General features: G+C 62.5%; 32 protein-coding genes (2 of these 32 running past the window's edge). 19 read left to right on the top strand and 13 right to left on the bottom strand.

What is annotated here, in order from left to right; genetic code table 11:
* The 3 genes from GE027_RS00535 to GE027_RS00525 form a co-directional block, all read left to right on the top strand.
* A protein-coding gene (locus tag GE027_RS00535; RefSeq protein WP_153555211.1) for a hypothetical protein crosses the window boundary here: on the top strand, positions 1 to 225 show its 3' portion. Its footprint begins 126 nt before the window's first position; the window shows 225 of its 351 coding nt (coding positions 127-351); its start codon lies beyond the left edge, outside the window; the stop codon is at positions 223 to 225.
* A 330-nt stretch (positions 226 to 555) separates the two neighbouring features.
* A complete protein-coding gene (locus tag GE027_RS00530) occupies positions 556 to 3705 on the top strand; it encodes a PAS domain S-box protein (RefSeq protein ID WP_153555210.1) in 3150 nt (1049 codons plus the stop codon).
* Between the two features lie 287 nt (positions 3706 to 3992).
* Positions 3993 to 4361, top strand: coding sequence for a response regulator (locus GE027_RS00525; RefSeq protein WP_153555209.1), 369 nt, complete (start codon positions 3993 to 3995; stop codon positions 4359 to 4361).
* Positions 4362 to 4390: 29 nt separating this feature from the next.
* Here the strand turns inward: GE027_RS00525 and GE027_RS00520 are convergent, their stop codons facing one another.
* Entirely contained in the window at positions 4391 to 4885 is a 495-nt protein-coding gene (locus GE027_RS00520; protein WP_153555208.1) for a hypothetical protein, read from the bottom strand.
* Positions 4886 to 5148: 263 nt separating this feature from the next.
* Between GE027_RS00520 and GE027_RS00515 the strand changes: the two genes are divergently transcribed.
* A complete protein-coding gene (locus GE027_RS00515) occupies positions 5149 to 5430 on the top strand; it encodes a hypothetical protein (protein ID WP_153555207.1) in 282 nt (93 codons plus the stop codon).
* A 58-nt stretch (positions 5431 to 5488) separates the two neighbouring features.
* Positions 5489 to 6397 carry an alpha/beta hydrolase gene (locus GE027_RS00510; RefSeq protein WP_153555206.1) on the top strand — a complete coding sequence of 303 codons (909 nt, stop codon included), beginning with the start codon at positions 5489 to 5491 and terminating at the stop codon, positions 6395 to 6397.
* Positions 6398 to 6404: 7 nt separating this feature from the next.
* Here GE027_RS00510 and GE027_RS00505 read toward each other — a convergent pair whose 3' ends face one another.
* The gene (locus GE027_RS00505) at positions 6405 to 7250 is read right to left on the bottom strand and encodes a leucine-rich repeat domain-containing protein (RefSeq protein ID WP_153555205.1); all 846 of its coding nucleotides are present in this window, start codon (positions 7248 to 7250) and stop codon (positions 6405 to 6407) included.
* Positions 7251 to 7411: 161 nt separating this feature from the next.
* Here GE027_RS00505 and GE027_RS00500 point away from each other — a divergent pair, with 161 nt between their 5' ends.
* A complete protein-coding gene (locus tag GE027_RS00500) occupies positions 7412 to 7966 on the top strand; it encodes a GNAT family N-acetyltransferase (protein WP_153555204.1) in 555 nt (184 codons plus the stop codon).
* Between the two features lie 123 nt (positions 7967 to 8089).
* Positions 8090 to 8722, top strand: a complete 633-nt coding sequence (locus tag GE027_RS00495) for a hypothetical protein (protein ID WP_153555203.1) — start codon at positions 8090 to 8092, stop codon at positions 8720 to 8722.
* Between the two features lie 62 nt (positions 8723 to 8784).
* Here GE027_RS00495 and GE027_RS00490 read toward each other — a convergent pair whose 3' ends face one another.
* The 5 genes from GE027_RS00490 to GE027_RS00470 all read right to left on the bottom strand — a co-directional run bounded on the left by GE027_RS00490 (position 8785) and on the right by GE027_RS00470 (position 32330).
* The gene (locus GE027_RS00490) at positions 8785 to 9066 is read right to left on the bottom strand and encodes a hypothetical protein (RefSeq protein WP_153555202.1); all 282 of its coding nucleotides are present in this window, start codon (positions 9064 to 9066) and stop codon (positions 8785 to 8787) included.
* 253 nt (positions 9067 to 9319) lie between these two features.
* Complete coding sequence (locus GE027_RS00485) at positions 9320 to 9964, bottom strand: hypothetical protein (RefSeq protein ID WP_237607138.1); 645 nt, start codon at positions 9962 to 9964, stop codon at positions 9320 to 9322.
* A 73-nt stretch (positions 9965 to 10037) separates the two neighbouring features.
* Positions 10038 to 29612, bottom strand: a complete 19575-nt coding sequence (locus GE027_RS00480; RefSeq protein WP_153555201.1) for a tandem-95 repeat protein — start codon at positions 29610 to 29612, stop codon at positions 10038 to 10040.
* A gap of 268 nt (positions 29613 to 29880) precedes the next feature.
* Positions 29881 to 31275: a TIGR01777 family oxidoreductase gene (locus GE027_RS00475; protein ID WP_153555200.1), complete on the bottom strand. Its 1395-nt coding sequence runs from the start codon at positions 31273 to 31275 to the stop codon at positions 29881 to 29883.
* Positions 31276 to 31307: 32 nt separating this feature from the next.
* Positions 31308 to 32330, bottom strand: a complete 1023-nt coding sequence (locus GE027_RS00470; protein ID WP_153555199.1) for a sigma-70 family RNA polymerase sigma factor — start codon at positions 32328 to 32330, stop codon at positions 31308 to 31310.
* Positions 32331 to 33075: 745 nt separating this feature from the next.
* Between GE027_RS00470 and GE027_RS00465 the strand changes: the two genes are divergently transcribed.
* Positions 33076 to 36051 carry a hypothetical protein gene (locus GE027_RS00465; RefSeq protein ID WP_153555198.1) on the top strand — a complete coding sequence of 992 codons (2976 nt, stop codon included), beginning with the start codon at positions 33076 to 33078 and terminating at the stop codon, positions 36049 to 36051.
* Positions 36052 to 36097: 46 nt separating this feature from the next.
* A complete protein-coding gene (locus tag GE027_RS00460) occupies positions 36098 to 37780 on the top strand; it encodes a sensor domain-containing diguanylate cyclase (protein ID WP_162006513.1) in 1683 nt (560 codons plus the stop codon).
* 130 nt (positions 37781 to 37910) lie between these two features.
* Here GE027_RS00460 and GE027_RS00455 read toward each other — a convergent pair whose 3' ends face one another.
* The gene (locus GE027_RS00455) at positions 37911 to 38591 is read right to left on the bottom strand and encodes a DUF2293 domain-containing protein (RefSeq protein ID WP_153555196.1); all 681 of its coding nucleotides are present in this window, start codon (positions 38589 to 38591) and stop codon (positions 37911 to 37913) included.
* A 96-nt stretch (positions 38592 to 38687) separates the two neighbouring features.
* On the opposite strand from GE027_RS00455, the gene GE027_RS00450 reads away from it, so the two are divergent.
* Genes GE027_RS00450 through GE027_RS00440 form a run of 3 tightly spaced genes read left to right on the top strand, consistent with a single transcriptional unit; the run spans position 38688 to position 43349 of the window.
* Positions 38688 to 40517 (top strand): cyclic nucleotide-binding domain-containing protein, encoded by a 1830-nt coding sequence (locus GE027_RS00450; protein ID WP_153555195.1) that lies wholly within the window; start codon positions 38688 to 38690, stop codon positions 40515 to 40517.
* Positions 40517 to 41347: a hypothetical protein gene (locus GE027_RS00445; protein ID WP_153555194.1), complete on the top strand. Its 831-nt coding sequence runs from the start codon at positions 40517 to 40519 to the stop codon at positions 41345 to 41347. Before GE027_RS00450 ends, GE027_RS00445 begins: the two co-directional genes overlap by 1 nt.
* Before the next feature lie 25 nt (positions 41348 to 41372).
* The gene (locus tag GE027_RS00440) at positions 41373 to 43349 is read left to right on the top strand and encodes a cytochrome c3 family protein (RefSeq protein ID WP_162006512.1); all 1977 of its coding nucleotides are present in this window, start codon (positions 41373 to 41375) and stop codon (positions 43347 to 43349) included.
* A 246-nt stretch (positions 43350 to 43595) separates the two neighbouring features.
* On the opposite strand, the gene mscL is transcribed toward GE027_RS00440, so the two are convergent.
* A complete protein-coding gene (gene mscL, locus GE027_RS00435) occupies positions 43596 to 44063 on the bottom strand; it encodes a large conductance mechanosensitive channel protein MscL (protein WP_202617287.1) in 468 nt (155 codons plus the stop codon).
* Between the two features lie 204 nt (positions 44064 to 44267).
* Between mscL and GE027_RS00430 the strand changes: the two genes are divergently transcribed.
* Genes GE027_RS00430 through GE027_RS00410 form a run of 5 tightly spaced genes read left to right on the top strand, consistent with a single transcriptional unit; the run spans position 44268 to position 49906 of the window.
* A complete protein-coding gene (locus GE027_RS00430) occupies positions 44268 to 44675 on the top strand; it encodes a hypothetical protein (RefSeq protein ID WP_153555192.1) in 408 nt (135 codons plus the stop codon).
* A complete protein-coding gene (locus GE027_RS00425; RefSeq protein WP_153555191.1) occupies positions 44672 to 46960 on the top strand; it encodes a hypothetical protein in 2289 nt (762 codons plus the stop codon). The genes GE027_RS00430 and GE027_RS00425 overlap by 4 nt, the downstream gene beginning before the upstream one ends.
* Complete coding sequence (locus GE027_RS00420) at positions 46957 to 47910, top strand: ABC transporter ATP-binding protein (RefSeq protein WP_153555190.1); 954 nt, start codon at positions 46957 to 46959, stop codon at positions 47908 to 47910. Before GE027_RS00425 ends, GE027_RS00420 begins: the two co-directional genes overlap by 4 nt.
* Complete coding sequence (locus GE027_RS00415) at positions 47907 to 49502, top strand: ABC transporter permease (RefSeq protein WP_153555189.1); 1596 nt, start codon at positions 47907 to 47909, stop codon at positions 49500 to 49502. The genes GE027_RS00420 and GE027_RS00415 overlap by 4 nt, the downstream gene beginning before the upstream one ends.
* Before the next feature lie 8 nt (positions 49503 to 49510).
* Positions 49511 to 49906: an acyl-CoA thioesterase gene (locus GE027_RS00410; protein WP_153555188.1), complete on the top strand. Its 396-nt coding sequence runs from the start codon at positions 49511 to 49513 to the stop codon at positions 49904 to 49906.
* Positions 49907 to 49927: 21 nt separating this feature from the next.
* On the opposite strand, the gene rpiB is transcribed toward GE027_RS00410, so the two are convergent.
* A complete protein-coding gene (gene rpiB / locus GE027_RS00405; protein WP_153555187.1) occupies positions 49928 to 50395 on the bottom strand; it encodes a ribose 5-phosphate isomerase B in 468 nt (155 codons plus the stop codon).
* Positions 50385 to 51572 carry an L-threonylcarbamoyladenylate synthase gene (locus tag GE027_RS00400; protein ID WP_153555186.1) on the bottom strand — a complete coding sequence of 396 codons (1188 nt, stop codon included), beginning with the start codon at positions 51570 to 51572 and terminating at the stop codon, positions 50385 to 50387. The genes rpiB and GE027_RS00400 overlap by 11 nt, the downstream gene beginning before the upstream one ends.
* A 148-nt stretch (positions 51573 to 51720) precedes the next feature.
* On the opposite strand from GE027_RS00400, the gene GE027_RS00395 reads away from it, so the two are divergent.
* On the top strand, positions 51721 to 52725 hold the full coding sequence (locus GE027_RS00395; RefSeq protein ID WP_237607137.1) for an NHL repeat-containing protein: 1005 nt from the start codon (positions 51721 to 51723) through the stop codon (positions 52723 to 52725).
* A gap of 114 nt (positions 52726 to 52839) precedes the next feature.
* On the opposite strand, the gene GE027_RS00390 is transcribed toward GE027_RS00395, so the two are convergent.
* Positions 52840 to 54378 carry a HEAT repeat domain-containing protein gene (locus tag GE027_RS00390; protein ID WP_153555185.1) on the bottom strand — a complete coding sequence of 513 codons (1539 nt, stop codon included), beginning with the start codon at positions 54376 to 54378 and terminating at the stop codon, positions 52840 to 52842.
* An 8-nt stretch (positions 54379 to 54386) separates the two neighbouring features.
* Positions 54387 to 56843, bottom strand: coding sequence for an ATP-binding protein (locus GE027_RS00385; RefSeq protein ID WP_153555184.1), 2457 nt, complete (start codon positions 56841 to 56843; stop codon positions 54387 to 54389).
* Between the two features lie 637 nt (positions 56844 to 57480).
* On the opposite strand from GE027_RS00385, the gene GE027_RS00380 reads away from it, so the two are divergent.
* Positions 57481 to 57671, top strand: partial view of an alpha/beta hydrolase gene (locus GE027_RS00380; protein WP_162006510.1) — the 5' portion only. It continues 733 nt past the right edge of the window; 191 of the gene's 924 nt are visible here — the first part of the coding sequence; its start codon is at positions 57481 to 57483; its stop codon lies off the right edge, out of view.

The following is a 57671-nucleotide window of genomic DNA, read 5'->3' as shown; positions in this document are numbered from 1 at the left end:
ATGTCCGGCTTTGACCGGCAGGCCAAAACGCGTCTGCAAAAAGAGGTCGAGGACCGCATGGAGGGCCGCTGTCGCGATAGCCTCATGCACCGCGGTGCGGAACGCAGCGGTGTCACCGGAAAACTGCAGGCCAAGTTTGATGAAGTGGCCAAATGGCAGGCGACCCAGCCCAAGCAGGAAGACGGCACCAAACCGGCCAATATCTCCTCGGCCACCGACGCCTGATCTGCACGCAAGATCGCGCAGGCTGGCCGCGGATCCGACAACGGGGTCTGTGGCTCGTCATGGGGCTGCAAACCGAGCTCGCTATTTTTTTCGGTGAGGGCGGCGAGCAAACCGCCGGATTTGGGGGCTCCTGGTTTTTTGCAATTGTTCCCGCTTCCCACCGCAGCTCCGCTCTCCTGCTACACCGCGATTTGATACGCTGGCCACTGGCTTGCAGAGCGACCGCCGCGGGGCGTTGCTTTGCAGAGCTTTGCCGTCTTAAAAAACGTTTCAGATCATCGGAAGGTAATTGCGATGTCGAGGCCGAGTAGGCGAGGTGAGTGCTAGGCCATGCAAGATGATCCGGATCGGCGGCTGCGCTCCCACAGCCTCTCGGATGTCGAGGCGGCCCTGCAGCGCACACGCCGCCAGCTGGAGCAGGCAGAGCGCCGCTGTCGTGTGATCGCCGATACGTTCGCCTCGAAGACTGCGTACCTGTCGTCCGAACTTCGCATTTGTTTGGCGAACCAAGCCTTCCTGCGCGACTTTACCCAGGGCCAACAGGCGGTCGAAGGCCGACCACTGGCCGAGGTGATCGGGCAGGATAATCTGCAACGCTTGCAGCCCAGTTTCCAGCGTGCCTTGGCGGGCCAGGTCGCCCGAGAAACCGTTGTTCTGTCGATGCCTGACGGCCGTCCCTCGCAGCGCAGCGCGATCGTCATCCGCCCCGAGTACGGGTTGAACGGAAACGTCGAAGGCCTGTGTCTGGTTGCCGAAGACCTCAGCGAACACGAAGCCGACAAAGACCAGCAACAGACCAACGAACAACGTCTCTCATTGGCGCTGCGGGCCGCGGGCGTGGGGGTGTTTGAGTGGGATATCGCCTCGGGGACCATCGAGACGACCGCCCAGGAACGTGAGTTGTTCGGCGTTCCGGTGGATCAAACCTGGCACGTCGACCAGTTTTTCGAAACCGTCCATCCTCAGGATCGCCGCCGAATTCGGTTGGCCCTCGACGCGGCGATCGAAGGACGTCGCGACTACGAAGCGCAGTTTCGCATTGTCGGGCCCGGCGGAGAGGTGCGTTGGATCGCGGGCGAGGCGATGGTTCGCCGCGATGAGCAGGGCCGGGCGGTGACGATGATCGGAACCAACTGGGACGTCACCGCCGAGGTGCACAGCGAGCTCGAACTGCGGCTTCGCGAACGGGCGATCAACGCGATCCACAGCGGGATCGTGATCGCCGATGCCAATGCCGACGACCAGCCGATCCTGTTTGCCAATCCCGGTTTCGAACGCATGACCGGCTACTCACGCAGCGATATTGTGGGCAAGAATTGTCGCTTTCTGCAGGGGCCGGAGACCGATCCCGAGGCCGTCGAACACATCCGCAGCGCGCTGCGCCAGCGCCGCGAATGCAAGGTGACGCTGTTGAACTATCGCAAGGATGGTTCCTCTTTCTGGAACGAGTTGCGAGTGACGCCGGTGGAAGATTCGCAGGGCGAGGTGTCGCACTTCGTCGGTATCCAGCACGACGTCACCGAACAGATTCAAAGCGAGCGTTTTCTGCGCCGGGTATTGGACTCTCTGTTTGCCTTCGCCGGGGTTTGCACGCCCGACGGCATCCTGGTCGAAGCGAATCGAACGGCTCTGGATGCGGCCGGGTTGGAACCCGAGGACGTTCTCGGAAAACGCTTTGAAGAGACGTACTGGTGGAGCTACGACGCGGCGGTCCAGCAGCAGTTGCGGGAGGCGATCGAGCAAGCGGCCCAGGGGAACCCGACGCGTTACGATGTCCAGGTACGCGCGGCCAATAATCAATTCATCACCATCGATTTCCAGCTCGTACCGATGTGCGATGATTCGGGCCGCGTCACGCACCTGATCCCCTCGGCCATCGACATCACCGACCGGCTCCGCGACCAGGAACGCTTGACGGCCCTGGGCAAGATGGTGCAACAATCCAACGACTTGATTGCCATCTGCGACCTCAGCGGAAAAGGCATCTTTTTGAACGCTGCCGGACGCCGCTTGGTGGGGCTGGACCTCGACCAACCCGCCGAAGAGATCAATCTGCGCGAATTGTTTTTTGCGGACGACTGGCCCAAGGCCATCGAAGTCGTGCGGAGGGTCATCGCCGAGGGCGGGGCCTGCCAGGAGATCCGCATGCGGCACCGCTCCAGCGGCCAGCCCATCGACGTCCTCTGGGACGTTTTTCGCATCGACGATCCGACCAGCGGCCAACCGTTTGCGATGGGAACCATCACCCAGGATATCCGCCAGCAAAAGGCTGATCGCCAGCGACTGGTCGAAGCCCGCGAGCGAGCCGACGCGGCCAATCGATCCAAGACCGAATTCCTGGCCAATATGAGCCATGAAATTCGCACGCCGATGACGGCCATCCTGGGGTTCGCTGATTTGTTGGGCGAGCAATCGCAGCGGCCCGAAGACGAACACCTGATCCAAACGATCCAGGAAAACGGCAAGCATCTGCTGCAGATCATCAACGACATCCTCGACCTGTCGAAGATCGAATCCGGCAAGTTGGCCATTGCGCCAAAGGCCTTTTCGCCGGCCGAACTGGTTCAGGAGATTGGGGAATTGATGGCCGTGCGAGCCGACGAGAAACAATTGACGCTTTCCCTGCGGGTCTCGCCGGAAGTTCCCTTGGTGATCCACAGCGACCCACTGCGGATCAAACAGATCCTGATCAACCTGGTTGGCAACGCGTTGAAGTTCACCGATCGCGGCGAGGTCGCCGTGGAGGTGGATGTGGATCGCCCCGCCTCCCGACTGCGTTTCGCGGTCCGCGATACCGGCATCGGAATCGACGCCGCCAGCCAGAAACGCTTGTTCGAACCGTTCACCCAGCTCGATGGTTCCGACACCCGCAGCATTGGCGGCACCGGATTGGGGCTGGCGATCAGTCGGCGGTTGGCCGAGCGGTTGGGGGGGCGTCTGACGCTGGAGAGTCGCGTGGGAGAGGGCAGCACCTTTTCCTTGATGCTGGATCTGCCAGAGCCGACCGGTCAAGAAGTGACCGAGGAGATAAAAGCGGCGACGGGGACGCAGCTGGCTCGGCAATCGGCTGCTCGAGATGCCCAGGAGGAGGACGATCTGCCCGCGCTCGACTGCCGCGTCCTAGTGGTCGACGATCGTCCGGAGAGTCGTTTTCTGGCTCAGCGAATGCTGGGAGGGGCGGGAGCGGAAGTCTTTCTCGCGGAAACCGCTCGCCAAGCCCTGCAGATGATCGAGCGGGCCGAGCGTGAGCGGTTTCCCATCGACGTGGTGCTGACCGATATCCAGATGCCGCAAATGGATGGTTACGAGCTGGCACGCCAGTTGCGTAAAGAAGGCTTCGACCGCGCGATTATCGCGCTGACTGCCCACGCCCTGCAGGCCGACTTGGATCGCTGTATCCAAGCCGGGTGCGATGCTTACACCAGTAAACCACTGGATCGACGCCATTTGCTGCAATTGATCGCCGAGCATACAACTTGATGGTTGACCATGAACCACTTCGGCTGCTGATCGCTCTAGCCTGCGAGTCCTTCGGTGCCTATCGTACGCCGATCCGTCGCCAACACGCCGTAGTGAACCCTTGATTCGGGGTGCCAGCGGAGTTGGCCCCTCCTTTACCCCGTTTATCTAGTTTCTCTGGCGGCTTTTTTGGCATCCGGTTTGCAAAGGCTGTTGCCTCGTCCGCTTTTTAGTTCAATTGTGAACGTAATATGATATTACCCACGTCCCATCCGGAACTGGGCACCACGCTGCAGGGAAGTAGCACTATGTGCCGGTCCATTTTGATTGTTGAGGACACTCGTCCTATCAGTTTCCTGCTCAGCCAGTATCTGCGAGATTTGGCCGACCAGATCGATATCGCCTACGATGGTCACGAAGCCGTGCGGCGCGTGGTTCGCTCCCATGTCGACCGCCATCCGTATGACTTGATTTTGATGGATCTGCAGATGCCGGTGATGAGCGGTTTGGAAGCGACTTTGGCGATCCGTAATCGCGGTATTTCCACGCCCATCATCGCCATGACGGCCGGCAATCTGGATCCCGATCGCTGTCGCGAAGCCGGCTGTGATGGTTACCTGCTCAAGCCGATCGATCGCGTTGGGTTCCTGCAGTACCTGAAGACGTTCCTCCCCTAAAGCGGGACGCTCTGGCTAAAGCGGGACGCTCAGGCTTCGGGCAGTCCCAGGCGTTCGAGCCCCCCGTTACGGCCCGCTTCGCTGTCGCGGCCCGAGCGGTCTCGTGGCACGATATCGTCCAGTTCCAAGTCTCGAAGATCCGGCCGAGGAGGCGAGTCCTGATCGGTTTCTGGGGAACCGGTATCCTCGGGAACCTCTGGCGGACTGGGCAGTGCTTCGGTAGTGCCCTCGTCGGTCGTTGCGTCGTCGGTGGTGTCCTGCCGCCGCGTGTCCTGTCGCCGCGAGCCGTCCTGGGAACTATGGCGGGGATCGACCGAGCGAATTTGGCCTTCGGTGCGGACGCCAGCCGGATCAAACACGCTGGCCACGCGTCCCTGGTGCCGCTCGGTTCGGTCCCAGAGGCCGCCGTAGGTGTTGTAGGCTTCCAGATCGGGGCTTGCGCAAATCGTGGTGCATCCGCCCGCGGTGGTTGCGAGCAACACGAGAAGGGAAGCGAAGGCGATGCGTTCTTTCCAGCAATTCATGGCGACAGGCCTAATGACTCGGGCTCGGGAGGAGGGAGGGGGCAAACCGGGCGGAGAGAACCGGGCGTACCCTATGTATCGGCTCGGCCACCTTGGTGGTTTAGGAAAACTTTGCCAGTTCTGACGGTCGCGATTGGACTTTCTGCGCGAAACCGCAAAGAATAATTAAAGGATCGAGCTTTTCTTGCCGGGACGCATCTGCGATCCTTGTCGCTGGCGAAGGATTCGCCTTACCTTATCCAACGATTGCGGAAGGATCTGTCATGATGAGTTTTGTGGCCGTCGCGGAAGGTTTTCATACGCTGGGCTTCCCGCTGCTGGCCATCCTGGCTTTGTTTGCCAGCAAGTTGGCCTTTGGTGAAGCGACTCGCACGGCCGATCGTTGGTTCGTCGTGATGCTGGCCTTGCAGGGGCTGGTGACCGTCCGCACGGTGATCGCGTCCGATACGACCTGGTTGATCCACATGGGGACCCTGATGTTCTTGGTCGTGGGCCCGGTAATCATCCCTTCGCTGCGGGACCTGAACGAGTCGCCTTCGTCCTAGAGCCCCGCTGTGCCTTGTGTTTTCCCGTCATCGCTTCCCTTCAGTGTTCTCTAGCCGGATGAGCGATCACGACGCCACGACCGCAGCGACGGAGCCCGGCGAGGCGTCGCCTGGCGAGGGAGCCAGTGGAGGTTTGCCGGCGCGTCGTTGGCTTCGGCGGCTGCGACGCGTGGTCCTGTTCGTAGCCGTTTTATATGGCGTGGCGTTGGGCATGTTGGTCGCATTTGAAAGCACCCTGGTTTATCCACGTCCGCCGTTGGCGGCGGGAAATTGGCAACCGGATCTTTTGGACGTCGAAGACGTGTTCTTTCACGCCGACGATGGAACTCGGCTTCACGGTTGGTACCTGCCGCATCCCGAACCACGCCGCTTTGTGGTCTTCTTTCATGGCAACGCCGAACACGTCGGTCAGTTGGGCGGCGAGATGGATGCGTTGCGGGCAAACCTTGATGCATCGGTTTTCGTGTTCGACTACCGGGGCTACGGACGCAGCGAGGGCGAGCCACACGAGGCGGGATTGCTGCTCGACGGTGTGGCGGCCCAGCGTTGGTTGGCGCGGCACGAAGGGATCGCGCCCCAAGAGATCACGTTGTACGGTCGCTCACTGGGCGGGGGCGTTGCGGTGGCCACGGCGGCCAGCCAAGGGGCTCGAGCCCTCATTCTGGACCGCACGTTTCATTCGATGGTCGATGTGGCGGCCGACATGTACCGCTGGGCTCCGGTAAGGCTATTGATGCGCAATCGATACCCCTCGGAAGAACGCATCGCCAAGTACCGCGGTCCGCTGTATCAGATGCACGGCAAGATCGACGAGATCATTCCCTTTGAATCGGGACAGCGTCTGTTTCAGGCGTCGCCCGCGCCGCGCAAGGAATTCTTGCCGGTCGAGGATCTGCTTCACAACGACCCCGCGCCGAGACCCTGGCAGCAAGGCATCGCAGAGTTTTTGCGTTCGGTTGAACGTTAGCGTCGCACTAGTGGTGCGGGTGGCGATGGGGATCGTGATCGTGGTGTGCTTGGTCGATATGGACGTGCAGTTCTGGGTGCATGCGAAACACCCACCGCCAACCCACGTCAGTCACGGCGGAACCATCCAGGTACAGCGATTCCAGAAGCGGCATGGCCGCCAACTGTTTGACGCCTTGGTCCGAGACCGGGATGTCGATCAGGTGAACGCTGCGAAGTGTGCTCAGTTCGGCGATCGCGTTGGTGATACTGGGCCGCGCCAACGAGCTGCCCAGACGCAGGTTCCGCAGTCGCTCCAGCGATTGCAGATGGGCGATACCGGCGGACGTGCACCGGGCGTGCGGCAGGTTCAGTGTTTGTAGGGACTGGCAACGCGCCAGTTGCTCCAGGCCCGCGTCGCTGATCGGGCTGTGCCGCAGACGCAGTTCTCGCAGGTTGGGCAGAGACGCGATCGTTTCGATGCCGCGGTCGGTAATCTTGCCACCATCCAAACGCAGCACCTCCACTGCTTCGTTGCCGGCCAGCGGTTGCAGTTGTAGGTCGCTGAGTACGGCTTCGTCGAGAAAAATCGTCTCGCTGTTTCCCGCGTTGACCGCTTCCAACTGGGCGTCCAGCAGTGGACCCCCATCGACGATTTCGGGCACCTGGCCCTGGTCCGGGCCGGCGGAAACCCAGAACTGATCAACGATCCAGACGACGACAATGGCCAGAACCAGCAGCCCAGCGGAAGCGAGCAGCAACCAGCGGCGCCGCGCATAGCGACGAAACCGAGAACGTTTCGTCGCGGGCGGTCCCGGCGAAGCCTCTGGTTCGCAGGTGGAGTCCTGTTCGGGCGTTTCGGATGTATCAGTCATGGGGGCAAGCGATCGGATTGCGGCGACCAATCGAAGAGAATCGCGTCGGGAAAGCGGAAGGAGGGGCAAGATCCGTTATATTTTAAGACAGGATTCTACGGCACGGATCGGGCTTTCCAGTAGATGGCTTTTGTGTAGATGGGCACGCCGAGGACGAACAGGTGGGTTTGGTCTATTTTAAACGTTACCGCATGGAACTGGACCTGAGCGAACCGTTGTTTGCCGCGCCGCGGTTGCCCCTGGGCTATGAGCTGGTGCCGTGGAGCGAAGGTTTGTGCCGCGAGCACGCCAGCGCCAAATTCCAAAGCTTTCACTGCGAACTGGACGCCAACGTCTTTCCCTGCCTGGGGCGTCGTGATGGCTGCGTGCGGTTGATGCGCGAGATCTCTCGGCGGACCAGTTTTGTTCCCGAAGCCACCTGGTTGCTTCGCTACCGGCCCCCCGAATCGCGCCCCCAGGCCGTCGGTACGGTCCAGGGACTGCAGGTGGAAGGTTGGGGGGCGATCCAGAATTTGGGCGTCGTCCAGCCGCATCGGGGACATGGACTGGGAACGATCCTGATGGCCCGCGCGGCGGCAGGTTTTCGGCGTGCCGGTCTAACCAAGATGCACCTGGAAGTGACCACCGACAATACGGCCGCCGTGCGTCTGTACCGGCGAATGGGGTTCCGCCAAGCCCGCACGGTCTTTAAAGCCGCCGAAGTCAGCGGAGCGTGACCGAACCGGTAGGCCGTGGTGAAGCGGTCGATAGGCTCCGCCGCAAAATCTGATATGCTGTGCGGCTTCGAGGCGGGCGCCTCCTTTTTCGTCCAGCGAACTGAAGAGGATTGTATGTGGTCGATGACCGAACTTGGCCGGGCGATCTGCAGCGTCGATGAGGGCACGCCTGCGATCGAAGTGGTTGCCGTCGGGGGTGCCGAAGGAGTGCAGGTAGGCTTGACGCATGGCGAGAGCCACTGCACGCTGCGGCTCCGCGACGCCAGCGGGGAACCTCTGCCGAGTATCGCCGACAGTTACGCCCGCCACAAAGACTATGTGGCCCATCTGGCGCAGAGCGAGAACGATGCGTTCGGCGTGACCGTGCAGACTCGCTTGATCGATGCCGGCGAGCCAGCGACGATTGTCGAATGCGTCGTCGAAATGCAGACCCGCATGTTGGATAGCCGGCCGGCGTTGTGGCTCGACGCGGTCGATGCGGAATTGGTGGACCGCCGCCAGCAGGGCATGCTGCTGCGCGTCGGGGGCCTTCACCTGGGCGTTTTGTTGACGGCTCGCGATCGCAATTCCTGCCGCTTTGAATCCGCCCAGGTGGGCGCGGTACGGCTGCGCCTGTTCGGCGGCTTTCTGGAGAAAGGCGTGATCCAGAAATGCCGGCTGTGGCTGGTCGCGTGGGGGGCCGAAGAACCCACAGCGAATCAGTGGGCCGAGGCGGTCGAGCAGTTAGCCAACGCGCCGCTGCCGTTGACCACCTGAGCCGCGCCCTGTGAGGGGGATGCGTGGCGGCGCCGCGGGCTCGCTGCGCGGCCGCGAGTTCGCTAGGCCGCTCGCTGGACGGGGATCGTCGTCTGCTGGGCCCGCACGCCGTCGCTGCCGTAATAGATGACCGTGCGTTTGGTCAGGTCGCAGATGGCGGTAATCTTGACGTTTCTGGGCCCGTGAAGGCAAAAATAAACGCCGCAGGCTTCACCTTTCTTCACGACCACACGTTCGGTCATCGGAAAGGCGTTGCATTCCAACTGGCCCAGTTCCGCCAGCCGCGCGGCGATGGTTGTGCGAAGTAGTGTGAGGTCAATGCGGGTCGGCTGCAGTGCAATCATAAAGGATGGAAAACCGAGAGGAACGAACCGTACTGGACTGACAGCGATGGTTATCGGCCACGAACTGGGCTTGGATTAACGTGCAAGAAAGATCCAAGTTCAGGTTCCTCGTTGCCGGCAGGGAGCTTGCCGATCAAGCCGCTTGCTCGGCGTGACGCTTCGGGTTTTGGCGGAAAGTCCACGGTTTGGCTCACGCACCACATCCGCCGGTTCCGCCGCGTCAAGCCGCCTCGGCCCGCGCCGACACGGCCTCTCAGTGATGCAGCAGCGAAGGGCCGTCGGGTTGCTGCAATCGGCCCAGGATGTCTTGCAGAATGACCTGTTCCAACGCTACGTCGCGGCCCAGCGGGATCCAGCCCAGCGTGGTGGGGGCCTGCGGCAGCGAGTCCGTACTTCGTTCGACCGTGCCATCGCTGCGAACCGACGCCAACCCCTCGGTGGCTTCTAAGCTGCGGTCGGTGTCTTCCAGTTCCTTCTGTACGACCACCTCCAGTACGTAGCCCGAACCTTGCGGCCGGACGAATACCGTGGCTCGGCGGCGGATCGACTGCAGGGTGCTTTGCCAACGCTCGAATCCGGCCGTACTGTCCTTGCGCCAGGGTTCGAAAATCGAAGCTCCCACGCGGTAGGAGGTGTCCAGCCGACCCTCCAGCACCAGCCCCGGGTGATTTTGGACGGGCCGCTCTCGCTGGATGCGAAAGTAATCGTCAACCACGTCGACGACTTGCAACCACAGAAAGTCGTCGGCGACCGGGGGGATATCCACCGGATTGGCCACCACCTGCTCCGGAACCGGGGTCGACAAGCGATAGGCCAAGCGGCCGCAGCCCCCGGCGACTGCCAACCAGGCGCAGCAGAGCGTCAGTAGCAATGTCAGGGGGCGGTATCGGGGGGGCACGCCAGCAGTCCTTGCAAGGAGCGTCGATTCCTCCGCACTGTCGCTTGCAAGCCGGGTCCGTGGCAAGATCAGTTTACCGGCTTTCATCCTTCGTTTTTTCGAACAACCGTTCGGTATGATCGGCTTGTTCGTCCCGCCGACGGTACGCGTCCAGGAAGGTGGCCGGGTCCAGCACCCGCCACGCCGGCAGAGAGCTGAGCGTGGCAGCGACAAACGCTCCGCCGCGGATGATCCACGCCACGTACCCCAACGACACCAGCCCCGCGGTCACGCCCACCGAACCGATCACAATCGCCGTAGCGTCCTGTTGGTCTTCCTGCGCCATTTCGTCCCAACGCTGCCAGACGATCGCTTGAGCGATGTCTTGCTGCAGCAGTTGATCCAGTTGCTGCAGTTCCATCGCGGATAATTCCAGACGCGAACTCGCCGGATTGAACCCCGCAAACAGTCCCGACTGGCGTTGGTTCGCTTCCCGTACATCGAACTCGACGTCCAGCCGCGGCGATACAGATCGCCCCGCACGCGATTCCGACGACTCGCCAAACGATTCGTCGCCATCCTGAGAAGTGTCCCGATCACCGTTGTGAGCCGGCACGGCTTGTGGAACATTGGCCGGAGCCGCTTCGGGGGAGACCGCCGGGTGGTCGTTCTTCGCTTCGGAAGACTCGCCCGATCCCTCTTGCACCTCGCTGGGTTCGGATTCGGCCGGCGCGGAGGGAGTCGCCGAACCGCTGCTGCCGATGTTGGAGCTGTTGGCGCCGCCCACATAGACTTCCACATCGATCGATACCGTCGCCAGTTCGCTGGTGGTCGTGCCATCGTTGACAACATAGGTGAACGTATCGGTTCCGAAGAATCCTTGGTCCGGGGTATAAACCAGTTCGCCGTGAGCATCGAACGAGAGCGAACCGTGGCTGGGCGGTGCCACGACCTGGACCAGTAGCGAGTCCGCGATGTCGGCGTCGGTGTCGTTGGCCAATAGATCGGGGCTATCGAGTCCGACCGACGCGTTGATCAGCGTGGTGTAGTGGTCGTCCGCCGCTTCGGGAGCCTGGTTGATGTCGTTGACATGCACCGTCAACGTCTGGTCCACGGACAGTCCACCCGAGTCGGTTGAGCGGATGACCACCTCGTAAACCGTCGGCCCGCCAATCTCCAGGTAACCATCGTCCATGATCAGTTCGTCGCCGTTGCTACCACCGACGGTAAACACCCCGGCATCCGGACCACCTACCACCGCATAGTTGAAACGGTCGCCGAGGTCGACATCGATCGTCTGCAAGGTGCCCAATCGGTAACCGCCGCTGGTATCGGTGGTTTCATCGATCGTAAACACGCCCGGCGTGACCATAATCGGAGCGTCGTTGACCGAGGTGACGTCAATCTGACGGGTGACCGCGGCGGAATCGGTGTCGCCATCGTTGACGGTAAACTGAACGGTGCGCGAGGCGGTCGAAGGAATCTCGCTGGTGTTCTCGTAGGTGATGCTGCGCAGAGCCGCTTCGTACTCCGCCTTGGTCGCCGTGCCGGTCAGGGTCAGCGTGCCATTGTTCCACGTGCCGGTGATCCCGTTCTGGTCGGTAAACCGCAAAAAATCTTCGCCGGCCGTGTAGTTGCCGCTGATCGAAACGGTCGCCGATTCGATGTGCGTGTCGTCGACGTCGGACAGTGTCAGGGTCGACGTCACCGCGACTTCGCCGTCGTTCTCTGTGTAACTCACCGCTGTGGCTTCAACCGATCCCAGAACCGCGGCGTCGTTGACGGCCGAGATGTCGATTTGGACGGTGTCGACGTCGGTTTGAGCGCCGCCGGTGCCGGTGTTGCCGCCGTCGTTGGTGGTGACGGTCAGCGTATCGGCCGCGACGCCCGTCACATCGGTGTCGCCGGTGTAGGTTAGCGACGCCAGCGTGGCGTTAATGTCCGCGGCGGTGCCCAACAAGGTCAGGTCGCCGCTGCCGTTACTCCCCGCGGCGATCGTCGCTCCGCCGGACAGCGTCAGGTTCAGCGTGCCGCTGTTGACTTGCAATCGAGTCGTCAGGTTGCTGCCGGCGTCGTCGGCGTCGGCGATCGAGATGCCGCCGATAGCCGTCGTGGTTTCTTCGGCGACCGTCTGCGTGCCGGGGACGCTGTTGACCGGAGCGTCGTTGACCGAAGTGACATCGATCTGACGGGTGACCGCGGCCGAATCGGTGTCACCATCGTTCACCGTAAACTGAACGGTGCGCGACGCGGTCGAAGGGATTTCGCTGGTGTTCTCGTAGGTGACACTACGCAGAGCCGCTTCGTACTCGGCCTTGGTCGCCGTGCCGGTCAGGGTCAGCGTCCCGTTGTTCCACGAGCCGGTGATGCCGTTCTGGTCGGTGAACCGCAAAAAATCTTCGCCGGCCGTGTAATTGCCGCTGATCGAAACCGTGGCCGATTCGATGTGGGTGTCATCGACGTCGGAAAGCGTCAGCGTCGACGTCACGACGACTTCACCATCGTTCTCGGTGTAGTCGATCGCGGCAGGCTCCATCGATCCCAAGACCGAGGCATCGTTGACGGCCGTGATGTCGATCTGCACCGTGTCGACGTCGGTTTGGGCGCCGCCCGTGCCCGTATTGCCGCCGTCGTTGGTGGTGACGGTCAGCGTATCGGCGGCGACGCCCGTCACATCGGTGTCGCCGGTGTAGGTTAGCGACGCCAACGTGGCGTTGATGTCGGCGGCGCTACCGGACAGGGTCAGATCACCGCTGCCGTTGCTGCCCGCGGCGATTGTGGTTCCGCCGGAAAGCGTCAGGTTCAACGTGCCGTTACTGACCTGCAATCGAGTCATCAGGTTGCTGCCGGCATCGTCCGCGTCGGCGATCGAGATTCCGCTGATAGCCGTCGTGGTTTCCTCGGCGACCGTTTGCGTTCCCGGCACCGTGTTGACCGGGGCATCATTGACCGAAGTGACGTCGATCTCGCGGCTGACCGCGGCGGAGTCGGTGTCGCCATCGTTGACGGTGAACTGGACGGTGCGCGAAGCGGTCGAAGGAATCTCGCTGGTGTTCTCGTAGGTGATGCTACGCAGAGCCGCTTCGTACTCGGCCTTGGTCGCCGTGCCGGACAGCGTCAATGTCCCGTTGTTCCACGTGCTGGTGATGCCGTTCTGGTCGGTGAACCTTAAATAATCTTCGCCGGCCGTGTAGTTGCCGCTGATCGAGACCGTGGCCGATTCGATGTGTGTGTCGTCCACGTCGGAAAGGGTCAGCGTCGACGTCACTGCGACTTCGCCGTCGTTTTCGGTGTAGTCGACGGCAGCGGGTTCGACCGATCCCAAGACCGAAGCATCGTTGACGGCCGTGATGTCGATTTGGACCGTGTCGACGTCGATTTGGGCGCCACCCGCACCGGTATTGCCGCCGTCGTTGGTGGTGACGGTCAGCGTATCGGCCGCGACGCCCGTCACATCGGTGTCGCCGGTGTAGGTCAAGGACGCCAGGGTCGCGTTGATATCCGCGGCGGTGCCCAGCAAGGTCAAATCGCCGCTGCCGTTGCTGCCCGCGGCGATCGTGGCTCCCCCGGACAGCGTCAGGTTCAACGTGCCGTTACTGACCTGCAATCGCGTGGTCAGATTACTGTTTGCGTCGTCCGCGTCGGCGATCGAGATCCCGCTGATAGCCGTCGTGGTTTCCTCGGCGACGGTTTGCGTGCCGGGGACGGTGTTGACCGGAGCGTCGTTGACCGAAGTGACATCGATCTGACGGGTGACCGCGGCGGAGTCGGTGTCACCATCGTTGACGGTGAACTGGACCGTACGGGAGGCGGTCGAAGGGATTTCGCTGGTGTTCTCGTAGGTGATGCTGCGAAGAGCCGCTTCGTACTCGGCCTTGGTCGCCGTGCCGGTCAGCGTCAGCGTGCCGTTGTTCCACGAGCCGGTGATCCCGTTCTGGTCGGTGAATCTTAAAAAATCTTCGCCGGCCGTGTAATTGCCGCTGATCGAGACCGTGGCCGATTCGATGTGCGTGTCGTCGACGTCGGAAAGCGTCAGCGTCGACGTCACCGTGACTTCACCGTCGTTCTCGGTGTAATCGATCGCAGCGGGTTCGACCGATCCCAGGACCGAGGCGTCGTTGACGGCCGAGATGTCGATTTGCACGGTGTCGACGTCGGTTTGGGCGCCGCCCGCACCGGTGTTGCCGCCGTCGTTGGTCGTGACGGTCAACGTATCGGCTGCTATGCCCGTTACGTCGGTGTCGCCGGTGTAGGTCAAGGACGCCAGCGTGGCGTTAATATCTGCGGCGGTACCGCTCAGCGTCAGATCACCGCTGCCGTTACTGCCCGCGGCGATGGTGGTTCCGCCGGAAAGCGTCAGGTTCAGCACACCGTTATTGACCTGCAGACGTGTGGTTAGGGTGCTGCCGGCATCGTCCGCATCGGCGATCGAGATTCCTCCGATGGCCGTCGTGGTTTCCTCGGCGACCGTCTGCGTGCCGGGGACCGTGTTGACCGGAGCGTCATTGACCGAGGTGACATCGATCTTGCGGGTGACCGCAGCCGAATCGGTGTCGCCATCGTTGACAGTGAACTGAACGGTGCGCGACACCGTTGAAGGGATTTCGCTGGTGTTCTCGTAGGTGACGCTACGCAAGGCCGCTTCGTACTGGGCCTTGGTCGCCGTGCCGGTCAGCGTCAGCGTGCCGTTGTTCCACGTGCCGGTGATCCCGTTCTGGTCGGTGAATCTTAAAAAATCTTCGCCGGCCGTGTAATTGCCGCTGATCGAGACCGTGGCCGATTCGATGTGCGTGTCGTCCACGTCGGAAAGCGTGAGCGTCGACGTTACCGCGACTTCACCGTCGTTTTCGGTGTAACTTACCGCCGTGGCTTCCACCGATCCCAAAACGGACGCGTCGTTGACAGCCGTGATGTCGATTTGGACGGTGTCGACGTCGGTTTGGGCGCCACCGGTGCCCGTATTGCCGCCATCGTTGGTAGTGACGGTCAGCGTGTCGGCGGCGACGCCCGTGACATCGGTGTCGCCGGTGTACGTCAAGGACGCCAGCGTGGCGTTGATATCCGCGGCGGTGCCCAGCAAGGTCAGGTCACCGCTGCCGTTGCTGCCCGCGGCGATTGTCGCTCCCCCGGACAGCGTCAGGTTCAACATGCCGTTACTGACCTGCAATCGAGTCATCAGGTTGTTGCCGGCATCGTCCGCATCGGCGATCGAGATCCCGCCGATGGCTGTCGTGGTTTCTTCGGCGACCGTTTGCGTGCCGGGGACGGTGTTGACCGGAGCGTCGTTGACCGAGGTGACGTCGATCTGGCGGCTGACCGCGGCGGAGTCGGTATCACCATCGTTGACCGTAAACTGAACGGTGCGCGACGCGGTCGAAGGGATTTCGCTGGTGTTCTCGTAGGTGATGCTGCGAAGAGCCGCTTCGTACTGGGCCTTGGTCGCCGTGCCGGTCAGCGTCAATGTCCCGTTGTTCCATGTGCCGGTGATTCCGTTCTGGTCGGTGAACCTTAAAAAGTCTTCGCCGGCCGTATAGTTGGTGCTGATCGAGACGGTCGCCGATTCGATGTGCGTGTCGTCGACGTCGGAAAGCGTCAGCGTCGACGTCACCGTGACTTCACCGTCGTTCTCGGTGTAATCGATCGCAGCGGGTTCGACCGATCCCAGGACCGAGGCGTCGTTGACGGCCGAGATGTCGATTTGCACGGTGTCGACGTCGGTTTGGGCGCCGCCCGCACCGGTGTTGCCGCCGTCGTTGGTCGTGACGGTCAGCGTATCGGCCGCGACGCCCGTCACATCGGTGTCGCCGGTGTACGTCAAGGACGCCAACGTGGCGTTGATGTCAGCGGGGCTACCGGACAGGGTCAGGTCACCGCTGCCGTTGCTGCCCGCGGCGATGGTGGTTCCGCCGGAAAGCGTCAGGTTCAACGTGCCGTTATTGACCTGCAATCGAGTCGTCAGGTTGCTGCCGGCGTCATCGGCATCGGCGATCGAGATGCCGCCGATAGCCGTGGTGGTTTCTTCTGCGACCGTCTGCGTGCCGGGGACGGTGTTGACCGGAGCGTCGTTGACCGAAGTGACATCGATCTGACGGGTGACCGCGGCCGAATCGGTGTCACCATCGTTGACAGTGAACTGGACCGTGCGGGAGGCGGTCGACGGGATTTCGCTGGTGTTCTCGTAAGTGACGCTACGCAGAGCCGCTTCGTACTCGGCCTTGGTCGCCGTGCCGGACAGCGTCAATGTCCCGTTGTTCCACGTGCTGGTGATGCCGTTCTGGTCGGTGAACCTTAAATAATCTTCGCCGGCCGTGTAGTTGCCGCTGATCGAGACCGTGGCCGATTCGATGTGTGTGTCGTCCACGTCGGAAAGGGTCAGCGTCGACGTCACAGCGACTTCGCCATCGTTCTCGGTGTAGTCGATCGCGGCAGGTTCCATCGATCCCAAGACCGAAGCGTCGTTGACGGCCGAGATGTCGATCTGGACGGTGTCCGTGTCTGTCTGGGCTCCACCGGTTCCGGTGTTGCCGCCGTCGTTGGTGGTGACGGTCAGCGTATCGGCCGCAACGCCCGTCACGTCGGTGTCGCCAGTGTAGGTTAGCGACGCCAGCGTGGCGTTGATATCCGCGGCGGTGCCGGACAGGGTCAGATCACCGCTGCCGTTGCTGCCCGCGGCGATTGTCGCTCCCCCGGACAGCGTCAGGTTCAACATGCCGTTACTGACCTGCAGACGTGTGGATAGGTTGCTGCCGGCGTCATCGGCATCGGCGATCGAGATTCCGCCGATGGCCGTGGTGGTTTCTTCGGCCACGGTTTGCGTGCCGGGGACGGTGTTGACCGGGGCATCATTGACCGAGGTGACGTCGATCTGGCGAGTGACTGCAGCCGAATCGGTGTCACCGTCGTTGACGGTGAACTGAACGGTGCGCGACGCCGTCGAAGGAATCTCACTGGTGTTCTCGTAGGTAACACTACGCAGAGCCGCTTCGTACTCGGCCTTGGTCGCCGTGCCGGTCAGCGTCAATGTCCCGTTGTTCCACGTGCCGGTGATGCCGTTCTGGTCGGTAAATCTTAGGAAATCTTCGCCGGCCGTGTAATTGGTGCTGATCGAAACGGTCGCCGATTCGATGTGCGTGTCGTCGACGTCGGAAAGTGTGAGCGTCGACGTTACCGCGACTTCACCGTCGTTTTCGGTGTAACTTACCGCCGTGGCTTCCACCGATCCCAAAACCGAAGCGTCGTTGACGGCCGAGATGTCGATTTGCACGGTGTCGACGTCGGTTTGGACGCCGCCCGCACCGGTGTTGCCGCCGTCGTTGGTGGTGACGGTCAGCGTATCGGCCGCCACCCCAGTGACATCGGTGTCGCCGGTGTAGGTTAGCGACGCCAGCGTGGCGTTGATATCCGCGGCGCTACCGGACAGGGTCAGGTCACCGCTGCCGTTGCTGCCCGCGGCGATTGTCGCTCCGCCGGACAGCGTCAGGTTCAGCACACCGTTACTGACCTGCAATCGAGTCATCAGGTTGCTGCCCGCATCGTCGGCGTCGGCGATCGAGATTCCTCCGATAGCCGTCGTGGTTTCTTCTGCGACCGTTTGCGTTCCCGGCACCGTGTTGACCGGAGCGTCATTGACCGAGGTGACATCGATCTGACGGCTGACCGCGGCCGAATCGGTGTCACCGTCGTTGACGGTGAACTGGACCGTGCGGGAGGCGGTCGAAGGGATTTCGCTGGTGTTCTCGTAAGTGACGCTACGCAGAGCCGCTTCGTACTCGGCCTTGGTCGCCGTGCCGGTCAGGGTCAGCGTCCCGTTGTTCCACGTGCCGGTGATCCCGTTCTGGTCGGTGAACCTTAAAAAGTCTTCGCCGGCCGTGTAATTGGTGCTGATCGAAACGGTCGCCGATTCGATGTGCGTGTCGTCGACGTCGGAAAGTGTGAGCGTCGACGTTACCGCGACTTCACCGTCGTTTTCGGTGTAGTCGATGGCAGCGGGTTCGACCGATCCCAGGACCGAGGCGTCGTTGACGGCCGAGATGTCGATTTGGACGGTGTCGACGTCGGTTTGGGCGCCGCCCGTGCCGGTGTTGCCGCCGTCGTTGGTGGTGACGGTTAACGTATCGGCGGCGACGCCCGTCACGTCGGTGTCGCCGGTGTAGGTCAAGGACGCCAGCGTGGCGTTGATATCCGCGGCGGTGCCCGACAAGGTCAAATCGCCGCTGCCGTTGCTGCCGGCGGCGATCGTCGCTCCGCCGGATAGCGTCAGGTTCAGCACACCATTACTGACCTGCAATCGAGTCATCAGGTTGCTGCCGGCGTCATCGGCATCGGCGATTGAAATGCCGCCGATGGCCGTCGTCGTTTCTTCCGCGACGGTTTGGGTACCGGGGACGGTGTTGACCGGAGCGTCATTGACGGAGGTGACATCAATCTGACGGGTCACCGCGGCCGAATCGGTGTCACCGTCATTGACCGTGAATTGGACGGTGCGCGACGCGGTCGAAGGGATTTCGCTGGTGTTTTCGTAGGTGACGCTGCGCAAAGCCGCTTCGTACTCGGCCTTGGTCGCCGTGCCGGATAGGGTCAGCGTGCCGTTGTTCCATGTGCCGGTGATGCCGTTTTGGTCGGTGAATCTTAAAAAATCTTCGCCGGCCGTGTAGTTGGTGCTGATCGAAATGGTCGCCGATTCGATGTGCGTGTCGTCGACGTCGGAGAGAGTGATGGTGGAACTAACGGTTACTTCGCCGTCGTTCTCGGTGTAGTCGATGGCAGCGGGTTCGACCGATCCCAGGACCGAGGCGTCGTTGACGGCCGAGATGTCGATTTGGACGGTGTCGACGTCGGTTTGGGCGCCGCCCGTGCCGGTGTTGCCGCCGTCGTTGGTGGTGACGGTCAGCGTATCGGCCGCGACGCCCGTCACGTCGGTGTCGCCGGTGTAGGTCAAGGACGCCAACGTGGCGTTGATATCCGCGGCGGTGCCCAACAGGGTCAGGTCACCGCTGCCGTTACTGCCCGCGGCGATCGTCGCCGCACCGGACAGCGTCAGGTTCAGCACACCGTTACTGACCTGCAGACGTGTGGTTAGATTGCTGCCGGCATCGTCCGCATCGGCGATTGAAATGCCGCCGATGGCTGTCGTGGTTTCTTCGGCGACGGTTTGCGTGCCGGGGACGGTGTTGACCGGAGCGTCGTTGACCGAAGTGACATCGATCTGACGGGTGACCGCGGCGGAGTCGGTGTCACCATCGTTGACGGTGAACTGGACCGTGCGGGAGGCGGTCGAAGGGATTTCGCTGGTGTTCTCGTAGGTGACACTACGCAGAGCCGCCTCGTACTGGGCTTTGGTCGCCGTGCCGGACAGGGTCAGCGTCCCGTTGTTCCACGTGCCGGTGATCCCGTTCTGGTCGGTAAACCGCAAAAAATCTTCGCCGGCCGTGTAGTTGCCGCTGATCGAGACCGTAGCCGATTCGATGTGCGTGTCGTCGACATCGGAGAGAGTGATGGTGGAACTAACCGTGACTTCACCATCGTTCTCGGTGTAGTCGATGGCGGCAGGTTCGACCGATCCCAGGACCGCGGCGTCGTTGGCCGCCGTGATGTCGATTTGGACGGTGTCGACGTCGGTTTGGGCTCCACCGGTGCCGGTGTTGCCGCCATCGTTGGTAGTGACGGTCAGCGTATCGGCGCCGATACCGGTGACATCAGTGTTGCCGGTGTACGTCAAGGACGCCAGCGTGGCGTTGATGTCAGCGGCGCTACCGGACAGGGTCAGGTCACCGCTGCCGTTACTGCCCGCGGCGATCGTGGCTCCGCCGGACAGCGTCAGATTCAGGACACCGTTACTGACCTGCAATCGAGTCATCAGGTTGCTGCCGGCATCGTCCGCGTCGGCGATTGAAATGCCGCCGATGGACGTCGTGGTTTCTTCGGCGACCGTTTGCGCTCCCGGCACCATGTTGACCGGAGCGTCATTGACCGAGGTGACATCGATCTGGCGAGAGACGGCCACGGAATCGACGTCCCCGTCGTTCACCGTGAACTGAACGGTGCGCGAAGCCGTCGAAGGAATCTCACTGGTGTTCTCGTAGGTGATGCTACGCAGAGCCGCTTCGTACTCGGCCTTGGTCGCCGTGCCGGTCAACGTCAGCGTGCCGTTGTTCCAGCTGCCGGTGATGCCGTTTTGGTCGGTGAACCTTAAAAAATCTTCGCCGGCCGTGTAATTGGTGCTGATCGAAACGGTCGCCGATTCGATGTGCGTGTCGTCGACGTCGGAGAGAGTGATGGTGGAACTAACGGTTACTTCGCCGTCGTTCTCGGTGTAGTCGATGGCAGCGGGTTCGACCGATCCCAGGACCGAGGCGTCGTTGACGGCCGAGATGTCGATTTGGACGGTGTCGACGTCGGTTTGGGCGCCGCCCGTGCCCGTATTGCCGCCGTCGTTGGTGGTGACGGTCAGTGTATCGGCGCCGATCCCCGTGACATCAGTGTTGCCGGTGTACGTCAAGGACGCCAGGGTCGCGTTGATATCCGGGGCGGTGCCCAGCAAGGTCAGGTCGCCGCTGCCGTTGCTGCCGGCGGCGATCGTCGCTGCGCCGGACAACGTCAGGTTCAACGTGCCGTTACTGACCTGCAATCGAGTCATCAGATTACTGCTGGCATCGTCGGCGTCGGCGATCGAGATCCCGCCGATGGCCGTGGTGGTTTCTTCGGCGACCGTTTGCGTGCCGGGGACGGTGTTGACCGGAGCGTCATTGACCGAGGTGACGTCGATCTGGCGGCTGACCGCAGCAGAGTCGGTGTCACCATCGTTGACGGTGAACTGAACGGTGCGCGACACCGTTGAAGGGATTTCGCTGGTGTTCTCGTAGGTGACGCTACGCAAGGCCGCTTCGTACTGGGCCTTGGTCGCCGTGCCGGTCAGCGTCAGCGTCCCGTTGTTCCACGAGCCGGTGATTCCGTTCTGGTCGGTAAACCGTAAAAAATCTTCGCCGGCCGTGTAGTTGCCGCTGATCGAGACGGTCGCCGACTCGATGTGCGTGTCGTCGACGTCGGACAGTGTGAGCGTCGACGTCACCGTGACCTCACCGTCGTTTTCGGTGTAGTCGATGGCGGCAGGTTCGACCGATCCCAGGACCGAAGCGTCGTTGACAGCCGAGATGTCGATTTGGACGGTGTCGACGTCGGTTTGAGCGCCGCCGGTGCCCGTATTGCCGCCGTCGTTGGTGGTGACGGTCAGCGTATCGGCCGCAACGCCCGTCACGTCGGTGTCGCCGGTGTAGGTTAGCGACGCCAGCGTGGCGTTGATATCCGCGGCGGTGCCCGACAAGGTCAAATCGCCGCTGCCGTTGCTGCCGGCGGCGATCGTCGCTCCGCCGGATAGCGTCAGGTTCAGCACACCATTATTGACCTGCAATCGAGTCATTAGGTTGCTGCCCGCATCGTCGGCGTCGGCGATCGAGATTCCGCCGATAGCCGTGGTGGTTTCTTCGGCGACCGTTTGCGTGCCGGGGACCGTGTTGACCGGAGCGTCATTGACCGACGTAACGTCGATCTGGCGGCTGACCGAGGCCGAGTCGGTGTCCCCGTCGTTCACCGTGAACTGAACGGTGCGCGACGCCGTTGAAGGCATCTCACTGGTGTTCTCGTAGGTAACACTACGCAGAGCCGCTTCGTACTCGGCCTTGGTCGCCGTGCCGGTCAGCGTCAATGTCCCGTTGTTCCACGTGCCGGTGATGCCGTTCTGGTCGGTAAATCTTAGGAAATCTTCGCCGGCCGTGTAGTTGCCGCTGATCGAGACCGTAGCCGATTCGATGTGCGTGTCGTCCACGTCGGAAAGCGTCAGCGTCGACGTCACGACGACTTCACCATCGTTCTCGGTGTAGTCGATCGCGGCAGGCTCCATCGATCCCAAGACCGAGGCATCGTTGACGGCCGTGATGTCGATCTGCACCGTGTCGACGTCGGTTTGAGCGCCACCGGTTCCGGTATTGCCACCATCGTTGGTGGTGACGGTCAGCGTATCGGCGGCGACGCCCGTCACGTCGGTGTTGCCGGTGTACGTCAAGGACGCCAACGTGGCGTTGATGTCGGCGGCGCTACCGGACAGGGTCAAATCGCCGCTGCCGTTATTGCCCGCGGCGATCGTCGCTCCGCCGGACAGCGTCAGGTTCAGCACACCGTTATTGACCTGCAATCGAGTCGTCAGGTTGCTGCCGGCGTCATCGGCATCGGCGATCGAGATGCCGCCGATAGCCGTGGTGGTTTCTTCTGCGACCGTCTGCGTGCCGGGGACGGTGTTGACCGGGGCATCATTGACCGAAGTAACGTCGATCTGGCGAGTGACCGCAGCCGAATCGGTGTCACCGTCGTTGACGGTGAACTGGACCGTGCGGGAGGCGGTCGACGGGATTTCGCTGGTGTTCTCGTAGGTGACGCTGCGCAGAGCCGCTTCGTACTCCGCCTTGGTCGCCGTGCCGGTCAGGGTCAGCGTCCCGTTGTTCCATGTGCCGGTGATGCCGTTCTGGTCGGTGAACCTTAAGAAATCTTCGCCGGCCGTGTAGTTGCCGCTGATCGAAACCGTGGCCGATTCGATGTGGGTGTCATCGACGTCGGAAAGCGTCAGCGTCGACGTCACAGCGACTTCGCCGTCGTTCTCGGTGTAACTTACCGCTGTGGCTTCGACCGATCCCAAGACCGCCGCATCGTTGACGTTGGTGATATTAATCTGAACGGTGTCGGTGTCCGTTTGAGCTCCACCGGTTCCCGTGTTGCCACCGTCATTGGTGGTGACGGTCAGCGTATCGGCCGCCACACCGGTCACATTGGTGTTGCCGGTGTAGGTCAACGAGCCCAGAGTGGCGTTGATGTCGGCCGCACTACCGGACAGGGTCAAATCACCACTGCCGTTGCTGCCGGCTGCGATCGTGGCTGCGCCGGACAACGTCAGATTCAGCACACCGTTGTTAACTTGCAATCGCGTGGTCAGATTACTGCCCGCATCATCGGCGTCGGCAATCGTGATCCCACCGATGGCCGTGGTGGTTTCTTCCGCGACCGTTTGCGTTCCAGGAACGGTGTTGACGGGAGCGTCATTGACCGCTGTGATATCGACGTTCACGGTGCCCAGGTCGATATTGCCGCCGCCGCCGCTTCCCGAGTTTCCGTTGTCGGTGATGCGAACTCGAATGGTATCGGCGTTGTTGCCATTGAGGTTGGCGGTCGGATGCAGGTACTGGATATTGGCAACGTTGTTGAGAAACGTATTTAGATCGTCCTGGTGACCTTCTAGCGTGATCGTGGTGCCACCGCTGCCAGTAACAACGACGCCACCGCCACTGCTGGCGAACAATTCGCCACCGCTAGAGGTGTTGAGCGTCAACGTGAGATTGCTGCCACCGTGATCGACGTCGTTGATGTCGATCGGGGACAGGTCGACGTTGCTGGCGACGTCTTCGGTTACCGTAATATCCGAAGGCAAGGTACCGGCGTTGACCGGATCGTCGTTGATGGCGTTCACCGAGATCGTGACGGTTTCGGTGGTGGTTTGAGTGCCGTCGGAGACTTCTACCTGAAAGACCAGCTGATAGTCCGTGGTTTGGTTCGGGGCGGTAAAGGTGGGGGCGGCTTCGGTACTGCCGCTCAGCGTGACGGCCGGTCCGGACAGTTGTTGCCAGTTATAGGTAAGGGCATCGTTTTCCGGATCGGTTGCGGAAACTCGCAGGGTGACCAGGTCATCCTCATCGGCGGTGTGGTCCCCCAAGCGATCAAAGTTCGTGTCCGTAACGATGTTGGCTTCGGTGATTCCTGACATCGTGCCGTGGTGACCGTTGCCCGAGTCATCCAACACGCCGCCGGCGGCGCTGGTCGCGCCGGTAAAGCTGTAGGAAGCGACCAGGCCGGTCTGCGGACCGGAGAACGTCTGGTACATGTCCGCTCGTACTTGGACTTCGCTACGCCCGCCGTTCCAGATTCGCACATCATCCATGCGGCCGCTGAATTGGTAAGTGCCACTGGACGGCCAACCGGATATCCTTGCATTGGAAGTGGCGAATGCAGAAGCGTTGCTCGGCGTTCCCTTTTGTTGGCTGAGCGACTGTTCGACCCCGTCAATGATTAATCGACTGTTCGTCAGATTGCCATTGTGGAACACCGCGGAAACGTGGTGCCAACCACCTGCCAGGCCGGCGCTGCTGATGCCGTACAAATCTCCGCTACCGGTATTAAATCCAAACCCTCCCTCGCTGAGCCAAAGATCATATCGATCGAATCCGAAGGGCATGACGTTATCGGTGCCGTCCCAGTTCATCCAGAACTCCACGGTCACTTCCGTGCCGGCTGCGGTATGCACGGGCAGTCCCGACAAGGCGACGTGGTCGTCGCCGCCGGCCAGTTCGAGAACTTCATTACCGGCGTCATCTAGATCGGAAACCGCGATGATGCGAGGCGCGTCGTCCGAACCGTTAATTGCAACCGTCGCGGTGGCCGTATCGGTGCCACCGTTGCCGTCGCTGACCGTGTAGGAGAATGTGTCGTTGATCTGTTCGCCCGCGGCCAGGCTATCGAAGGCGTCGTTGGCGTCGTAGGTGAAACTGCCATCGGCGTTGACCGTCAGCAGCGCACCGGAGGCGATTCGGATTTGATTGCCGACTTGGCCAGCTTGGCCTTCCACCGCGGAAACGCTCAACGCATCTCCCTCGACGTCCACATCGTTGCTGAGCAAGCCCGCGGCCGCGGCGACATTCAGAGTCGTATCTTGACCCGTGGAGTAAGCGGTCCACAGCGGTGCGCCGGTTCCGGCTTCATCGGTCAACGTGCCATGGTTGGCGTTGGCGGTCAGGTCATTGGCCGTGGCACCGCCGCCTTCATTGAAGTTCCAGTAGCCTGCCAGACCCGCTTCCGAACCGGCCAGCGGGGTGTCGACGCCGGAATGAATTTGGTTGGCGGTTCGAACCGTATTCCACAGCCGGACTTCGTCGATGTCTCCGGAGAAATAGTTTCCGGCCGGATTGTTTTCCCGGCCGCCGATACGAAGATCGTCTTTGGTCGGGTGGGCGTCTCCGATCGTTCCCTCGCCATGGTACAGGTCGACCATATGGCCATTGACATACGTCCGGACGGTGCCATTGTCGTAGCTGACTGCGATATGCGCCCATTCATTTAATTGCAGCGTATGGCCGGTGTCGTGCCAGGCCCAGCCGGGGTCGGTGTTGGCGAAGCCCCACATCAGCGTACCGGTCGACGACAGACCGATTTCATATTCCCCTTCCTTGTTCATCAGAATGCTGGAGGAGTCGGGGTAGGCGTCCGGACGAGCCCACAGTTCCATGGTCATGGTGTTGGTCATGGACAAGGCCGGATCGCTGCCGAGGTTGACGTAATCGTCCAAGCCATCAAAGTGCAAGCTCGGCGTGTCGTCTTGAGCGATTGGCGCATCGTTGGCCGATGCCGTATTGACGGTCGTCTGATTGGTATGCGTGCTGAACGCCGTTGTCCCACCGTTGGTGGTCGTATCCATATGGTCGCCAGCCGATCCCGATGTTTGGTCCCAGCCGCGATACTGCATTTGCAGCGTGCCGCCGTGGTCGGTAGCCGAGGTAAAGCGGATGTAATCGCTGGATCGCAGCAACAGCGAGTTGCTTTCGCTGAGCTGATCAAAATGGGACCAAGTCGTACCGCCGTCGAGACTGTACTCTAAAAATCCGCTCGTGCTGCTGAAGCCGGTAATGGCAGCTCCCTCGGCTGCACCGGCGTCGGCATCGGTCATCGTAGAGCCGAGAAAATCGCCGACCGTAGCCGCAAACGAACCTCCGTCTTCGGCAGCACCGTAGACCGGATTGTAGTTCGCCAAGACCGGAGCGTCGTTGACGTTGTTGACCGTCAATGCCGCGGTATCGGTTGCGGCCGAGAACGCCGTTTCACCCCCGCCGAGCAATTCATAGGTGATTTGGACGTCGTCTACCGAAAAGGAATGGCTTCCCGCCCCGATTTCCCCGCCCGCGATGTAGAACCGAATTCGTGTGTTGGCGGCGATGTCCGAACCGATGTCAAAGGTCTTGTTGCCGCTGCCCGTATTGTTGCTGGCATCAAAGATTCCGTCCGCCAACGTGGTGTAGGTCGCTCCGCCGTCGCTGGAGACCTGTGCATACACCGCGGCACTGCCGCCCAAGCCACTGGTATAGGAGAAGGACAAGCTGGCACTGACCGCCCCCGACAGGTCCACTTCGCGATAAATATTGTCACCAATCGTCGTGGCCTGCATGCGAAGTTCACCGCTGGAAACCCTGAAGCGGCCGTCTGCGACATCGCCACCGTTACTATCGGTTTCCACCCAGCTCGAGCTCCACGACTGCGAACCGTTGTTGTTGCTGTACGAGACGCTACTGAACGTGTCGCGGACGGCGTAGGAGGAGAGCTCAACCGGCGATAGGTCGCCATTGTTGCCGCTGGTTTGATCCCAAGCTCGGAAGGTCAAGGCGTTGGTGATGTCGCCGGCGTAGTCGGCGTCGGCATGGAAGTAGACGCGGGTGTTTCCGTCGGCAGCCAACAGACGCGCGGCCGAATCGCTGACCACCCCCAATGCGTTCCAAGTGCTGCCCGCATCGGTGCTGTAGTACCAGGAGCCGTTGGTCGTGTCGGCGGCCGTGATCGCGATCCCCAGGGCCGCGCCGTAGTCCGAGTCGGTAACATTGTCGACCTGGCCCGCGGGCGAAGCGAAATCGACCAGGCTGCCGATCGCGGTACCGACGGCGCCGGCGGGCGGACCTTGGTCTTCCTGTTGGGCACCGAGTGTCGGGGTGCCGGCCACATCCAGATCCGGAGCGACGTTGGTTGCCTGCACCGCCAGGCCGAACTCGGACGTCTCTCCGGTCGTCAAATCGGTCGCCGTCGCCGAGATCGCCTCGCCGGTGCGGATCATCGACGACAGCGAAGCGACGATCGAGGATTCGCCGGTGGCGCTGGTGGTGACCTGGGTGTAGCCCAGGTATCGTTGGCCTTCGCCATAACCGCTGGGATCCGCGGCGTCGCTGGCGAAGAATTCGATTCGAAAAGTACGGTTGGGAGTCGAACTGATCGAGCCCTGGACGACCGGGGTGGGACCGGCCGTGACCTGAGAGAGAACGGGGAAATTCTGTAAGCCGTTGGCGCCGGTATCCTGGTCGGGCGTATCGGCAAACTGACCGTCGTTGACCGTCACACCGTCGTCGCCGAGGTCGATCCCGATCCCGGCATGGGAATGGATCGCATTGCCCAGGATTGATATGCCCGAACTGGTTCCCTGCACTAGAACGCCATCGCCACCGCCGAACGCGATCACGTTGCCTTCGCCGGCCCCGGTGCCACCGATGGTCGCTCCAGTAGCGTTCATCAGGCGGATGGTACCCTCGCCTGTTTGCACTTTGCTGTTACCAAGATCGGCCACCAAGGTCTCGTTGGTGCCGAGGTAGTTGCCCTGAACGACCGTCGCCGATCCTTCCAGATAAATCGCCGTGGCGTCATTGCCCGCAATCACGTTACCGGCGCCGGAGGCGGCACCACCGATGGTGTTCGACGAGCTGCCATTCATGACGCTGACGCCGTCGTCACTGTTTCCCAGAGCGGCATCGCCGGCGGCGTTGGTACCGATGTAGTTGCCTTGGACGGTCGTGCCGCTGGCACTGCCATTGATCCGAATGCCATCGTTGCCATTGGCGGAAATCACGTTGCGAGCGTCCGGCGTAGTGCCACCGATTTGATTGTTTGCGCCATCGACCTGGATGCCGTGTTCCGCGTTGCCGGCGGCCGTGGTACCACTGGAGTCGACGCCGATGAAGTTGCCGGTGATCGTATTGCCAGCGCTGTCGATCTCGATGCCATTGTTGGCGAAATTTGTGATCGCCAAGCCCCGAATGGTCGAGCCATCGCTGCCGCTGGCCAGGTGCAATCCCGTGGCGCTGCCGGCCCCGCTACCGTCCAGTTGGATTTGAATCGCCGCGTCGTTGCCAACCTGCAGGGTGTTGACCGAAGCACCGGTTGCCGAATACCCGTCGATAAGCACGGCGTCGGTGATCTTGGGAAGCGCAGCGGTCAGGGAGAACGTATGCGTGCCGGCACCCAACCCGAACTGGATCACGTCGGGGCTCGCACCGCCGGAGTTGATGGTGTTGTTGGCCGCCCAGATGGCTTCGCGCAGCGAGATTTTGCCGTCCGCCCCGCGATCGGCCAGCAGCGTATCGATCGAGGTGGCGTCGCCGTCCAGAACATCGCTGGTGGTATCGACGACCAGGGTGTGAGCCGAGGAGGTTTGGGAAGCGGCCGCCACGTACGTAACGGCCAATTCAGGAGCGCTGGCGTGATCGGCCGAGTTAAAATCCCAGCCGTTGGTGTCGTCGATCTGAACCACCCAGCCGCGATTCGTGTCGGTGCCGCTGACCCATTTCTGGACGCTGTGTTCCAAGCCGCCAAACGTTTGCCAGCCAATCGCCGTGGGATCCGCGATGGTCGACACCGCTAGACTGGATGCTTCCACGTCGTTGGTATGGACGCCGTCGACCAACGAGTTCCAGTTCGAAGTGTTGTCCCAAGCGGACAGCATCTCGTGCAACGACACGTTGGCCCCGGTGCTACTGGCATTCGTGGCGTTGACGATTAATGCTGCCGAGCTGATGTAGACGTCGCTGGGAATCTGTGCCCCGCCCGGTCCAACAATGTCTTCAAAGCGAATGAGGGCCTGGGCGGTGGGACCCGCAGCACCGTCGTAATCGACCTGCAGCACCGTACTGCTACCCTTGTCGGTACTGCTGGCCTGAGATGCGGAAACATAGGTGTCGACGGTGGAACCATAGCCGTTTGCACCTTGCTGGAATGTAAGTGTGGTCGGCGGCTGGGCGTTCAACAGACCTTGCCAGGAGGCCTGGGCGTACTCCGTAAAAGCGACATCCGCTTCCACAACCCCCACCTGATATTCCAGCAGCCAGTCGCCGCCCAAATCGGTGTTGCCCGTCGCATCGTCGCTGGCCGCAACGTCACTGTCGCTGAGCACCGCCAGGGAATCGATCAACTCGCGGCCGTCGTCGCTGGCGGCCAAGTCGCAGCCGTAGATCAGAATGTCGGCGTCGGTGTCGAGCCCCCGGCCCCAGTCTGCGATTTGGCCCGCGTATCCGGCGAGCGAATCGGAGCTGAGCGTCGCGTCGCCCAACTGGATCGCGCCCTCGCGGCCGTGGCTGAGAATGTGCACGGCATCCACGCTGGACAACGCACCCAGCGTCTTGCCGATGGTTTCTACACCGTCTTCGCCGCCGTTGATTCGGACCACCAACCACTGCGTACCCTCCTCGCGATCGCTGCGCAGGTTCTCCAGCAACGTGTCGGCATCTTCCACGCCGGCGTCTACGAAGATCACTTCCAGGGGCCGCGCCGGATCAAATGACGGTTGTTCTTCGGCCGCTGCGGTTGTCTCGTCTGCGTCGCTCGCCTCGCCAGCCTCTGCGGCCGATCCGGCTGTGTCGTCTTGGAGGTTCGCATCGACCGGGGCCGCATCGGCTTGGACCGCTTGGCTGAGCAGCGCTTCGGCCAACTGAGGATCCACGTCCGCGCAGGCGTCCATCCCTTCCAGACCTTCCGCACCCGTGCCGCTCATCAGCACGCGTTCTTCCAGGGGATAGAAATCAAATACGCGAGTCGGTTTCTTTTCCGTCATTATGCCAAGCCTCAAAGGCGATTTGTTTTGCCCACTTCGTACCGATTGCCCCCTAGGAAACTTTACGGGTGTTGCCGCGGGGAAGCCGAGTGATTTGACGGGAAAAGCGTCGAATCCCAGCGCAAGGATCTATCTAATCAGAACAACCCAAACTCGCTGCTTGAATCGTCTGCAGTCGAAACCGAGAATCGGTAAAGATGGCCGAATCGGCACAGGCCGTTTAAGCGGCACCGCGGTGATCACGATAAGACGCAGGCCGCGCCGGGGATCAGTCCTGAGGCCAACGGCCGAGCAGATGCCGCAGCGCCGATTGCAGGTCTGCAAAGCGAAAGGTGTACCCGGTTTCCTGCAGACGCTCGGGGACCGCGCGGACACTGGCAAGCAACAGGCTGTCCGCCATTTCGCCCAAAGCCATACGGAGCGCGAAGGCGGGCGCGGGAACCAGAGCGGGCCGGTTCAGCACACCGGCCAGCGTCTTGGTGAACTGGCGATTTGTCACCGGTTGGGGCGAGACGAAATTAATCGGTCCCTGGACCTGCGACTCGACCAAGGCGTGATAGATGCCGCCCAGAACGTCATCGAGCGCTATCCAGCTCCACCACTGCTTGCCGCCTCCCAGATGCCCACCGCCGAAGCGAGCCGGCAACAGCGTCTTCTGCAAAGCTCCGCCCTGAGGGGACAGCACGATCCCGAAACGCAGCTGCGCCACGCGGATCCCGGCATCGCCGGCCGGCCCGCAAGCCGCCTCCCATTGCTGAGCGACCTCGGTAAGGAATCCGTCGCCCGGCGACGCGGTTTCGGTAAGCACCTGATCACCACGATCGCCGTAGTAGCCCGACGCCGACGCACACAACAGGACGTCGGGACGGTCCGGGCCGAGTTCTGCCAAACGTTGGCACAGCTGACGTGTCTTGTCGACGCGGCTGGAGCGGATTTGTTGTTTGACCGCCGCGGTCCAACGCTGGTCGGCGATCGGTTTACCCGCCAGATGGATCACCGCGTCCAAGCGACGAAGTTTCGCCAGATTGCCCGCCGCATCGGCTGCGAAAGCGTCGTCCCAGACGGCTATTTCACCGTCTTGCTCCGCCTTGCCACGAACCAATTCGTCCACGGTGTGGCCCAGCATCCGTAGCATGGCGACCAGTTGCGTGCCGACCAGTCCCGATGCTCCGGACACACCGATCCGCAGCGGGCGCAGCGGTCGATTCGCCTGCATCGAAAGATCATCCAGGGTCACGCGATGGCGATATCGAAACATCTGCTGCAGTTTGCGTTCTGCCAAACCGGCTCCCGCCCAGCGGCCCACGACGCCCGCCGGCAGTCCGTATTCGATGTGGTCGATCAGCCGCGAAGCGTTCGGGCCATTCTCTTCAAAGCGATGGTCATGACGCCAAAACCCGAACGGGCCTTCGGCCTGCACGTCCTGGAACAGTCGTGGAGGCTCGTACTGGGTATGCCGAGCCGTATACCGCAGCGGCAAGCCCAGCAAGCTGCCCCGCATCCGCACTTCACTGCCAACTCGCAGGCTTTGGTCGGAGTGTTCGATTGCCAGCGGTTCCCAGGGCGGCAACAGACGCTGCAGGGCGCCGGCCGCATCGTGGTAGGCGAACAGAGTCTCCCGAGAAACGGGAACGTCCAGCGTCGCCTCGAAGTCTTGGCTCATGCGGATCCTTTGACAGGTTTTGCCGCTAGGCCTTAAGACATAGCGCCGTGTTCGGTTTCCTGATATCCGGCGTCGACCGCCATGGCGGTCAGTTTATCCAAGGCTCGCCGCTCCAACTGCCGCACCCGTTCCTTGGACACGCCCAAGCGACTGGCCAAGCTCTGCAGGGTTTGCACTCGGTGGTGCGAATCCAAGGCAAAGCGTGCGCGGATAATCATGTTCTCGCGCGGATCCAGTTCCGACATCATATTCGCTAATCGCGTTCGCAGCAGGTGCCATCGCGACTCGCTCATGTTGGGTTGGCGGATTTCATCGCTGATATCGATTTCCATATCCTGCAACCCGCTGGCGACCTTCTGACGCTCGTCACGCAACGTTACCACACTGCGATACGCGTCGCGGCGAACAACTTGAGTCGCATAGGTGCTGAAGCGAAAGCCGCGTTGGAAGTCGAACTTGTCAGCCGCCCGCATCAACGCCACGATGCCGTCGCTGAGCAAGTCGTCGAAGCGGTTGTGTTGGTTGGCGAACTTTTTGACGATCGAAAACACCAGCCGCAGGTTCGCCTCGACGATCCGGTCGCGATGCCAGTCGGCCAGGAAGAGCAGCTTGCGGATCAGTTCGATTCGCGTCTTGGCCGGTCGCCGCGGATCCAACCGCGAACGGTGCGCGTTCGCTTGATGTCGCAGGAAGTTCATCCGCTCGAACAGCATCTGTTCCTGATCCGGCGAGATCAACGGTGCCTCGCACAGACGACCCAGATGTCGAGGCAGATCGCTGGTACGCAGCCCGCGACGGTGCTTGCCCGGTTCCGGTTCTTCGAGGTTCAAGGGCCGGTCGAAGATGCGCTCGCCGGCATCCGGTTCGACGAATCGGCGGTTGCTGATGAAGCCGATCTCTTCGGCCACCATGGCTTCGGCACAGCGCCGAAGATCCGCACCCTGAAATGGTAGCGGGGTCGACGCGTGTTCTTGCCAGGCTTCGACGGCGGGCCGTAATTCGGGCATCTTCATCCAGCGCGGGTGAAGCGAAATGGTGGCGGATCGACTGGACATAATCGTTCGGTCTCAAACTATATTGATAGACAACAAGTGGCTAACGGGGGGATCAAACGGCGTTGGAAACCGCTGGCGAGTTCGCGGCCAACAGGCTTCCGTCGTCTGATGCGCTCTGTGCACTCAAGGCACTATCTTTAACCGCAAGCGTTTCCAAAGTTTCACGCAACTGAGCTGCATTTGCATCGAATGCACGGCATCCCACTTGCCTGCGCCCTACGATCTCAAGTCGACGGGGCTGAGCGGTCAGTGAGGGATAACGCAAGTACCGTGCCATGCCCCGTCTAAAAGATGGGGCCCTTTCTAAAAGATGGGGGTCGAGCCGGGGCATCCGCTGCGAGTTTTGCGAAACGCTTGGATAACCGTGGATAATCGGCCGTTTTGGCGGATCCTCGTCGCGTTTGGACATCTATCTTCATTCACGCAACGCCCCTCGAAGTGGGGCCTTCTCGTGGCGGGAGTACGCCTGCCGTCTTTGCAGCCAATCTGAACCGCTGCCTGCCAGGAACGATTCGGCGAACCCGGGGGGCGCCCCGAAAAGGGTCGTCGAGGCATTTTGTCCCAGCTCTCCCTGTTATCCGCATAATCGCGCGGACCTCTTGGTTTTCTCGCGGTCGGCCCGACTGTCATGGCCCGACGACCGCCCGTGTGGGCCGGGGCTAACCTACGTTTCCAGGATCGACCGTCGCTTTGTCGTTGGCTTTGGGGACGGTCGCCCCGTCACTCGCCTACGTCACGCCCCGCCATGGCATTCCGCTCGAGCCCCGTCCGCAAATCGCGCTTTCGGCCCCTGGTCGAACGCTTGGAGCAGCGCCAGTTGCGCGCCGGCGATCTGGGCTGGGGGGAACAACCGGAACCCGCCGTTGACGCCTTGGCCGCAGAAGTAGCGCCCGCGCCGGACGTGGTCGCCGAAACCGACCGCAGTTCGCAGGCATACCGCAGTACGCAGGCGGCTCAGGGCGATACGCCGCCCGCTACACCCGCTACACCCGCCAGCCCTGCCGGCTCCGCTTCGATCGCGGCAGACGGTGCGTCGCAGTCGGCAGCCGGGACCACCGCCTGGGAGATTGCTTGGACACAGCCCATCGAAGCGGTTCAGTCGCATCCTCACGTTATTGCCGGTGTCGATCCCTCGCAGCACGATGCCTGGATAACCGCCCTGGATAACGGCCAGCACGCGATGGCCTTTGTCCAACCGGACGGAGATCGATACCAGATCATGGTGCGTCGAACGATGGCCGACGGGACACCGGGACCGGCGGCCGTGCCGGTAGCGACCGCAGCGCTGCATCAGCCGATTCACGTCCGCGTGGTGGCCGGCCCCGATGGCGGCTGGGTGGTGGGTTGGAACGATGGGCAAAGCGTCTTCGCTCAAGTTTTCAACGCCGCCGACACGCCGCTGGCCGGCCCGCTCGAACAACCGGTGACTCGAAATCACGACACGCATCAATACGACGCGGAGTTGGTGCTGCTGGCTGGCGAGCAGCATTTCGTGCTGGGATGGGGTGATGGGCAGGGCGGCATCGAGGCACGGACGGTCGACTTTGCCGGTGAACCCATCGGCGATGTCTACTCACTGATTCAAACCCCTACCGGGACCGTCGCCGAACACTTCCAGGCCGATGCTCGCGGGGTATCGTGGACCGTCAGGGATGCACTGACTTACCAGCCGCTTGCGCGACACTGGAGCCGGATCCCCGCGCCCGGGCAACCGCTGGTCGCGGAGTTTTCGGTGACGGCCGACGAACCCTTCGAACCACCGGCCATCCTGCGGCTATCCCCGGACCGATTTGTGGTTGCCGCGGTGGTCGAACGGTCCGCTGAAAAGGTGGTCGAAGTGCGTCTGACCGATGCCGCGGGAACGACGCTGCGCACCGAGCACTGGACACTCACCGGTCAAGCGATCTCGAGCTCCGGACATGCCGAAGTGACCGTGGCCGCACTGTCCGGCGGCGGCTTTGTCGTGAACTACGCCGAAGCCGATGACGATGGAGTTACCCAGAAGTATGTCACGCGTTTGTTCAACGAATCGGCTGAACCCACCGGACTGGACGTCGCGACCGAAGGGGCGATGAATAGTCACGCGGGAAGTTTGGTGACGGCGCTTTCCAGCGGTGCCTACGCCGTCCACTGGATCGACGTCGCGCAGGATGGCTGGGCGCCGGTGGTTGCCAGCCAGACGCATCGCCCGCTGCGGATGCCGATGGATATTCTCGTCGCCGATGCCGACAGCTTGGATGGCTCCGCCGAACTGGAAATCGTGGGCGTGCCGGCCGATGTGGCTTTCAGTCGTGGAACGCGAACCTCGCCCACTTCCTGGCGGATTGCCGACCCGCTGGCCAAACCGCTGGAGATGTGGAGCAGCCAGACGCCGGACGAGTTGCTGTTCACTGCGACGTTGGTCGATCAGACCGGCCACAGTCTGCTGCCGAGTTTGACCGTCACGCTGCACGGTTCGGTCCCGCAGGACGCCCCGGACGGCGGACCGGCGGACGAACCCACCACGCCGCCGGAAGAACCCACGCCGCCGGCGGAACCCACGCCGCCGGCGGAACCGCTGAAGTCGCCAACTGACCCGCCGGCCGCGGAAGAACCGCCGGCTGAGGATCCGCCAGTCGCGGAAGAACCGACCGTTAAGGATCCGCCAGTCGCTGCGGATCCGCCGGCTGAGGAGGATCCGCCGGCTGAGGATCCGCCGGCTGAGGATCGTCCGGACACGGACCACGATTCGGTTCGCAATGATCCGGTTCCCAAACCCATGTTGCCGCGCGTTCAAAGTCAGGCATCGGCCCCGGTGGCAGCTCTGCCGCCCAAGCGGTTGTCGTTTGCCGGCGGAACGGGAACGATTCTGGGATGGCGTTCGCCGGCGCACGCACCGCCGCCGATCGGTGGACGCTATGCGGCGGGGGGCGTTGCCAGCCAGTTGCCGGAACTCGCGGCCGGTGAAAACGCGGCTTCACGAGCCGATTCGGTCCACTCTTCGGCAGACGACACACCGCACGGATCGCGGCGAGCGGAGTCGACGACCAAACCACAGGGCAAGATCGCCAAGGGACAACCCTCCAAGGAACCGTCTGTCGAGGGACCGTCCGCGTCGCAGCAGGCGGTGGCGGCCGGCGCGGTGATCGATACCGAATCGCTGCTCCACAGCCAGATCGCGCAGACGGTGCAGGCGGTAGCCGCAGTCCCCGTGACTATGTTGCCGCAACGTATGCCCGGTGCATTGCCACAGCCGGCGGCTTCGCCGCCACCTCCCTACGGCCGAGCTGGGATGAGCAGCGGGTCCCGCTTCCGCGACCACACCGCCGCCGCGGCGAACCAGGCGCGGGCTGCGGATGCCGTACCCTCACGGCTGCGCGACGATCCCCAACCTCCGCCGTCCTTTGCCGGCGACCTATTGACTGTGGTTCCGGCATTTGACAGCGGTCAATTGTTCGAACGGGTGGACCAGGTCCAGCAGCGGGTACTGGACGAAACCCATCAGCGAGAGATGGTAGCCGGGACGGCCGTGGTGTTGGCCACCGGATTCTCCCTGGCGCAGATCGCATGGTTGCTGCGGGGCAGTGTGTTGATCACCAAACTGATGTCCTCGATGCCCATTTGGTTCGCTTTTGATCCTTTGCCGATCTTGAATGCGACGCAGACACCGCGACTTGGCGGCGGTCTCGGCAGCGATGCTGCCCAGGACGATGCTTCTCTACTGGAAATCGCGACCCGCTAATTCACCGGCCCTGCCGCCGACGCCGCGCAGCGAAAGGAAACAATCGATGAAACGTTTGGGGACCACGACTCGAATCGCCTTCGCCATGGCGATGTGGACGGCGACCGTTCTGTTGGGCTTGCGTTTGACCGGTGAATGGGACGACGGGCACCCCGCCCTGGTAGCATCCCGCACGCGCTTGTCCGAAAGCGTGGCCGTCAGTTGTTCGCAGATGCTTTCTCGCGGCGACGTCGATGGGATGCGCGTCGTGCTGCAATCGTTGGTCGCTCGCAACGGCGACGTGTTGTCGGCCAAAGCGACTCCGGCCCCGTCGGCCGCAGACCGACAGGCCTCACGCCAGCGGGCGGTCGAGGGAGCGGCCGGCGAGGAATTTCCAACCATCCTGGTGGGGCCTCATCGGACGACCTGGCACGCACCCGACTCGACCTCCGCCAGCAACCAGATCGCCGTTCCGTTACTCGAAGCGAACCGACACCGCGGGACGATTCAGATCGCGTTTCGCCCCCCGGTTCAGAAAGGAATGTGGGGATTCTTTGCGATGCCGTCGGTCCGGATCACGTTGTTGGCCACGCTGGCGAACTTTCTGGGGTTCAGCATTTGGCTGCGTCGTTGTTTCCGGCATCTAGACCCGGCCAAAGCGGTTCCGCAACGGGTCCGCTCGGCCTTGGATACGATGAACGAAGGCGTATTGGTATTAAATCAAAAAGGCCGCGTGATGCTGTCCAACGAAGCGTTCGCTCAGGTTTGCGGCGTGGACGCCGATCGGCTGCAAGGTCGGGCGCTGGAGAGCCTCGGGTGGGAGTTTGCCGACGCGCCCCAGCGCCAGCCGCTGGAGTGGTTAGATGCGTTGACCGCCGAGTCGCCTTCGCCGGCGGACGCCGCCGTTCGTCTGACCGACTGTCAGGGCCGACTGCGGCATTTCAAGGCTAACGCCAGCCCGATCGTCAATCCCGAAGGACGCCGCGAGGGCACGCTGCTGAGTCTGGACGACATCACCGTTATCGAAGAGAACAATGCCGCCTTGCAGGAAACGCTGCAGAATCTGGAGCGTTCGCAAGCCGAAGTGCAGGAGCAGAACGAACAGCTGTCTTTCCTGGCCACCCGCGATCCGATGACGTCCTGCTTGAACCGGCGGTCTTTCTTCGAACATTTCGCCGAACAGTGGCGATCGATGCAGCGCTACGACTACCCTCTCAGCTGCGTCATGGTGGACGTCGATCATTTTAAATCGATCAACGACAATCACGGCCACCAAACCGGCGACGAGGTGCTGAAGGCCGTCGCGGCGGCGTTGCTGGAGACGGCACGCGATACCGACTATGTGTGTCGCTATGGCGGCGAAGAGTTCTGCGTGCTGCTGCCCCACGTCGATCTGGCCGGCGCGGCCATCGCGGCCGAACGGTTCCGCGTCGCTATCGAGAACCTCGAGATCCAGGAGTTGCAGATCACCGCCAGTCTCGGCTGCAGCGACAACGGCCAGGATCCGGAATCGGCCGAACAGTTGATCGACCAAGCCGACCAGGCGCTGTACCACGCCAAACGCAGCGGGCGCAACCGCGTGGTTCGCTACGACCGGTTGCACCGTAACGACGAAGCCGCGGCGGCGGAGATCAGCGGCGCCGAGCCCCAAGTCGACGAACAAGCGTTGCTCGAACAAGTACAAGATCTGCAGGACGAAGCCAGCAACCAAACGCTGGCGAGTTCAGCTACGCGTGAGGCGACCGCGTAGCCGATGTCGCCAGACTTTGGACATTCTCCCGTAGCCGAAGTCGCCAGACTTTGGGACGCGTCCCATCCCGTGGCCGCCCGGTCCAAACTCTGGCCAGTTCAGCTACGGGTTCGGCTACGAGACTCGTCCTTTACATCTCCCTTAACGCCCGCTGCAGGGGACAGGTCGCTGCGGCCACCGGCTCGCCTCGGCGATAGCCTTGCAGCAAGGACCGTGAACGTTCGGCCAACAAGCGGCGGACTTCGCGGCGCCGGCCTTTGACCCGTGCGATCTTCATGTTGTCATAGCCGGTGGTCTGATGCCGCATCCACGCGATCACGGCCGACTCGGCACGTTGCTCGATGGGAATACGCTGGGTCCGAGCGACCGTACCGCTACCGACCGGTGTGGCGTGTTCGGCCACGGCGGTGGCGAGTTTTTCGGCCAGAGCGGCGTGAGCGGGAGCGAAGTCCAGGAAGGCCAGCACGGCCCCGCGAAAGTCTTCCACGTACTGCTGCTGTTTGACGTTTCGGCGGCGGGCATCGGCGGCGCGGCGGCGAGCGTACGCGGGGGTGGCTCTTTCGGCCTCCACCGCCGCGCGGACTTCGGCGATCCGTGCACGCGAAGCCCACACGCCCAGCGAGATCACGCGGCGGCCCTTCTTCTGCTTGACCGTCCAGCTGGGACCCGTGGATTTGACGCGGCGAGTCAGCCCGGCGTCGCCGGCCGGCAGCCAGTCCCAATCGCGGGGCACCGTTAATATCTGGCCATTGTCCGCTTTTACCGCGTGCTGGTGCGGTCCGGGGGAAACGATGCGATTCTGTTCGGGCATGGGATCAACGCGGTCTGGTGGCTCTGGATTGTCTACAGGGAACGGCACGGCCAGTCGATCTTGACTTCGAGGGCGGCCGCCGGCTAAGCACGCAGCATGCACCCCTCCACCCCCGCCACCAGCGTCCGCCGCCCCCAGCGTTGGGACGAACCGTTCGATCCTTCGATGGCCGACAGCGAAGTGGCTTGGTTGTTGACGCGCAGTCCGTTTGCCCAGATGTCGCCGCGGACGTTTCCCCGGGCGACGCCGCTGGAAGGCATTTTGCGGAACGATTGCCGCGTTCGCCGATATCTTCCGGGCGAATTGGTGGTCCGTGAAGGGGACTACGGCAACAGCGCTTTTTTGATCCTGGCCGGCAACGTGCGGGCGTTGCTCAAGTCGCTGCCGCCGCAGCAGTTGGGACGGGCTCCGGTACAGCCGATGCCCTGGAAACAGGCGCTCCGGCAACTCTGGCGGCGTTCTCGCTTTGCCGAATCCCGGCCGCGCGAAGCCATCAATGTTTTACAGGGACCGCGGCTGCAACAGGTTGACGACCGGCAGGCCGTGTTCCTGCAAGATTTTGACGGCGTGCTGCAGGAAAATAAATCGCTGCTGTTGGGGCCCGGCGACCTGTTCGGCGAAGTGGCGGCCATGTACCGTTCGCCCCGCACTGCGACCGTGGTCTGTGACAGCGAAGCGACGTTGCTGGAGATCCGCTGGCAGGGCCTCCGCTTGCTGCGCCGCGACCGGGCGTTCTCTGCCCAGCTGGAACAGCACTACCGCACGCACTGGTTGAAAAAACATCTTCAGGAAACACCGCAGCTGCGCTATCTGCCCGAGGCCCAGCTGCAACAGGTCGTCGACGCGGTCGCGATGCAGTCGTTCGGCAAGACCGAATGGAATGCCCAATTCCAGCGGACACGCGACCTGCCACCGGCACAGCAGATCGAATCCGAACCATTGGTGGCATCGGAGGGGCATCTGCCGACGGAATTAATATTAATCCGCGCCGGCTTTGCCCGCGTTTCCCAGCAGCACGGTGCTGGCCACCAGACCAGTGCCTACCTGGGCAAGGGCCAGCTGTTCGGCTTGGAAGAAATCGCTCACAACGCGACACGTCCAGAGGGCACACCGCCGCTAGCGCTGCAGCAATCTCTGCGAGCCGTAGGGTTCCTGGACACGCTGCACATCCCGGTGGAAACGGTGGTCGAGAGCGTGCTGCCGTTTATCCGCAAATCCGAACTGCCACGTCCCCTCGTCCGTCCCCGGCGACAGCAGCCCGCGGCGACCGGTGCGGCGACCGGAGCGGCGACCGGAGCGGCGACCGGTGCGGCGACCGGGGCGGCTGATCCAGGGGGCGAGGCCAGCGGTGACGGGCGCTCACCACTGCCCACCGGTTTGCTGGAATTCGTCGTTCAGAACCGGCTGAACAACGGCCGCGAGGCGATGGTCGTGGACCTGCATCGCTGTACTCGCTGTGACGACTGTGTGAAGGCCTGTGCTACGACCCACGATGGCAATCCCCGCTTTGCACGCATCGGCAGCTCCCACCAACGTCTGCAATTCTTGCAGGCCTGCATGCACTGTGCGGATCCGGTCTGCATGATCGGCTGTCCCACCGGTGCAATCGCTCGCAATCCGGCGACCGGTACGGTCAGTGTTCACGAACCGATCTGTATCGGCTGTGGAACCTGTGCTGCGGCCTGCCCCTATCAGAACATTCAAATGGTGGAAGTGCGTGATCCGCAAGGTCGCTTCTACCGCGACGAGCAGACTCGGTTGCCGATCCTTAAAGCCACCAAGTGCGATATGTGCCAGACCCAACCCTCGGGTCCGGCTTGTACCGCAGCGTGCCCGCACGACGCCCTGGTGCGCATCGATTTGACCGATGTGCATTCGCTGGACGATCTCCTGCGGCAGCGCGGCATGCGTGAGGGGGACGTTTGATGAATCGTTTTCTGCAGCGTCGGTTGCTGGCCACCGGCGTGACCCTGGTGGCGATCGGCGTCTTGGGAGTGCTGCGGTGGGTGGTCACCCAGCGACTGGGGCATGCCGCGGTGATGACCGGCTGGACTACGCTGGCCTGCGTGCTGCTGTTGACCCTGATCGGCCTGCGCCGGCGAATCCCGGTGCTGCCGCTGTGGACCATGTCCACCTGGGTTCAGATTCACATCTACACCGGACTGTTCGCTACCGCCGCCTATGCCCTGCACGTTCCCACGCTGCTGGCCAGCGGCACGTTCGAAGGCGGGTTGGCGATACTGTTTTTGGCCGTTGCCGGCAGTGGCGTCTATGGCCTGTACGTCAGCCGCAGCGCACCGAAACGCTTGACGGCCGTGGCGGGCGAGTACCGATTCGAGCAGATTGGTTGGCATCGCAGCCGCATCGCACAGCTGGCCGATCAGTTGGTCACGGACCAGTTGGGCGCCGCTGGCGGTGGCCCCGAGGCTGCGGCGGTCTTGTCTCAGTTCTATACGCAAACGCTGCAGCCGTTTTTCCTGTCTCGGCCTGGACTGGTGTACGTCGCCGTCCCCAGCGGTGGTCGTCGCCGCCGGATCCTGGCCCAGCTGAACGAGCTGGACCGTTATCTGGAAGCGGGAACTCGAGACGCCGCCGGTCGCTTTGCGGCTTTGGTGCGGATGCGGGACGATTTGGACTACCACTTTGCCCTCCAGCTGCGGCTGCGGGGATGGCTGGTTTTGCACAGCCTGTTGTCGATCGCCCTGTTGGTTTGGGCGACGGTGCATGTTTTGTTGGTGCTGCGGTTTCTGGGTTAATTTTCTCTGGCAGGGTGTTGCACGCGTGCGTCGACAAGAAATCGATTCTCCCCAGCCGCCACAGACGGATCGGCCGAGCGACCGTTGGGTCTGCGGACACGCCGATCAGGGACACCCTTGCGCCCACGGCCCGAATCCCGATGGCGGCTGCCCGGCCACCGGAGCGTGTCGTCCGGTCGAAGGCCGCCGGGGATATCGCTGTGGGCGTCCGGCCTGTTTGGGCGGCCCCTGCGACCGGGGCCCTGACGCCGATGGAACGTGCGCTCTGACGCCGACGCCCTGTGTTCCCCGGCGCTCCTGGCACAGCCGGCGAACGCGCGCAATCGTCGCGGGCGTCCTGGCCGCGGTAGCCGTCCTGGGCCTGATGATCGCTGTGCCCTGGCAAAGTGAACCGCTGCGTCCCGGCCCGCTGCACCGATCGCACGCCCAGATCCTCGGCAGTCAGTTGGCGGCGGATCGCTGTGCAGCCTGCCATCCGGCGGCCCAAGGTGGACTGGTGAACTGGTTCGTCGCCGCAGGAGCCCAGCACGCCGGCATCAGCCAATCGCAATTGTGCATCGATTGTCATCACGGGCAAATCGAACCCGAAACGGCTCTGCTGGCCCATAATCTGACGGCGGCACAGCTGCATCGGATCAGCCGGGACAACTCGCTTGGTGACCGGTCCTGGCACGATTCTCTGCCCAGCCCCGCATTCGCTGCCAACTCGGTCCAGTGCAGCGCATGCCACCGCGAGCATCAGGGTCCGAATCACGATCTCACGGCGCTGACCAACCAGCAGTGTCAAACGTGCCATCAGGATCGTTTCGCCAGTTTCGCCGATGGACATCCCGAGTGGACGGATTGGCCCTACCGCCGGCCGGGGCGCATCGCGTTCGATCACGCTGCCCACGCCCGCAAACACTTTCCGGAATCGTTGCAAGATGGCGTCGCACCGAAGTTCGATTGCCGCGCGTGCCACCAGAGGACGGCCGAGGGCGAGATCACCGCGTCGGGCAGTTTCCAGCAGACCTGTGCATCCTGCCACGAGTCGACGCTGGCGGTCGAGTCCGCTCAGGCCCTGGACCTGTTCGCCGTGCCAGCCTTGGCCCAGCCACCCGCCGGCGCGACGCACTGGCCCGAGGCGGCTCTGGGGTTTTATGATGGTCGCATCGGCCCGCTGACCGAATGGTTGCTGGCGGCCGATCCAGAGGTGCAGTCGGCCCTCGAACGCCTGCCCGCCCAGCGAGACTTTGCCAAAGTCAACGCTGCCAGCAAGACACAAGTCACCGCCGCGGAGCAGGTGGCGTTGGCGATTGACCGGTTGGCCAAAGCGTTGGCCGAAGACAGCGATCGCACGATCCGCCAGCGTCTGGGCGCCAGCGGCGTCGGTGACGACGCCGCGGGCCGCGTTGCCGCCCAGTTGTCACCGCAATTGTTGTACGATTCCGCCAAGCGATGGTTTGCTGAAAGCGGCGGCGCCGCGGCAGCCCCCTGGCACCTGCCCGAGTTCGATCCGCAAACGCAGCTGCCCTCCGGGGGCTGGTACCGGGACGATCTGACGTTGGCTGTGCGGTATCGCGGACAGGGGCATGGCGATCCGCTGCTGGTCGGATTGATCGAAGCCGCCGCGGAGCTGCCGAAGGATTCGCCGCTGGCCCAGCGGATGTGGCAGCATCGCGCGGTCGCGGCGTGTTTACAATGTCACCAACGACCGGTGGGCGCCGACGCGTTCCGCTGGCAAGCGGAGCCGGAGGAGCCACAACCGCGGCCCTTCACCCGCTTTTCCCATCGGCCGCATCTGAAGCTGCCGATCCTGGATGACTGCACGCACTGTCACCAAATTGCCGGCGGGGACGCGGAGGTGCAGTGGGCTTCGACCACCCCTGGCAGCCACGATTTTCGCCCCCTGCCCAAGGCGTCCTGTGCGGCTTGTCACAACGCCACGGCCGCCAGCGACAACTGTACTCAGTGCCACAACTACCACGTCGGCCAGAGCAGCCTTTCGCTCCGCCGAGAGTAGCCGTAGAGTCGCCTTTCGCTCCGCCGAGAGTAGCCGTAGAGTCGCCTTTCGCTCCGCCGAAAGTAGCCGTAGTTGAAGTCGCCAGACTTTGGAGCGTTGGAGTCCAGGCTTTAGCCGCCCGCGCGCGCAGCGACGAATCGCCTAAAGGCTAGACTCCAGCGTCTGTAGCTGAAGTCGCCAGACTTTGGAGAGAAAGGGAGGCGGACCGAGCCACTTTCGGCGGAGCGAAAGGCAACTCTCTAGCAGCTACACAGCGGACGTGGAGCCGTCGGGCAGGTCGCTGGTACAGTGGCCGCACTTGGTTGCCTTGATGGGGATCTCCATCTTACAGGCGTCGCACTTTTTGGACGTCGGCGTGGGCGTGTCCTCGTCGGCTTCGAACTGTTCGCGGACCCGGTTCATCAGTTTGATCACGATAAAGATCGCGATCGCCACGATCAGGAAGCTGACCAGAGCGTTCAGGAAATTGCCGACGTTGATGGATACGGCTTCGACCGGCTGGCCATCTTCTCCGGCCGGTTGGGCTTCGCGAAGCGTGTAGGACCACGATTGAAAGTCGACCTGTTCGGTCAACAGACCCAGCGGCGGCGTGATCACGTCTTCGACCAGCGAGGAGATCACCGAGCTGAACGCGGCCCCGATAACGATCCCCACGGCCATGTCGATCATGTTGCCCTTGAGGGCGAACTTCTTGAATTCCTGCAACATTCCCATAACCGCAGCCTTGATCACCAGGAGATTAGAACCGTACGAAAAGCGATTGCTCGATTTTGCCGCCCAAGCTCGGTATGCTGAGGGCGAATAGCGATCCCCCCGAGCGGCTCTTTTCTAACATGAAACGGCAGAGTAATCGACATGTCCGAAATGTCCGATGACCGTATGCGATGCGAACCGGCTGGGGAAGAACCCGAACGGTTGATGCCTCGAATTTCGATCCTTTCCCTGATCGGACTGACCACGCTGGTCGCGGTCCTGTCATGGGTGGTTCGCACGGGGTTCAGCGGTAACTATGTCGGCCTGAAAGCGTTGGTCGTCGCGGTCACCGCTGCGGTCGTTTGCTTTGTGACCTACGCTGCGGTGTTCTCGATTTCCTACCTGTTCTCTTTGGCGATGCATCCCTTGGTGCAAGCCGCCGGCGGGGATTTGTCGCGCCCACAAGCCGCCGTGCCGACGCGCTGCGCCGCGACCACAGAGGCGGTGGCCGAGTCTCTGAATTCGCCGGCCGGCGGCTCCGCCGTGCACTGCTCGGACGCGGACGGGGCCTGCGTCTCGACGGCTCCGGCCAAGACGCTTCCCGCCGCCGATGCTCGGGAGGATGCCTCGTGAATCGTCCGGACCCTGCGCCGTTTCATTTCCATATTCGATCGCTCGGCGTCCGCGCGACCGGGGTGATCCTGGCGATCGGCTGGTTCTTTGCCACCATGACCGCCGTGCCCGCCGAACCGGTTCCGCTGGGGCGGGTGCCGGTGCCGCCCCGACAAGGGTTTCAATTGTCGGTGGAGATGGAATCCGTGCCCGGCAACGGCTACCAACCGGTGCACCTGGTGTTTCGACCGGTCGGGCGAACGTTTACCCAGCAGCGGAATCTGACCATCGAATTGACCCCCGGTGATCAACTGCAGACCAATCTGGATTACCGGTATCGGTGCGGTGTGCAACTGCCCCAGCGGGCGACCGGTCATCGCAGCGTCCAGTATCTGCCGTACTATGTGGGGTGGTCCTCGCTTCGCGTGCGTGTGCTGGAAAACGACCAGCCGATACCGAACGCGATGACGGTGTTGAACATCGGCAACAGCCGACTGCAACCGCTCGAGCACTGTAGTATCGGCGTGGTGGTCGCCACGAATCTTGGTAAGAACGCCTCGCCGCCGCCGTGGCGGGTTTGTCCGGACGTACGGTCCCTGCAGACCGTCTTTGATGGGGCGTTACCGGCGGACCCCGACACGACGCGGCTGGACCATCGCCAGGCGCTGCGGGAGATCGACAAGGTGCAGGAGGCGGCGGTACAGTTTCGGCAATTGGATATCGCCCAATTGCCCGAAAACTGGCTGGCCTATTCCCAGCTGGACGTGATCCTGATCGCGGCTCCGGATCTGGAGCGGTTGCAGCAGCAGCCCGCTGCCTACCGGGCGCTGACCGATTGGGTCGCAAACGGGGGCCGGTTGTGGGTGTACGCATCCGAGATCGCAGCGCCCGCCCTGTTGGATCAAGTCCGGCTCGAGCCGCCCCGCAACGTCCGCATCCTCACCGGCCGCAGGCTGGAAGACCGGATCCGGTTGAATCGCCTGTCCGGACACGTCTCCTGGCACTACGACAGCTATAGCGGCCCGATGCTGTTGAACGCGGACAACCAGCAGATCGCGCGTGGCGCGGGAACGCTTCCGACCGGTAATCTCTCGCCGATCGCCCAGTTGCAAACGGAAACCGTCGAGGACCTGCGAAAGCACGAACATCCCCTGGTATACGAACGCACCGCCGAGGAACTGAGACAACGGATTCGGCAGGGCGACTGGGGCATGGGTAGGGTCACGGTGATTAGGGACGAAGACCCGTTTCCCGGTTCTTACCAACTCTGGCAAGCTGTGGTCGATGTCGACGATGCAGACGAGTTCAACTGGGTGCATCGCCATGGCGTGAACGTTCCCGGCGGCGACTGGAATTACTGGTCGCTGTTGATCGCGGCGGTGGGACAACCGCCCGTGAAATTGTTTGTTGTATTGAACACGCTGTTTGTCCTGGCCATCGGCCCGTTCTTTTATCTTTATTTGCGCCGCCGCCAACGGCTGTTCTTGCTGTTCTTTATCGCCCCGGTCACGGCTCTGCTGATTACCGGCGGCTTGGTGCTGTACGCCTACCTCAGCGACGGCGTCGAAACGCGTATCCGGACGCGGCAGATCACCTGGGTCGATACTCATAACGGTTATCTGGCGACGCAGTCGCGGCAAACTTATTTCGCGGTTTTGGACAGCTACAAAGGATTGCAGATGCCACCCGAAGCGGCCGTGTATCCGGTGGCACGCGGCTCGATCCGTGGCGGCCGAGGCTATCGCCACAATGCGGCTTCCAATGTTGAAGGAACCATCACCGCGGGCGAGGACTCGGTTCGTCTGCGCGGTTGCTTCCTGCCGCCGCGGGCCCAGACACAGATGCTGGTCTGTTATCCGCAGGCGGTCGAGGAAACGATCACCCTGGACTGGAACACGCCGCAGCCCCAGGTCCACAACCATCTGCCCTACGATCTGGACCGGTTGTTGGTCCGGGACAAGGCCGGCCGCTACTGGCATGCAAGCGGCGTGGGCAGCGGTCAGAGTCGGTCGCTGGAAGACGCTGGGGGCGGCGCCGACGGCGCAGGGGAACCGCCGGCGGTGATCCGATTCGAAAAACTGGATCCCGATGTGCGGCCCCGTTTGCGGTCCGGTACGGACCCCTGGGGACGCTATGGCATCGGCGATGAAGTCGGCCAGTGGGAACGACGCCTGCAACAGTGGATGAACCGTATGCCTCGGGGCACCTTTATTGCCGAAAGTTCGGACGACGAGCGGTCCTTGCTGGGGGTCGAGCGGGCACAGTCGGTCCAGCGCGAACACTATCTAATGGGACGGTTGCCATGATCGCAAGCTCTTGGAACGGACCGGCGATCGAACTGCAGCGGTTGTGCCGCGATTTCGGCAGCACCCGCGCGGTCAACGATGTGTCGTTTACCGTCCCGCCGGGCGGCGTGTTTGGCTACATCGGTCCCAACGGCGCCGGCAAAACGACCAGCATGCGCATCCTGGCGACGCTGGAGTTGCCCACCTCCGGCGACGCATTCATTCAAGGCCTGTCGGCGATCAACGATCCGGATCGCGTCCGTGGCCGGCTGGGGTTCATGCCCGACGGCTTCGGCACCTATGGCGATACGAACTGCGCCGAGTACCTGGACTTCTTTGCTCGCTCCTACGGCGTGATCGGTCGGGACCGCACGCGGCGGCTGCGGCGGGTCATGGAATTTACCGGCCTGGATCAATTGGCTTACAAACCGATCCGCGGGCTCAGCAAAGGCATGAAGCAGCGTTTGTGTCTGGGCCGGGCGCTGATCCACGACCCGGCCGTGTTGATTCTGGACGAACCGGCCGCGGGACTGGATCCACGTGCCCGCATCGAGCTGCGGCAGATGATCCGCGCTCTGGCGGCCGAGGGAAAAACCATCCTGATCAGCAGTCACATCCTGACGGAACTGGCCGAAATGTGCGATTCGGTGGGCATCATCGAACGGGGATGCCTGTTGGCCACCGGCACGGTCGAAGAGATCCGTCGCCAGTTGCGCAAAACCCGCAACATCCTGGTCCGCATCCTCGGCGACGTCGCGCCCGCCGTCAAACTGCTCCAGCCGCATCCGGCGGTCGACCAACTGGAAGGCGAACGCGGTTTGATTCGCTTTCATTTGCACGGTGGCGACGACGTCCAGGTCGAACTGCTGCGGATCTTGACCGATGCCCGAATCGACGTCCTGGACTACGCCACCGTGGACGAATCGCTGGAGGACGTTTTCTTGCAAATCACCCAGGGGCACGTGCAATGAACCCGAATCAACCTCACCCCCTGACGCGGGATCCAGAGCAGGACGGTTTCTGGGGCTGGATCGATCGAGCCAGCGTCTGGGCCGGCGGTTGGTTGAACCCGATCCTGATCAAAGAAGCGCGGCAGGCGCTCAAGAGCAAGCAATTCGTGATCACGTTCTTCTTGTTGCTGGCAAGTTCCTGGCTTTGGACCGTCCTGGGGATCGTCACCCTGTCGCCCGACGTGTACTACATGCCCTCGGGCGAAGACATGCTGCAGGGCTATTACTTTGTGCTGGCCCTGCCGCTGTTGGGGATGGTGCCGTTGGTCGCCCATCGTTCCTTGGCCGCCGAGATCGATGACGGGACGTTCGAGATGTTGGCGATCACCAAGCTGTCCTCGATGCGCATCGTGCTGGGAAAGCTGAACAGCGCGCTGCTGCAGATGATGATCTACTTTGCCGCCGTCGTGCCGGGATTGGCCTTTTCGTATCTGCTGCGGGGCGTGAACATGCCGACGCTGGTGATGATGGTCATCGTGGTGTTTTTCACCGCCCTGTTGATGACCACCGCAGCTCTGATGATCGCCACGCTGGCGTCGCATCGCGCCTGGCAGGCGTTCGCCCTGTTGGCTGTGCTGGGATGCGTGCTGTTTGCCCAGTTCCTCTGCGCCGGGGTTTGTCTGGGAGGCATCGTGGGACAGGATGCCGGTTCCATGCCCGAGTCGTGGTTGTATGTCGGAGTGTTCGGGCTGGTGGGCAGCGGATGTATGGTGTTGTTTGTCAAAGCCGCCGCGGCCAGGATTGCGCCGGTCACCGAAAACCGCTCGACCGGCCTGCGGTGGTGCATGTTCACGCTGCAGTTGCTGTGGATCTTTGCGATGATGCTGATCCCGATGCACTACGCCAATCATACCCCGGACGCCTATGTGGATGCCGAGCCGATTAATTTTGCGATGATGATCCTGGCGGGCTTCTGGTTGATCATGGGGGCGTTGATGTTGGCCGAATCGCCGGAACTGAGTCCGCGAGTCCAGCGGACGCTGCCTAGCACGTTTTTGGGCCGGATGTTCCGGATGTGGTTTAATCCGGGGCCGGGCACCGGTTACATGTTTGCGCTCTGTAGCGGCGTGGCGGCGTTTGCAACGATGGCCGTCTTTTCCAGCAGCGCCGCGTTCCTGAATATCTACCAGAGCCCCTCGACCCATCCGGTGGCCATGGCGTTGTTGATGAGCGGTTATCTGATTTTTTACCTCAGCGCCGTTCGCATCGTGTGTCTGGTGCTCGGCCGCTGGCTGGGCCGATCCTTTGTTCTCTCGATCGCCACGTTGGCGTTCGTCCTGTTCGGCTCGGCAGTGCTTCCCTCGGTCGGCAGTGTTCTGCTGACCGGAGATCTGCCGCAGGCCTATTCGCCGTTGGAACTGCCCAATTGGATGTGGACGCTGGACGAAGCTTTCTCACGGGGGATCGGCCTATCGGCAGCCATGTTGGTTTTCCTGCTGGGCGCGATGCTGTGGGTCCTGAACAGCCTGTTGCTTGCTCGTGAGTTCAGCTATCGACGGATCGCCGAACCGACGCAGCTGCGGATGGAAAAACAGTCCGAGGCGTTGGTATAATCCCCGGCATGATACGCGAACACACGATTGAACTGCGGGTCCGCTACGACGAAACGGATCCCATGGGACTGGTCCACCATTCAAACTACCTGCGGTACTTTGAAATCGGGCGCACGGAGCTGCTGCGAGCCGCCGGCGGACGTTACCGCGATATGGAAGCGGCCGGGCTGTTGGTGGTGGTAGTCCGCGTGGACTGCCGCTACAAAGCGCCGGCACGCTACGACGAAATGATCACGGTGACCACCCAGATCACCAAAGTGACGGCGGCAAAAATCATCCACCACTACGTCATCCGCCGAGATGGGCAGGTGTTGGTCGAAGCCGACGTGACGTTGGCCGTGATCGATCGCGAGGGACGCTTGCAGCGTGTGCCCGAGGCGTTGATCGAAGCCTATCAGTCCTAGAGTGCCTATGCCATGACGCGCCTAACCGCTGGGTAGGTCTCGCTGGGTGGCGCGATCGAGGTTATTGATCTTCTTGACACGGCGGCTGTGGCGGCCGGCTTCGAATTCGGTCCGCAGCCACAGCAAGACCAGATCGTCGACCGAACGATCGCCGATCATGTCACCCGGCAGGCACAGGATGTTCAGATCGTTATGCCGCCGGCTCATCTCGATCATGACTTCGTCATAGCAGGCCGCAGCGCGAACGTGGGGGAATTTGTTGGCCACGATCGCCATCCCGATACCGGTACCGCAGATCAGGATCCCCCGCTCCGCTTCGCCATGGCTGACCTTGGCCGCCACGGCGGTCGCGTAATCGGGATAATCGACTGAGCAGGACTCGTCGTCGGTGCCTTCATCGCAGACGTCGTAGCCCTCGGCCCGCAGCGTCTGGACCAATTTGGCTTTGATACGGACGCCGCGATGGTCGCTCGCAATACTAACACGCATCGGATTCGCCCCCTTGTTGCTCGCAGGCATCCGAACTGGATGGTGCCTGCCCTCCTTGTTCCTCGGGCAACCAGTCTTCGCCCAGCGTCTCTACCCACTGCCCCAGTTGTTCGTCGATCTGTGCCGCGCACGTGGCATACACCTCCTGCGGGGCGCCGATCGGATCACTGACGTCGCTGCCGTCGTGCCGCAACGTCTTGACCCTGCCGGCCGCATGGGGCCAACGCGCGACGATCGCTTCGCGGTGCTGACCGGTCATGGTCAGGACCAGGTCGGCCAGTTCGATCAACCGCTCGTCCAGGGGCCGAGAACTGTGGCCGGTCAGATCCAAACCTCGTTGGCTCATCGCCTCGACGGCTTGTTGGGCGGCGCCCCCGCCGGGCATCGCCGAGACGCCGGCCGATACGACCAAGACCGCATCTTCGCGACCCGTCTTTTGGCGGAACCGCTCGCGCAACATCACCTCGGCCATCGGACTGCGACAGGTATTTCCGGTGCAGACGACGGCGATGATCGGTTTGGCAAACTGTCGCATTGCGGCCCTTTCGATAGCGCCTTCACGGAGGATTTCATAGCGGTTGGCTTTTACCCGGACCACGGTCGAGGCGCCGGCGTATCGCGATGGTCCGTCGCTGAGGATCAGCGGCAGACGGTCGCCAAATTGATCCAGGACGGCTTCGGCCGTCGTCGCCGGTGGTTGTCCGGAAAGGTTGGCGCTGGTCAGGACGATCGGCGCGGCGACGAATTGATGAAGGGTTTCAAACACGCGGTGGGCGACCACGCGAAACCCCACACATCCGTCCGGCGCCAAAACGTACTTGCGGACCTCCGGTGGCAACTGGGTGACAGCCGACTCCGGCGAGTCGCTGGGCAGGACCAACGTCAACGGGCCCGGCCAACAGCGGCGAGCCAGTCGCTGGGCCAGTGGAGATAATTCACATACAAAGTCCCAGACCGCCTCGGTGCTGCTGAGGGCCAACGCCAAGGGCGCGTTCTGACTGCGACCCTTCAGGTCGATCAGATCCTGAACGGCCTGCGCGTCCAGCCCGCTGGCGGCCAGGCCGTAGACCGTTTCGGTCGGCACCGCGATCACCCGGCCCTCGGCCAAAGCCTGAACGGCACGATGGACCATATCTCGAGGCTCTTCAGCCTTCTGCAAATCTACAAGGGTTGCCATGCGGAGAACAGCATTACAATAAAAGGGATCACGGTAGCCGATTCGCCGTTATTCTAAAGAATCGGGTCTTTTAGCAACAACCCGCCCGATATGCGGCCCGGGTTGATTGGGAAGTTTTCCCCGAAATCAAGCGGCTATCAACCCCACCGTGTTTGCCCATCCTGCCCGAACCGCCAGCCGCACCACGCGTCGCCGCTGGTTGCAACAAACTTTTCTAGCCGCCGCAAACTGTGCCCTGGCCGCGGGATGCGTCAGCGGACCGGCCCAGGCCGCCGAGCCGGATCTGGTCTGGGGCCGGCGCGGTTTGACCGATGGACGCTTTTTGAAACCGCGGGCGATGACCATCGATCGCCATGATCGCTTGTTCATCGCCGATACCACCGGCCGCATCCAGGTTTTTGACGCCGATGGGACATTTCTGCACAAGTGGAGCATGCCGGAGATCGAGTATGGCCGGCCCACGGGCTTGGCGGTCGATCACTGGCAGGCGGCCTCCGACGCGGACACCGACAGCCGTCTGTTGGTCGCCGATACGCACTACCACCGGATGACCGTGTTCGATCTGGCCGGCAACCTGTTGCTGGAAAAACGCATCGGCGGGACGGCGGGGTTCGAACCCGGCGAGTTCGCGTTTGTGACCGATGCGGTGCGGGATTCTCGCGGCAATTATTATGTGGGCGAATACGGCGATTCGGACCGGATCCAGAAATTCGATCCCCGAGGCCGATTCCTGACGCAGTGGGGCGGGACGGGACGGACGCCCGGTTTGTTCGTTCGGCCGCAGAGTTTGGTGATGGATCCCGAGGACACGCTGTGGATCGCCGACGCCTGCAACCATCGCATTCAAGCCTTCGATTGCCGCGAGGAGCAACCCCGACAGGTCGCCCTGTGGGGCGAGTTCGGCCATGATCCGGGCCAGCTGTACTTTCCCTACGACCTGACGCTGCGGGCCGATGGCAGCCTGATTATCTGCGAGTACGGCAACCAACGACTGCAACATTTCTCCGCCGATGGCCGGTTTCTGGCTTCCTGGGGCGGCCCGGGACACGCCCCGGGCCAGTTGTACCAGCCCTGGGGCGTGGTGACCGATTCACGCGGCCGCGTGCACGTCCTGGACAGCAACAATCATCGCGTCCAGCGGATCTGGCTCTGAGCAGCCTCGTAGCTGAAGTCGCCAGACCCGTAGCTGAAGTCGCCAGACTTTGGACCCGCGAACCCAACCCTGTCCAAACTCCGGCGGGTTCAGCGACGAGGATATCGGCACCGGCTAGGCGTTAAAGGTGCGGAGCATCTTGCGGCCGGTGTACAGGTACCACAGATCCTGACAGCCTAGCGGCCGCGGCGATTGGCTGGACGGATGCGATATCGTTTCCAGGCCGTCGCTGATCACGACGTGAGGCTGGTCGTCCCGCATGGCGCGACAGACCACGGCGTGTTCATCGAGCAGGAATCCCAGCAGATCGGGCTGGATGGCGTCGTAGCCTTCACGATCCAAGTGATCGACCAAGGGCTGGACGACCCGCTTCTGTGCGGCGTTCCAGTGTTTGGCGGGCACGGTAAAGATGTCCGGGTGCTCGGCATGCCAACCGGCGTAGATGGCGTAGGTGTCGTCGACGGACAGATCGCTCAGATCGGCGGCAAAGCAGTGGACGGTGGGACCGGCCAGGCCGACGTTGCTGTACTGGACGTCGCCCATGTCGTAGGCATACCGAACCAGAAAGCAGGCGATCGGATCGTGGTAGCTGGGCCACAGCATGGTCTGTGCATCGACGACTTCGACCGACGTAGGCGGCACGCCCATCTGCTGGGGCTGGCTCAGCCAGACCGCCACATCGGCTTCGGCCAAGGCTTCGGGTGTGCGGTACCGCTGGTCGATCTGGTCGCCGATCTCCAGTTCGTCGGCATACTGCACAACGCGGCGGCGAGCGGACGGTTCGGCGGCCAGTTTGATTAGGTGTTCGCGTCCCGCTTCGTCCCCCAGGCGAGCAAGCGCGCCGGCCGCTTCGCTTTGCACCCGCCGGTGTTTCACCTCGAGGGCTTGATGCAGTTTGCCCTTGGCGCGGTCGTCGCCGATCAGTCCCACGGCATCGCACAGCGAAACGGCCAGAGCGATGGCTTCGCTGAGCACGGCTTGGACTTGATCGACGGACTGGCCGAATTCGCTGGGATCCTTTTCGAAGCGTTCCAGTCGCGCGACCACGGCATCCAGCAGGACCAGCAGGCTGTCGATGCGGTCGGTCGCCGGATGTTCCGCCACGCGGCCCGAACGAGTCAGGAAATTCGCGACGTCCAACACCGGGGAAGCCACCGCCGGATGCGAAAGGGCCGCGAAAATATCGGGAAAGAAATCGTGGACGTCCCAGTCGGAGTACTGCAGCAGGGGGCTGAGCACTTGCCCGACGGCCATCCAGCCTTCGGGCGGCCGCGCGATCAACATCCGCGTCAGGATGTGAAGGTGATCGCCGGCGCGGGCCAGCGACAACAGGTGCATCAGCAAATGCCGATTGGGCGTGGACTTGGGCAACGCCTCGTCGATGCCGAGGACGATGGTCGGGTTGACCGGCCGCACCGCTTCGGCCGGTGATTCGCTGCGCAAGACCGAGGTGTGCATCGCGCGAAGCAATCCGCCCAGCACGGCGGGATCGCTGTCGCTCAATTGGTCACGGTGCTGCCACAATTGGTCGAGCCAGCTTTTCAGGCCGGCGACCGCGTCGGCGGTCGCGATCGCCTGCATCGTGGCTGCGGCGACCACGGGATCGCCGTCGGCGGCCACCAGCGGTGCGAGTTCAATAGGCGGGGTTGTCATGAAAAATCCTAAGTCGGTTTGACTGGGTACAGCGGCGTGGCCATCCCATGTTGATCGATTTGCCAGGGCGTCCACACCAGGGCGATCTCGTCGATGCGAAGATCCCCTTTACGCGGTGCGACGGTCGTCGGTTCCAGTTCCAGTTCGGCCACGTCGTAGGCGGCCGATAATTCACGCAGGTCTTCGCGGAGCTCGGCTTCCAGCGACGCGTATTCGGCTTTGATATCCTGTAACGCCTGCTCGGCCCGTAGGACATCGCCCTGTTGCTGGCTGGCTCGCGAGGCGCTGCGAACAGTCGTCGATGTCCGTCGCGAGATCCTGTTGCCCATAAACGCATTGAAGACCGTGGAGATGGCCGACACACCGGTCGATACCCAGGCGCTGGTGGACTGACCTTTCTCGCGAGTCACCCGGCGCTCGGCAGTGCGAATTCGTTTTTCCACCGCGGCCAGTTTCTTGGCATACTTGACGCGCAGTTTCTCGGTCGCCGTGTCACGGGCTTCGTGAGCGGCCTGCGTCAGCGCGATGCGTGCTCCGCCTTCGCTGTTTCCGGCCGGTGCGAACTGGCCCAACAACGGACTCTTGTACAAGGTCAGGGCGTGGTGCCGATAGAAGTAATCCTTCAGCCGCTTTGCCCAGTCCCGGTAGTTGTCGGCGTTACACAGCGCCGCCGGCAGGTCGTAGAACAAAAATTCGGGCTCGGCTTCGGTCTCTAGCGACGCCTCGGGGCTCAGTTCCGTGCTGGCTTGCCACAGGTCCGACGGCACGTCCGGACTGCACAATAACAATCGGCGACGGTCGCTCCAGGAATCCAGCAACGCACTGGCGCGGACGTGATGCAGCGAGCCGGCGCCCAGCAGGGCCGGACGATACACGCGTTTGGCCTGTCCCGCTGGCAGAACGGTGGCCGTGAGAAACCGCTGACGAATCTCGGCCGGGGCCATGGGGCGAGCCGGTTCGGATGGGGAGGCGGCCGGTTCGGGTTCCGGAGGAAAAGCCACCGCTTCGCCGGCTTCCGCCGCTTCGGTTTGCTGGGCGGCTTTGCGTTTTGCCATCAAGCGACCGATCTGTTGCGGCGACAACGGACCGGCCAGAAAGGACATGGCCCAGCGAGTTTGAAACACGACCGGCGCCTCGTCGTGGACGTTGTTCATCAGAAAGCGGCGATTGCCCAGGGCCGACAGCAACTGATCGATCGCTGCTTTGTCGAAGGCCTGGCCGGACTGGATCGCCGCGCCCTCCAAACCGTCCAGCACCCGGGCTTTGTCGCGCTGGGTCTGCAGTCGGCCCAGGAACCAGGTGCCGATATTGGAAAGCCCCTTGTAATCCAAGTCGACCGGGTTCTGCGTGGCCAGCATCACGCCCAGACCGAATGCGCGAGCCTGCTTCAGCAGCGTCATCATCGGCTCTTTGCTGGGCGGTTTGGCCACCGGCGGAAAGTACCCGTAGACCTCGTCCATATAAAACAGGGCTCGCAGCGAACCGGTGCCGCTCTGGGTTCGCATCCAGGCGACCAATTCGTTCAGCAGCACCGTGACAAAGAACATTCGCTGGGCGTCGCTGAGGTGGGCGATCGACAGCACGCTGACCCGCGGCTTGCCCTCGTCGGTGTACAGCAGCCGCTGGATCGACAGGGGTTCGCCCTCCAGCCAGCCGCCGAAGGCGGGCGAGGCATGCAGATTGTTTAATTGCATTGCCAGTTTGCCGCGGTCGGCCGCCGACATGAAACTCTCCAGATCCAATACGCCCACGCGCTCGATCGGCGGTGACTGGATCAAGCCGATCAGATCCGCCACCGAGACGTCCTGGCCGGCTCGCCACTGCGTTTCAAAAATCGTGGCCAGCAGAATGTGCTCGCGCGAGAGCAGCGGGTTGGCGTCGATCTCCAGCAGGGTCAACAACGCCGAAGCCGCCGAGGAGACGCGTTGCCGAAGGGCTTCGTCGTCGGCCAGCACCTCGGCCGGCGGAGCGTCAAAGCTTTTCAGTACGGTCAGCGGCAGTCCGATCCGGCTGCCAGGGGTGTAGATCGCGCGATCGGCCGCCGCTTGCAACCGGGCCACCCGCTCGGGCGACTGTCCCCACGAGGCCAAGCCGTCTTTCCACGTTTTGGCCGTCCACTTGGCAAACTGCTCGGGATCCATGCCTCGCCGCATCGCTTCGCCCGCCTCGAGGTAGGGCTGGAAGTCCTCTGGCGACAGATTGGGAAAGGTCAGCAGCAGATTGGTCAGATCGCCTTTGGGATCGAGACACAGTACCGGCACCCCGTCGATCGCCGCCTCCTCCAACAGCGAGACGCACAGTCCGGTCTTGCCGCTGCCGGTCATCCCCACGCACATCGCGTGGGTGCAGAGATCCTTGGAATCCAGCATCACCAGATCGTCCAGCAGCTTGCCGCCGGGCAGGTCGTACTGCCGGCCCAGGTAGAACGCGCCCAGTTTTTCAAAAGCTTCGACGTCTGGTGTCATCGCAGTGGCTGCTCTGCAGAGGGTTTGAGACAGTCGCTAGCGTAGCGAAAGACGGCAACCGGCTGAACGGGGCACCCCGATCGACTGCGGTCGCGGCCGCCGGTGCCGTCCCGGCCGGTCAATTTGTTGAGCCGTTTAGACGCTAGCCTCGGTTTCGTCACCCTGTTTAGCCGTTTAGGCGCTAGCCTCGGTTTCGTCACCCTGTTGAGCCGTTTAGGCGCTAGCCTCGGTTTCGTCACCGCAGAACCGGGGCGATCGCTCAAACGGCTCACTCAAGCAATGCGTTTTCGAATCAATCGACAGGCCGGCCTGGCCAAGGAACGCGAAGGGAGGAACGCAAGGGCAGAGACGTCACGGCCGGGAACCGGAAAAATTCGAGGACCTCGCCGTCGGGATACCGGTTTGCCGGTACATTCAAGATTGCTGACTCTAAGCACGTCGCAACATTTCATTCGGCTTTACTCTCCCACTGGGAGAGTCGGGCTCTTAGGCCCGGAGAGGGTTTTCGTAGGGCCCTCCCCGGGCCTAAGAGCCCGGCCCTCCCGCTGCGCGGGAGGGTGTTGTCGCGGGGGTTCACCGAAAGATTCATGCCGACGTGCTTAGTGCCCAAGCGGCTGATACTTTGGAGTGGATGCTTATGCTCTTTTTTCTATGCCGCCGCCGAACCGTCAGGGCCTTGCTGCGGGGCTGGTTCGTCGGCGCATTGTGCGTCCTTGCCGCACCGGCGAGGAGCGCCGCTGATGATTCCGCGGTCGCGGTGCAATACGACGTCGTTTATGCCCAGCGGGCTTCGGGGCCGCTGCGCTGCGACGTCTTTCGGCCGCCCGC

The sequence above is a fragment of the Roseimaritima sediminicola genome (genome assembly GCF_009618275.1).
In the GTDB taxonomy this organism is placed as follows: domain Bacteria; phylum Planctomycetota; class Planctomycetia; order Pirellulales; family Pirellulaceae; genus Roseimaritima; species Roseimaritima sediminicola.
The sequence above is the reverse complement of the archived record's forward strand: the minus strand, read 5'-3'. Positions and strand labels throughout refer to the sequence as shown.

Coding starts and splice junctions, on each gene's coding strand:
- GE027_RS00530 (WP_153555210.1), top strand. CDS start 556: ATGCAAGATGATCCGGATCGGCGGCTGCGCTCCCACAGCCTCTCGGAT.
- GE027_RS00525 (WP_153555209.1), top strand. CDS start 3,993: ATGTGCCGGTCCATTTTGATTGTTGAGGACACTCGTCCTATCAGTTTC.
- GE027_RS00520 (WP_153555208.1), bottom strand. CDS start 4,885: ATGAATTGCTGGAAAGAACGCATCGCCTTCGCTTCCCTTCTCGTGTTG.
- GE027_RS00515 (WP_153555207.1), top strand. CDS start 5,149: ATGATGAGTTTTGTGGCCGTCGCGGAAGGTTTTCATACGCTGGGCTTC.
- GE027_RS00510 (WP_153555206.1), top strand. CDS start 5,489: ATGAGCGATCACGACGCCACGACCGCAGCGACGGAGCCCGGCGAGGCG.
- GE027_RS00505 (WP_153555205.1), bottom strand. CDS start 7,250: ATGACTGATACATCCGAAACGCCCGAACAGGACTCCACCTGCGAACCA.
- GE027_RS00495 (WP_153555203.1), top strand. CDS start 8,090: ATGACCGAACTTGGCCGGGCGATCTGCAGCGTCGATGAGGGCACGCCT.
- GE027_RS00490 (WP_153555202.1), bottom strand. CDS start 9,066: ATGATTGCACTGCAGCCGACCCGCATTGACCTCACACTACTTCGCACA.
- GE027_RS00480 (WP_153555201.1), bottom strand. CDS start 29,612: ATGACGGAAAAGAAACCGACTCGCGTATTTGATTTCTATCCCCTGGAA.
- GE027_RS00475 (WP_153555200.1), bottom strand. CDS start 31,275: ATGAGCCAAGACTTCGAGGCGACGCTGGACGTTCCCGTTTCTCGGGAG.
- GE027_RS00470 (WP_153555199.1), bottom strand. CDS start 32,330: ATGTCCAGTCGATCCGCCACCATTTCGCTTCACCCGCGCTGGATGAAG.
- GE027_RS00465 (WP_153555198.1), top strand. CDS start 33,076: ATGGCATTCCGCTCGAGCCCCGTCCGCAAATCGCGCTTTCGGCCCCTG.
- GE027_RS00460 (WP_162006513.1), top strand. CDS start 36,098: ATGAAACGTTTGGGGACCACGACTCGAATCGCCTTCGCCATGGCGATG.
- GE027_RS00455 (WP_153555196.1), bottom strand. CDS start 38,591: ATGCCCGAACAGAATCGCATCGTTTCCCCCGGACCGCACCAGCACGCG.
- GE027_RS00450 (WP_153555195.1), top strand. CDS start 38,688: ATGCACCCCTCCACCCCCGCCACCAGCGTCCGCCGCCCCCAGCGTTGG.
- GE027_RS00445 (WP_153555194.1), top strand. CDS start 40,517: ATGAATCGTTTTCTGCAGCGTCGGTTGCTGGCCACCGGCGTGACCCTG.
- mscL (WP_202617287.1), bottom strand. CDS start 44,063: ATGGGAATGTTGCAGGAATTCAAGAAGTTCGCCCTCAAGGGCAACATG.
- GE027_RS00430 (WP_153555192.1), top strand. CDS start 44,268: ATGCCTCGAATTTCGATCCTTTCCCTGATCGGACTGACCACGCTGGTC.
- GE027_RS00420 (WP_153555190.1), top strand. CDS start 46,957: ATGATCGCAAGCTCTTGGAACGGACCGGCGATCGAACTGCAGCGGTTG.
- GE027_RS00415 (WP_153555189.1), top strand. CDS start 47,907: ATGAACCCGAATCAACCTCACCCCCTGACGCGGGATCCAGAGCAGGAC.
- GE027_RS00410 (WP_153555188.1), top strand. CDS start 49,511: ATGATACGCGAACACACGATTGAACTGCGGGTCCGCTACGACGAAACG.
- rpiB (WP_153555187.1), bottom strand. CDS start 50,395: ATGCGTGTTAGTATTGCGAGCGACCATCGCGGCGTCCGTATCAAAGCC.
- GE027_RS00400 (WP_153555186.1), bottom strand. CDS start 51,572: ATGGCAACCCTTGTAGATTTGCAGAAGGCTGAAGAGCCTCGAGATATG.
- GE027_RS00390 (WP_153555185.1), bottom strand. CDS start 54,378: ATGACAACCCCGCCTATTGAACTCGCACCGCTGGTGGCCGCCGACGGC.
- GE027_RS00385 (WP_153555184.1), bottom strand. CDS start 56,843: ATGACACCAGACGTCGAAGCTTTTGAAAAACTGGGCGCGTTCTACCTG.